Origin of the sequence: Nostoc sp. (genome assembly GCF_036917655.1) — a bacterium.
GTDB lineage: Bacteria > Cyanobacteriota > Cyanobacteriia > Cyanobacteriales > Nostocaceae > Nostoc.
On the sequence record NZ_JBALCY010000045.1, the window covers coordinates 1 to 49,723 of the forward strand.

A 49,723-nucleotide genomic window follows, 5' to 3' on the forward strand; every position below is an offset into this window, starting at 1 on the left:
TGGTGCCAGGGCAATTCAGGATGAGAATTATCGTGCCAATGCCTTGAGTGCCTTAGCTGACAAACTGCCAGAAGTTTTGCCAGAAGCCCTTGCTGGTGCCAGGGCAATTCAGGATAAGTATTATCGTACCAATGCCTTGAGTGCCTTAGCTGAGAAACTGCCACCAGAGTTATTGCCAGAAGCCCTTGCTGGTGCCAGGGCAATTCAGGATGAGAATTATCGTGCCAATGCCTTGAGTGCCTTAGCTGACAAACTGCCAGAAGTTTTGCCAGAAGCCCTTGCTGCTGCCAGGGCAATTCAGGATGAGTATTCTCGTGCCAATGCCTTGAGTGCCTTAGCTGAGAAACTGCCACCAGAGTTATTGCCAGAAGCCCTTGCTGCTGCCAGGGCAATTCAGAATCAGTATTATCGTGCCGATGCCTTAAGTGCCTTAGCTGACAGTTTGTCACAAATGCCAATTGTGAAACTTTTTCCCCTTTGGCAAGATACACTTCATGAACTATCTCTTCGCACTCGCCCTAATTTGCTGCGAGATATCGAAGCATTGTTTCCAGTTATTTTTGCATTAGGTGGTGAAGCAGCAATGGTAGAACTTGCCCGTGCAATTGTAGATGTGGCGCGATGGTGGCGGTGATTTAACAGTTATCAGTTCGTTAGACATTGCTTATTTACAGCTACTCAACCCAGTTCTCTAATAACAGCGTAGGAATGCGAGAGAATTCTCGGATATTATTGGTGACGAGGGTAACTCCTAAACTTAGAGCATGAGCGGCGATGAGCATATCCATTGCACCAATGATGAATCTTCTATTTTCGCGATCGCTTCTAATCCTGCCGTAATACCGTTTCACTTTAAATAATCATACAAATACGTTGGTAAGGGCACAGAAAAAGCTCATGCGTGTCAACTTAACGTGAAACCCTTGTCAAGACGTGATATTCAGTTCTCTAACTTCCCATCACGATCCGCGTTACCCCACCCTAACCCTCCCCTTAGAAAGGGGAGGGAACTAAATTTCCTGTTTCCCCCCTTTCTAAGGGGGGATTAAGGGGGGTAAAACGCCTGTGCATCATGCATTGAAATTAAGTTGACACTAATGAGCATTACTGTGCCCCTACGAGAAATTTATATATATCAGAATGGCACTAAGTTAAGATATAACCCTTGCCCTGACTGGTTCCCAGCCTTCAGGCTAGGAACCCATCCTGGGAGGGCTGCCGCCTCCTCTTTCTTGACGAGAGGCAGAGCCTCTTGGAATACATTCCCAGCCTGGAGGCTGGGAACGAGGCAACACAAGGCTTTGGGCTGATCTTAGTGCCATTCATATATATCACAATACAATTCAGTTAAGCCTAAAACTCAACTTGTGCATAGCTTTGGTTAAGTCTGTGTAGCCGCGATTTCTAATCGCCAGGGCTTTTGCTAGATGTGAGTAAATGCAGATATTGGTATCAAGCTGGTATTGCATTTACAAACTCTCTCTAGTGTCTATGAGTGGCGATCGCAATTAGTCATAAAATCATCAGAGAAATTGTCTAGACTGTCGATGAGCGATCGCCTATATTGGTCTTTCCTACAGAATACTAGGCGATCGCCCTTCTATAAACTGCGATCGCCTGTTGTTGCTCTGCCTACGCACTCCCCAACAAACGGGAGCGGTCTGACTCGTGCCGGGAGCAGTCTACCTCGTGCCGGGAGCAGTCTACCTCGTGCCGGGAGCAGTCTGCCTCGTGCCGGGAGCGGTCTGACTCGTGCCGGGAGCAGTCTGCCTCGTGCCGGGAGTAGTCTACCTCGTGCCGGGAGCAGTCTACCTCGTGCCGGGAGCAGTCTACCTCGTGCCGGGAGCAGTCTACCTCGTGTTTTCTTGCATTAACATAAACCTCTCCCTGCCTTAAACTAAAATTCAAGTCTGTCTCTCTCCGACTCGGAGAGGGACAGGTTTTGCGTAGTCAAACCAGGGAGGGTTTTTTGATTCGACTAACTAGGCGAACATGATATAAGCCGTTGAACTCATGTTGCATTACTGATTAGATACCGAAAAATTACCGATATGACCTGAAAATTTTATGAGCAACAATTGCTAATTCTGCTGAACCGGAATGCAGTTTAATTGAGGCAAGCTAGCTCTAGCAGCATTTTAAAGGAGTAATTTTATGTCTCGTCAAAAGCGTGCATCCCGCGTTTTAGAAAAAGCTCAGTTAAGATCCGCTGGACTGAAATCGATTGTTCCAAACATCAAATATGATGAAGATTATAGTCTGGAAAAACTGATTGAGTCAATTGAGCAGTTACGTAACAAAATTGATGTTTATAATACCGCTCTGTCTGTGATCGACTCTTCTATAACTGAAATTGAAGAGATGGAAAAAAATTTGAGTCAGCTTTGTGAGAAAATGCTGATGGTGGTTGCTATCAAGTATGGCAAAGACAGCCGTGAATATGAGATGGCAGGTGGTGTTCGCAATAGCGATCGCGCCCGCAAAATCAGGTCAAGTCGCTTGAAAAATGTTGCAGAACAAGCCGTAGATGATAATGTTAAAACTGCATAGTAGAGTGTGTTATGCCAAAGGCTAACGCACCGTTTTTATGATCTATTGCGGTGCGTTTTAAAATCTCGTTTCCAGTCTCTGGCTGGAAATGCTAATTATTGCGGCTCTGCCGCGAGTAAGGGAGGCGGAGCCTCAACGATGGGCATTCCCAGTCAGAGACTGGGAACGAGGGAAGACTGGGAACGAGGGAACGAGACAATCCAAAATGGTCTAAGCTAATTAGGAAAAGCAAATTGGGGGTTAGCACGCTAGCAAAATCAGCAGATAATACAATAGCTAGCGTCTCCCAAAAGTCACCTATGCCGCAAAATAACCAAACCGCCGTCGAATTCCGCGATGTCACCTTTAGCCGTAACCATCGCCCATTGGTGTCAAATCTCAATTTCACCATCCGCCAAGGAGAAGCGCTGGTATTACTTGGGCGCAGTGGAAGCGGCAAAACCACAACAATGAAGTTAATTAATCGCCTATTTACACCTACACAAGGCGAAGTTTTATTTGATGGCATTCCCACAACTCAATGGGACGAAATTAAACTGCGGCGAAAAATTGGTTACGTAATTCAAGAAATTGGTTTATTTCCCCATTTTACTGTGGAACGCAATGTGGGTTTAGTCCCAACTTTGGAAGGTTGGCAACCAAAACAAATTAAAACGCGGGTTTATGAGTTGTTGCAATTAGTAGGCTTAGAACCGGCACAATTTGCTGGACGTTACCCGCACGAACTTTCGGGAGGACAAAGGCAAAGAGTCGGTGTAGCCAGGGCTTTAGCAGCAGATCCGCCAGTGTTGTTGATGGATGAACCCTTTGGCGCACTCGATCCGATTACGCGCCTAGAACTTCAACAAGAGTTTCGGCATTTGCAGCAAGAATTAGGCAAAACAGTTGTTTTTGTTACCCACGATATTCAAGAAGCCTTTATTTTGGCATCGAGAATTGGTTTAATGTCTGGCGGAGAATTGGTAGTATTGGGGACAACAGATGAATTTATGCGATCGCAACACCCAGAAAGCCTAGCCTTTCTCCAATGTCTGCGTTCCTTCCAAGACACTTTATGAAAAATTTCTTCCTCGTTAAGTATGCCCCAGAAATTCTTCAGCATACTCTAGAACACCTATTTTTGGTAGGCATTGCAATTGGAATTGCCATACTTATAGGCATTCCATTAGGTATTTTGATTACACGCAAAACCTATCTCCGCCAACCAATTCTCGGCATAGCGAATATTCTGCAAACTATTCCTAGTTTGGCACTGTTTGGCTTACTAATTCCGGTTCCCATAATTGGCGGAATTGGCGCAGTACCAGCAATTGTTGCCCTGATTGTATATTCTCTGCTGCCGATAATTCGTAACACTTACACAGGAATTACTGGCGTCGATCCAGCGATTCGGGAAGCTGGGAGAGGAATGGGGATGACAGATAGACAATTGTTGTTGCAAGTTGAGATTCCCTTAGCAATGGGAGTGATTTTAGCAGGAGTGCGTGTAGCAACGGTAATTGCCATTGGCATTGCAACTATTGCAGCAGCAATTGGTGCTGGTGGTTTAGGAGTGTTTATTTTTCGCGGCATATCAGTTGTGAATGATCAGTTGATTTTAGCTGGTGCAGTTCCGGCGGCGGTAATTGCATTACTGGCTGACTTTGCAATTGGCTGGTTGGAGAATAAATTAAAAATTAAAAATTAATGAGAAAATCTTTAGCACTTTGCTTTTTAACTTTTGCTTTGTTACTGTTAATCACTAGCTGCACGCCGAATTTAAATAGTAGCAGCAATGGCAATATTATCGTTGCTTCCAAAGATTTTACCGAACAAGATATTTTGGGTGAACTGTTAGCACAGCAAATCGAGGCAACAACTAATTTAAAAGTGGATCGTCGCCCTCGTTTGGGTGGTTCTTTTGTTTGTCACAGTGCGATTACTTCTGGTAAAATTGATGCTTATATTGAGTATACAGGTACAGCTTTTACTGGAATTCTCAAGCAAAAAGCAGTTAATGACCCTAAAGAAGTTTATAAAAGATTAAAACAAGCTTATGCCCAAAAATTCAATCTGGAAGTGATGCCAAGCCTGGGTTTTGAAAACACTTTTGCGATGATTGTCCGGGGTGATGATGCTAGACGCTACAATATTCAAACTCTCTCTGAAGCTACTCAATATACACCGCAGTGGCGCGGCGGTTTTGGCTACGAGTTTTTAGAACGGGAAGATGGTTTTCCCGGATTAGCAAAAACTTACGATTTACGTTTTGCCAAACCACCCCAAATTATGGACTTGGGTTTGATATATCGGGCTTTGATTCAAAAACAAGTAGATATGGTAGCGGGAAATTCCACTGATGGGCAGATTTTTCGCTTGGGTTTAGTTGTCTTAAAAGATGATAAACATTATTTTCCACCTTACGAAGCTACACCAATTGTTCGACAAGAAATATTAAAAAAATATCCCGAATTAAGAAAAGCGATCGCTCAACTTGCCGGAAAGATTTCGGCAGATGAAATGCGGCGACTAAACTATTTAGTTGAGGGTGAATTAGGTGATATTAAAGATGTTGTCCGAGAGTTTCGCAAATCGAAAGGATTAGATTCATCTCCGAAAAACAATGTAGAGACGTAGCACTGCTACGTCTCTACAAGAGTTCTGGATAACGCATATTTAATTTCACCAGATGTCTACAAGTCGAAAAAAGCTCAATTTTCCATTATTCTCTCGTTTATCTCGTTCCCATGCAAAGCTAGGAATGCCTGATTAGGGGCTGCTGCCTCCAGTCAGATATTGAGTCAGAGACTCAATGAATGCATTCCCAGTCTCCGACTGGGAACGAGGGAAACGAGGGAAACCATTACTGTACCTGCATTTGAGCCAAAAAAAATCTGGCGATCGCTGCCACGCTTTGATATTAAAATCTAAAATCTAGGCATAGCATAGGTTTTCGGCTGTGTTCTTGCTACAAATATCATAAGGGGAGCGGTAGAACCGAAAATAATAGATCCCAAAGACGCGATAAATCGCCGTCAGGACGAAGGACTGATTATTGTAAAGACGGCGATTTATCGCGTCTCTTGCCTTAACCGAACAGTATTGAGATAAGATTGTCTACTGTTGTTGATGCAAAAAGTTTTTTAACCACCTAATGACTTCACTTGTTGTTTGCTCGTTTGCCATTTGAAGACATTGCTGCACAATTTCTCTGACATTAGGAAAGTAGCTGCTTTCTGTAAGCACATAACTTTCTGCCTGCAATCGATAAATTAATAACCGATTATTCTTTAATATCCAAACCTCTGGCACTCGATAAGGCAAGAAATCATTAATGTCGGTGTAGCTTGTCACATCTATTTCAATTGCTAAATCTGGTGGTGGATCTGACTCCCAATCAATTCTTTTTTTGCCTACTACTGCTCTACAATTTTCAATGTAAAAGCAAAAGTCTGGTTCAATACCACTAATTTCTGCCAAGCTCATAGTGATGGGCGTAAATGATTCATAGCTTTGCTCTAAATGATCTAGCAAAACCTTAGCAACATCTGCCAGCAAACTCGCATCCCTTCCATGTTCTGGTAACGGTGCCATTAGCAAAATCTCCCCTCTTCGATATTTAATGCGAGGCGAGGAGCGATCGCCTAGTTGCTGACTCAATACTTGATAGTCTTGCCAGTCTCCCAACAGTTTCAACACCGCGCCAGGTGGTAACTCTATTCTTTGTGGTGTAATTACGGTATCCATATTAGCTCACATTTTAGATATTGCCGGCATTGTTTAGATCAAGGATGGGCGATTACAGGATTTATGAATTCAATGAACCGCAAAGGATGTCAAAGCTGCGAGTAAGAAGATAATTATAAATTATTTAAAATTGCTTATAGCGCTTCTCGTTTGGATGCAATACACTTTGACCTCTCTCCTAAAAGAAGAGAGGCTTTGAGGCTTACTCCCCTTCCCTTGCAGGGAAGGGGCTGTTCTTGTTAGGTCTGTATTCTATGCAATTGAAAACCGTTATATGTGTATCAAATGCACACCTTAACGGTAGGCTAATAAATATCAAACAAAATGGCATAAAAATGCTTACTGTTGCTAAATCAAAACGGATTGCGATGCCTGCGGTGGGCGTAGCGATCGCAATCTTTTCTTTCAGCGTCTTATTTTACAGCCAAGTTGCATCAGCCGCTTTAACTTTACCCCTACGCAGCAAAAAGGGAATGGTGGTTTCAGCCCATCCCCTAGCAAGTGAGGCGGGAATTTCGATGTTACGCAAAGGTGGTAATGCAGTGGATGCAGCCGTAGCCACAACTTTTGCAATCTCTGTACTTGAGCCTTTTTCGGCGGGAATCGGTGGCGGCGGATTTTTGCTGATGCACTCTGAGAAAACTGGCGAGATGAAAGCGCTAGATTTCCGGGAACGCGCACCCCTGAAAGCTACAAGAAATATGTATCTTGACGCTCAAGGAAAGGTGCGTCCAAATGCAAGTATTAATGGTTATTTGGCAGTAGGGACACCAGGAACGGTGGCGGGACTATATGAAGTGCATCGTCGCTATGGTAAGCTTTCTTGGCAAGAGGTGATCAAACCTGCGATCGCACTCGCTGCATCTGGCTTTGTTATTGGCGATGTAGCAACTTGGCGTTCTCTGCAAACGAACCAATCCCGCAAGCAAGCAATTCTCAACAATCCAGCCGGGCGGGAAATTTTCACTCACAACGGCGAATTTTATAAACCAGGTGACAAGCTAGTGCAGAGTGATTTGGCACGCACTTTAACAGCAATTGCCGAAAATCCCCAAAGTTTTTACACCGGAAGTATTGCTCAGGCGATCGCTTCTGATATGGTAAAAAATGGTGGTTTAATTACTCTAGAAGACCTGAAAGCCTACAAACCAATCTGGCGTACTCCCGTTTGTGGCAACTTTCGCAAAGCTAAAATTTGCTCAATGCCACCACCATCATCGGGAGGCGTTCACCTATTGCAGATTTTAAATATTATCGGTGACACTGATTTGAAATCTTTAGGATGGCATCATCCCGACGCTATACATTTAATGGTAGAAGCAATGAAGATTGCTTACGCCGATCGCTCAGAATATTTAGGCGATCCTGATTTTGTCAAAGTTCCTGTACAAGAACTGCTCAGTCCAGCTTACGCCAAAAAACGCCGTCAAGAAATTAATATGCAAGTGGCTAGACCCTCGACCGAGGTCAAGCCAGTAGATAGAAAGATACTACAACGTTTTAGTCAAGCTAATAATCAGAGTTTAGGAGAAAATATCATCTCGTCATCCCATCAGTCTCTTAAACTGCACGCGACTCAGTATGAATCTCCTGAAACCACTCATCTTACTGTTGTGGATGAAGAACGCAACGCCGTGAGTCTGACTTTCACGATTAACCTGATTTTTGGTGCTGGTGTGGTGACACCGGGAACTGGAATTGTCCTCAACAATGAGATGGATGATTTTGCTGCTGCGCCAGGAGTACCGAATGCTTTTGGTTTGGTTGGTAATGATGCCAATAGCATTGCACCCCGGAAAACTCCTCTATCCAGTATGACTCCCACAATTGTTACAGAAAATGGTCATTTCCGCATGGCAGCAGGTGCGCCTGGTGGTAGCACCATCATCACCCAGGTTTTGCAAGTGATCCTGAATGTGCTGGAATATAACATGGATGTTGGCGCAGCTGTTTCTGTTCCACGCATACATCATCAATGGCTTCCCGATGAGTTGCGCGTTGAATCCTGGGGCTTGGATGCTCTGACTATGCAAGACTTACGCCGTCGGGGGCATAAAATTAAGGAAACTGCTCCTTGGGGTAATGGTAATGCGATCGCTGTTACACCAGATGGAACTCTAGAAGGGGCGGCTGATCCTCGCGGTGAAGGTTCCCCCAGAGGGTGGTAAGGGAGACAAGGGAGACAAGTAAGGAAAATAATAACTCCAAACTCCTGTACAGACGCGATTAATCGCGTCTCTACTCCAAACTCCTGTACAGACGCGATTAATCGCGTCTCTACTCCAAACTATTGATTTTGGATTGTTGACTCTGCGTAGCTGCTGCCGCCAAACTCGTTTGCCCGTGCGCTAGGTACTAGTGTCCAACCTGCTTTGAGAAGTTTTTGATAAGTTGCCCAACCTTTAGAACCACCTGGTATTTGATAATCTGGGACTGCAAAATGTCCAAAAGCTGTGTAGGGACGCCAAGGCTGATTGGGTTCTGTCTGCAAGTACAAAATTTTCTCTCCATCGCCACCAGACTTAGGTAACCAGCACATTTGTCGATGCATTGCAAACTCCTTTGCTTTTAGCTAAAAACTAACGCATAATGGCAGGCTTTTGTCAAGCCACATCTTACCTTTGTGGGGTACTTTTTTGCCTAATACTTTAGACAAAGTGTAATTAAGTTCTATCCACTACAGGATAATTACTTAACAAGTCATACCCTGAGAAAGCTGCTAGTAGGACATAAAGATCAACAGCTTTCTCTCACCTTCCTTCTAGGGGAGATTTTTCTAATGTTATCCGCGCTTTTTATGATTGTGTGTAACAATAACTACCATTCTGGCTGAGTTTCGTAATCAAACTATTTGTTTTCTGCTTACATATATAAGCGCAGACTTTGAAAATTACTTATGAAATTCGCTAAAATTTGACATCTGGCATTAATCTCAATCACAAAGATGCAGGGACGGGGAAATTTTCATTCTCCCCGTCCCTGCATCTCCCCTTTATCGCGTTACTCCTTATGGATGATTGGTTGATTGACCGAGTATTAGAAAGATGGAGCATACAACTTATCGCCGACAATCCTGCGAATTGTCTCTACTTGTTGGGTGTATGCAAAGTCAGATAAAACTGGTTTTGCTGCTTGCAACTGAATTGCTTGATCTAAATCAATCCATGACTTACAGCCAGCATATTTGGCGTAATAGGGAATTTCTTGTTGGGGTAGTTCATATGTCCGCAGGAGGAGAATATAAAGCGGCTGGCGTGGTTTCCATTTGAGGCGATCGCTAATAAAATCCTCGTTCCAAATATGAAAAGGAAGCAAGGCGTTGACAATAAATTCGTCGCTAACTGGCAAAATATCCGTAATCTCAGCCCAACTGCCGATGCGAACTGTCTCTGGATGCCAACCTGATGTTACTGGATAAACACGATTGGCATACTCAGCTTTCAGCATGAAAGCTTGTTGATGTTCATAAGTAGGGTAAAGCAAAATTTGCTTGTGAGCAACTTGAAAATGTCCATGTCGTTCATGGATACCGCCTTTGCGGAGCAACATAATTGTTTTGCCACTTTCTAAGGCATTTACGGCGACTGCCCATTCTTTGAGAGCATGAAAAGTTGTAGTCAATTCCATCAGCATCTACATGTAACTCTGATTTAATTTCAAGCTAAAACCGATAAAGTGTGAAACTATCCAGGGAAATGAATTAGGAAACAGTTAGTTATGGAAAAGAGATGTCTACGACGGGCTATTCGGCGTCGCTAGGTACTTCTGATGTCCAAATCACTACTTATCCTGATGGGAACTTGGCAAGCCGGCAAAAGAATGTGGGTGGGAGTTGAGGATGCTGACTTGATTAAAACGATCTAGAGCGCGTTATCCCGAACAAACACTATATAATACATTAGCCGCCCAAATTCAGCTTTCTGCCGCTCAATTGGCAGAAATTGACGCCATTGGACGTAGTGTCACCGACGATCTTGATAACAGTCAAATTATGTGGAATTGGTGACAATGTAGTTTAGTTAGCCATGCTGATCTGTCAAAGATCCCTTCAACTCTTTTAAAAAAAGGGTTGGGGAGCAAATTTCTGGTTCTAGATTGCAAAATCTCACAAAACGTCAATTTTAGTAAACTAAGAGTTGCAACTCACAAACTAAGTGATAACTTAAGTAGCAGGACACCAAACTAAAATAAAACCAAACTAAAAGGGTAAATGACTTAGTGTCCCCTGTCATCAACCCAAGCAAATTTCAGCATATCAAGTATATAAGTGGTAAAAAGCCTAATGTAGAAGGCAAAGCCAAATCCCAAAGCGGAAAAACGCAAGGATGCTGAGTTTGTTAGTTGTTTAGTCCACCTTAGTTATTAACTTTCAATTACTTAATTAGTTTAACAATTTGAAACCTGTGAACTCGATAAAACCTGGTCAACCTTGACCAGGTTTTTGGTATTTTATTGTGATCCAATTTTCCCAGTCCGGCAGGGAGTGCTGGAATTCAGGCTTGAGGAGCTAGTTGCGAGACTAAGATAAGGGACTTCCAAATTAAAAAAATATCCCACGCTTTAGGGGCTGAGGGCAGGGAGCAGGGGGAGGGAAAGTCGTAGTGAAGTCCAGAAATTGGATAATTTATTTTTTGGAGTTCCCTAACATTAACAAAAGACAGTTAATGTGCCCAATAAACCTAAAACCTTTTGCTTATAAAAACAAGCCCACTAATGTGAGCTTGTTTTGTACAATATAAAAGGTTTTCAACGCAGCAATTAATTTATCGCGTTTGGCTTTCATGGTGAAAGCGAACTTCGGGATAACTGCTCCCATGCTCTCTATAAAGTAAGAAATAAATGTCTAGACAAGTCTTGGATTTATATAGCAGATTTAGCCAATAAAACCTCATCCAAGCCACGATAAATAAGATTGTGGAAGCTTAGGTATAAGTAATAGATGCAAATGGTAACATTACCCTGGTAGCCCAAACACCTACAGTTAATCCTGTGCGTTCCTGGTTATCACTTACCTCTTGTCATGCTTATGGCTAAAACAACTAGGATTTTTGGCGCGAATTCTATAAAAGTTAAAAGGCAAAAGCAGCCAGAGCGTTGGGAGAAAACCACGCTGGCTCACTTTTTACGTTTGCCTTTGTACTTCTTGATAACTTTGCTATGCATCCTTGGTTCACCCGTGCTGGCAAAAGTTCCTGGCTCAATTAATTCCTCATCTCAACTACCAATTAACAGTCTGACGTCGCTGGCTGTGGCCGCTGACCCCGCCTCACTACTACAACAAGGCAAAGTTTTATACAATACGGGAAACTTTGCCAAGGCGGTAGAAGTGTTACAACAAGCTGTCCAAGAATATAAGCAGCAAGGAAAGAGCCTCAGACTGGCAGCGACACTGAGTAATCTTTCCCTAGCTTACCAGCAACTTGGTGCATGGAGTCAGGCACAGCAGGCAATTACAGAGAGCTTAAATTTGCTCAACGGACAGGATGAAAACCAAAATCTGCAAATATTTGCCCAATCACTGGATATTCAAGGTCGTCTTCAACTAACAAGGGGACAGGCCGAGGCGGCTTTAGCAACTTGGCAGCACACAGAAGAAATTTACAGGCAAGCAGATAATAAAAGCGGCGTGGTGCGATCGCTAATCAATCAAGCACAGGCGTGGCGAAGCCAAGGATTTTACCCTCGCGCTGTCAAAAAACTCGAAGAGGTTAGTCAGACGTTAAAATCTCAACCAGACTCTATAGAAAAGACAGTGAGTTTGCGATCGCTCGGTGATGCCCTTTTGGTATTGGGCGATTTTGAAAAGTCACGCCAGGTACTAGAAGAAAGTCTGGTGATTGCTCGACATCTACAATCAAGCGCTGATATTGGGGCTAGTCTGTTCAGTCTGGGGAATAATGCCTGTAAACAACAGGACAAACTAAAGGCGATCGCCTATTATCAGCAAACAGTTGCAGCATCTCCTTCACCCCTCATAAAAGTCCAAGCGCAACTGAATCACCTGGGCCTACTCATTGAAGATCAACAATGGGCAAAGGTTCAAGCTTTCTTACCGTTAATTGAGTCCCAACTCAAGCAGCTCCCCCTCAGCCGTGCTAGTATTTACGCTCAGGTTAACCTTTCACAAAGTTTGACAAAAGTCAAGAGCGGTGTTTTGCAAGCATCCAGTCAGAATTATTATTCAGGATTCAGTACAAAAGACTCAGCAGTATTACTCGCAAGGGCCATCCAGCAATCCCGCAGTTTAGGGGACAAGCGGGCAGAAGCGTATGCTCTGAAGAGTTTAGGCGGCTTGTACGAAGAAACCGGACAGTGGTCAGAAGCGCAAGACTTGACCCGGCAAGGATTAGCTTTGGCACAGAGCAGCAATGCCCCAGAAATTACTTATACCTTGGAGTGGCAGTTAGGTAGATTGCTCCGGGCACAAAAAGATATTAATGGTGCGATCGCGGCATATGATGCTGCTGTGGACACTCTCCAGTCTCTCCGCAAAGATTTAGTAGTCAATAAAGATGTAGTCAACCAGGATGTACAATTCAACTTCCGGGACAGCGTAGAACCCGTCTACCGACAGTCAGTAGAGTTACTGCTAAAATCCCAACAAGGAAAACCAAATGAAAAAATATTGGAGAAAGTCCGCCAGCGGATTGAAGCACTCCAACTAGCAGAATTGGACGACTTCTTCCGGGAAGCTTGCCTGCAAGGTCAGAGAGTAGCCCTCGATCAAGTGGTAGACCAAGATAATCCCACGGCTGCCATCCTCTATCCCATTATTCTTGAAAAAGAACTCCAGGTAATTGTCAAAATTCCCAAACAACCTCTGCAAAGCTACACAACTCAGATTTCTTCCACAGAAGTAGAGAAACTCTTAGTAAAACTGCGAAAAAATCTTGTCAATCCCACCGCTACCAAGACCGTCCAAAGTCAATCACAGCAAGTTTATAACTGGCTGCTCAAACCGATTGAGTCACAATTGCAAAAAAGTGGGGTAGATACCCTAGTGTTCGTCTTGGATGGCCCGTTACGCAATTTACCAATGGCAGCTCTCTATGATGGTAAGCAATACTTGGTACAGAGATATGCGATCGCTCTGAGCGTGGGTCTACAACTCCTCGACCCTAAACCACTAGTAAAACAGCAGCTAAGAGCGCTAACCGCAGGACTAACTCAGCCGCCACCAGGTTTTTCCAACTTTGCACCGTTGCTTGCGATCAAATCTGAATTCGATGGCATTAGCAAAGCAGGAGTCTCGACAACTAGCCTAATAGATGGAGATTTTAAGAAAAAGAATTTAGAGAGTGAAATTGGTGCTGCTTCATTCAACATAGTGCATTTAGCAACCCACGGTCAGTTTAGTTCCCGCCTTGAAGACACTTTTATTTTGGATTTCGATGGTCAGATCAATGTTAAAGATTTTGATACTCTCTTCCGCAGTCAGGGTAAAACCATAGTAGAATTACTAGTTTTGAGTGCTTGCCAGACAGCAACAGGAGACAGCCGTGCAGCACTCGGTCTAGCAGGAGCAGCTGTCCGAGCTGGGGCACGCAGTACCATAGCCTCTCTGTGGCAGATTGATGATGAATCGACGGCAATGTTTGTTAGTGCCTTCTATCGAGAACTCAAGAGTGGCAAAATCACTAAAGCCGAAGCTGTCCACCGGGGCCAGCTACAACTGCTGAAACATCCTAATTACAACGCACCAAGTTTTTGGTCTGCCTATGTGTTGATTGGCAATTGGTTGTGACATCTCCCGCCACTAACATCGGAGTACCGATAATGGTGTGAGTACTATCAAGTTACATTGGCTGATGAGGATTTGGGTACGTGGTCAGAGTTGGGAGGATTGGGGACTAACACCCCTAATCCCCAATTTTCTCATAATCATTCTCTGTTTTGTGGCATAAATTTAGTGAATGCGGGTGATATGTACATAGCAGCATTGATCACTAGGGATTGACTTATGAGTAACTCCACCTATCAGCTAGACAATTTCGCTTTAACATTGCCGATTTGCCAATTAGCTCGCATAACTGCCCAGCAATTTGCTAACCAGCAGCCAAATCCTGAAAAAGCAGAACAAGTCCGACTGAATACACTGGCTGTGTGGGTGGTGAATGACTACTTGCAGATGATGGATATTCCTACTGACCTTCAAGCTAGTGACAGTTGGAACCCCATCATGCGTCTCTGTGAAAATATAGCTGACTTAGAGGTGCCCTCAGTTGGTCGTCTGGAGTGTCGCCCGGTGCGGGAACACCAGCAAATATGTTCCATTCCTCCAGAAACTTGGGAAGAACGGGTGGGTTATTTAGTAGTTCAATTTGACGAATCGCTCCAAGAAGCGAGGCTGCTTGGTTTTATTCCTAGTGTCGCAACTGAAATACTGCCTTTAGAACAACTGCAACCATTGGAAGCGTTTATCGACCACCTGAGTCAACTGCGCCAATCCCCTGTTAGTTCACTGGTGAATTTAAATCAGTGGTTTACTGGTATATTTGAGACAGGTTGGCAGACTATTGAATCTCTGTGGAACGTGCCAGAACTCAGACCAGCTTACGCCTTTCGCAGTAGTGAAACTTTGGAACTAAATACCCATAACCGACCAGAATCAATTACTAAACGTGCAAAACTGATTGATTTGGGTATCCAAATTCTCAACCAGCCTGTGATGTTGATTGTGGAAATCAGCCCCGAAAAGGATCGACAAACCAGTATTCATCTCCAATTGCACGCCACTGGGAATCAAATCTACTTGCCGCCAGGAGTTCATCTCACCGTTCTAGATAGTTCGGGAGCAGTATTTCTAAACGCTCAATCTAGAAAATCAGACAACTACATTCAGTTGCAGTTTCGCGGTGAACCTACAGAGCAATTTAGCGTTAGAGTAGCCTTGAATAATACCAGCATTACCGAACATTTTAGGATTTGAAACATGTAGCTATCTTCCCTGTTTGTTGGTAATTTATTAAGTGGTAATTGGTTAATTAAAAATTAAAAGTTAAAAATTCAAGCCAGCTTTTAGAGATTTTCAAAGAAGTCTGTAGACGCTTGTGGAGCTTGTGATCAGACATTAGAACAGGGCGTGATTTTGCACAGGGAGATAGTGACGATCATGGGTAAGTTAGTGGTTCTGAAATTCGGAGAGGGTAGTTTTGAGCAGGGGTTTGCTGTTACTCTCCAAATTGGTGAAGAACACGAACGGGCTGCAACAGAAATCACGGGGAGGCTACCTTCATTCCCCGAAATGCCACTCTATTATAGTCATTGGCAGTCTAGTTATCGGCAGATAGGCAATCGTTATCGCCTCCATGCTGACCAAATGCAGGTGACGAATGTATCGATGATTCAAGACTGCGAAAACACTTCTCATATTTTGCGGGCACGCTTTAATACCTGGCTGCGAGCAGAAGAGTTTCGCCCTTTGAGGGAAAAATGGTTAGAAAAATTGTCGTCCACGGAAGAAGTGCGGGTGATTCTGCAAACAGAAAATAGCCAATTGCAGCTATTACCTTGGCATCTGTGGGATTTGTTAGAACGCTACCCCAAGGCTGAAATCGCCCTTTCTTCACCATCGTACGATCGCATTTACAAGCCACGCACAAAAAATCCATTAGTCAACATTTTAGCAATTGTGGGCAATAGTCAGGGGATTGACACCCAGGCTGATCAAGCTTTACTGCAACAGTGTAGTAACGCAGAGGTCAGCTTTCTGGTAGAACCACAACGTCAGGAATTGACTGACCATCTTTGGGGAAAAAACTGGGATATTCTCTTCTTTGCTGGCCACAGTTCCAGTAACAGAAATGGAGAAAGCGGACGAATTTACCTGAATAAAACTGATAGCCTCACCATTGGCGAGTTAAAGTACGCTCTGCGGAAAGCCATTGAAAACGGCTTGCAACTAGCTATATTCAACTCCTGTGATGGATTGGGATTGGCGCGAGAATTGGCTGATTTGCAAATCCCTCAGATGATTGTTATGCGCGAACCCGTCCCAGACCAGGTTGCCAAGGAGTTTTTAAAGTATTTTCTCCAAAGTTTTGCCGGTGGCGAGTCTTTATATCAAGCGGTACGCCAAGCGCGGGAACGGTTGCAAGGACTTGAGGACCGATTTCCTTGTGCAACTTGGCTACCAATGATTTGCCAAAATCCAGCGCAGATACCACCCACTTGGGATGAATTAAGATTTACAAAAACTGAAGATATACCGAATTTAGCTTTGTCTACCAGACGCAGATTTCAGACAACTTTGTTATCCAGTTTGGCGATTACAGTTTTGGTTTGTGGGGTGAGATGGCTGGGATTGCTAGAAAATCCAGAAATTCAAGCCTTTGACCAGATGATGCGATCGCGCCCTGCGGAAGGAGTTGATCCCCGACTGCTGGTAATCACAATTGACGATGAGGATTTGACAACTCAAAGACAAAATGGCGAGTCTTTGATTGGAGCTTCCATTTCCGAAAAATCTCTCAATAAACTCCTGGCAAAACTGAATCAATACCAACCCAGAGCGATCGGCTTGGATATCTACCGTGATTTTAAAGCCACACTACCAGATTTAATTACTCGTTTGCAAAAAACTCAAAACTTGATTGGCGTATGTAAGGGAAGCGATGGCACAGTAAATATCCCAGGCAATGGGCCGCCACCAGAAATCCCCAAAACAAATCTGGGATTCAGTGACTTTATTCATGATCGTGATGGAGTTATCCGTCGGCATCTCCTATTTATGAACCAAGAGGCGACATCGTTGTGTCCTGCTCGCTATGCCTTCAGTTTACAACTAGCCTCCCTTTATCTGCGACCTTTAGGAATTCAAACAAAGTTCACCCCTGAAGGGAATTTGCAGCTGGGTAAAACTATTTTTCCAAATCTGAAATCTCGGACTGGCGGCTATCAAAATATTGATGCTAATGGTGGTCAAATCTTGCTCAACTACCGTTCCTCAAAGGAGATAGCCGAACAGGTGAAGCTAACCCAATTTTTATCTAGTCCGATTGACTCCAGTGCGATCAAAGACAGGATTATTTTGATTGGTGTGGTGGCAAAGGGGGATTCTCCAGACACCTGGCCTACACCCTATGGCGTTCCTTTAGATGAGCAAATGCCAGGAGTGTTAGTACAAGCGCATATGATCAGCCAGATTCTCAGTGCTGTCCAGAATGGGCGGCCGTTGCTGCGAGTTTGGTCGCTGTGGGTTGAAGTGGTCTGGATTTGGGGCTGGTCTTTGGTAGGGGGAGTTCTGGCTTGGCGAAAGCTTTCGTTCCCTTGGTTGGCATTGGCAGTCAGTATTACCTCTAGCGTTCTGTATATAGCTTGCTTTGCTCTGTTAATTTCGGGTGCTTGGGTGCCGTTTGTCCCGTCAGCTTTATCGTTGGTAGCCACGGTTGGCTTGATGTCAATTTATAATTCAAAAACAAAAGTTCGCGTGGCGAGTGGAGAATAGGGAATAGGAAAAGATTTTTTTGATTAAATTTTTGGATAACCAGCAGATAAATCTACAAGGCTTACATAGTTAAGCAAGGGTTTTTATGAAGTCAAATTCACAACCGATAAAACTGTTTGTAGTAGTAGCTTTTAGCTGCACCAGTTTACTAGTTAGCCTGACTCCAGTACTGGCAAAACCAACTCTTGGTTCTTTACTTAGCGATGCCTACGGCGGGCTACGCCTACGCTCTGATCCTAAAACGACCCTTGCTCAAGCCACAACCTTTAGTCAACCTCCACTTCCACCTGGCCCCCCTCCTGGAGGTCGCGTTCGTGGTGGAGCAAAGCGCGGGACTACATGTAAACTTACTAAACTTGACTTGACTGCTTTAATGCCCTTTACTGAGGAAACTAACTCTGTTACCAATGTCTGGGGACAAACAACGGTAGAACGGCCAAGTTGGTTTTTCTATGTGCCATATACCAAAGATTTGCCCTATGAAGTTGAATTTGTGCTGCAAGATCACGACTCTAACGAGATTTACCAAAAAGCGATCGCTCTACCAGATAAACCAGGAGTCATCCGCGTTTCTCTGCCTACCACTGCTCCTGCTTTGGCACTAAACAAACAATATCACTGGTTTTTCACCATTAACTGTGACCAGCAAAAGAATTCTCCCCCGACTTTCGTCCAAGGGGTAATACAAAGAGTCGAACTCAATCCCGCCGTAGTCAAAGAGCTACAAACAACAGAACCTCTAAAGCGCTATGCTATCTATGCCCAAAACGGGATATGGTACGAGGCACTGACAATACTGGCTCAACTGCGTCAGAAAAATCCTAAAGATGCAGCACTGCAAGCAGAGTGGCGGAATTTGTTAAGCAGCATCCGCTTAAATGATATTGCAGCAGAACCGATTCTCTCAGACCAACCTTAGAGGATGTTTGAAAAGTATTTGGCTGTGATTTTAGGCACTTATTGATCTCCCCTAACCCACGCCAGTCGCTTCACTTGGGGAGACCCCAGACGCTCTCTACGAGACGCTGCGCGAACGCGGACTCGCTAACGCTGCGCTATGCGCGGCATCGTCTCCCTTTGGGAGAAGACCGCGCTAGCTCCCCTTATTTAAGGGGGGAACCGGAATCAAAGTCCCCCAATTTATCGGGGGATTTAGGAGGATATAGAACGTTTTGATACCTACAATATAACTTTTCAAACAACCTCTTATATCATGTCCGCTTGATTGCTTATTAAACCCGAAGAACCCCACCCCTTAATCCCCTCCCCGCTCTTCGGGAGGGGAGACAAAGCATAGCTTTGGCGGGGTGGGGTGCAATGACTGTGGGAATCGTAACTAATTATGCGGACATGATATTATATCATGTCCGCATAATTACCCATAATAAAAGAACCCCTCCCCGCTCTTCGGGAGGGGAGACGAAGCGTAGCTTTGGCGGGGTGGGGTTCTTTGGGTTTAATCAGTAATCAAACGGACATGATATTAGCCTAAGAAAAACTAATCTTCTTTTTGCAAGATATCATCATCAATTGGTCGCTCCCGATTAATATCGGGACTTTCTGCTGTCCAATTTTCATCTACTCCAGGAGATTTAGAAACAATCACAAACTCAGTCTCTTGTGTATGATCATTTCCCCATTTATCCAAAACATCTTTAATCAGCACTTCTTGCAACCAAATCTTAGCAACAACAGTCAAAGGTAGTGCCAGAAATAATCCTAAAAAGCCAAAGAAAGTAACGAAAAATAGTTGGGCAATTAAGGTTATGGCTGGCAGCAATGAGACTTGATGCGCCATCACAACCGGCGTGATAAAATTACTCTCGACCTGCTGAATGATAAAGTAGAGAATCAAGACAGCGACGGCTTTCCAAGGTTCATCCAAGAAGGCGATCGCCATTGCTGGTATTACACTCATCGTTGGCCCCAGATTGGGAATCAAGTTAAAAAATCCCGCTAAAACCGCTAAAGCTAGTGCTGCCTTGACATGCAAAATTAATAAGCCAATGAAACTCATCAGCCCTACTACACAGATGGCAATGAAAGCGCCTGTAATCCATCCCTCTAAGGAGACTTCACATTTATCTAAAATCCCATCTACCCGTCGCCGATAAAATGAGGGGAAAAGCCGCACAAATACTTTGCGATAAGCTAGGGGGTCGGCTAATAGCATTCCTGTTAAAACCAACACTAGCAAAATCTTGAGAACGACTTCCAAAGAGCCAGATACAAAGGCGAAGGAATTTCCTAGTAGCCGATTGACGAAGGGCTGTACTTGTTGAATGAGGCTATTGATATCTGGAATGTAAGTAACTAACTGGTCAGGAATACGAGTTCTCAGAGCATCAAGCCAACTATTAAAGCGTCCAAACCCTTTAGGAACTTGATAAGTTAGTTCTTGAAACTGCTGGGCAAATGGCGGCACAATTAGCCAGAAAAAACCCACGACACCTGCAAAAAAGATAGCTACTGCTAGGAGGACGGCGAATCCACGCCTCATGCCAAAGCGTTGGAAGCGTTTCGCTAGCCGATTTAAGGTGGTGGCTAAGACAACTGCGGCAAACATGAGCAAAAGCACTTCCCGAATTTGCCACAGGATGTATAAAGAAAGAAGTATGGCGATTAAGCCGATCCATTGACCGAGGTTCACAGGCTGACTCCCAACGGTTGGCGAGATGCAATTTTTTGGTAATTCAGCTAGGTTAACTGATTTTAGGAACTTGTGCGTAGATGGTTTGAGTTAATTTTGTTTTTGTGTTTGGAATCGCCACAATAGCGCGATCGCTATAATCACAATCGGCAAAAATATTATAATCAGCGCGTTGGTTGCTGTCGCCGGAATTGATAGATTTGGCGCTGCATACTTAATTAATAGCGATAACAAAGCCGAGAGTAAAAGCAGTTTCAGAACAAATCCTAGTTGAATTTCCATAAAAGTACGGCATACAAATTTTTGTGGTACACACGAGTTTGGGCTGTACCGTCCAGTTTCTACAATAAACCTACAGATACAATCCTTTCCAACTTTCTCTAGGAAATGCGATGCCGAGTACGGCAACCTTGCGGAACGCTTTTTTACGTCAAACTCAACCAGCCAAAAACTTGTTCTACAGTCAATTCCAATTCAATACCCTCCAGGATGGGTAATTTATCAGCACCTTCGGATAATTCCAATCGCACTCCAGGAAAAATCCCCAGCACACTTTCATCTTCAGGGTTGATCAACCAGCCTAGTTCAGTACCATTGCGTGAACAATGCAATAACTTACTCAACACTTTTTTTAACCTTTGGTCTGGGGAAAGAATCTCAATTGCCCAGTCGGGATGAATTTCAAAGCGGTTAGCAATTCTGCCAGATGAAGTTTTAAGAATTCTGTCCCAGCGATACACCGCGACATCAGGGACAATAGAAGCACCGCCAAAGGTACAACGCAGTTCTGAGAAAGCATAAGCAATTTTTTGGCTTTCAGTTACGTTATTAATGACATTACAAAATTTAGTCTGTAGTCGGCTATGTTCACCTTGGGGCATTGGTTTTTGAATAATTTTCCCATTGATAAAATCTGATGCTGGCTCAGTTTCTGGCAGTTTCAGGAACTCTTCTAAAGTTAATTGGGGTTGAGTTGCGATCGCCATAAGTAAATAGTATAGAGGGGATGATTTAATTATGTGCGTTAGCCAAGCTCACCGCAGGCATCGCCAAGTGACAGACATTATGAAGTGCGTTGGCGCAGCCCGCCTTCTCTACGAGACGCTCCGCGAACGGCATCGCTATCTTATCTTTGCGTCTTTGCCGTGAGACTACGCCCGAATTACAAACTAGCTTAATCCTCAACTAACCACAACTCCGCTAATTCTTCTGGTGTGAGGGGATTATTTCCTGACTTAAGTGCTTCTATCCAGCGTAGCCGTCGCTGCTTCACTTTTTTTGAGTAATCAAGTGCGCCACTGTCTACAGCAGCCTGAAAATCTTCTAATGCCCCAACCAAATTGCCTGTCAATACTCTAGCCAGGCCTCGACCATCTTGATAGATTTTATTGTCAGGGTCTAAGGTAACAGCTTTTTCACCAAAGCGGAGAACAGCTTTAGCATAACCGTGTAAACAGCCAACCCAGCAAATGCTATTCCAAAATTCAGCAGAGTTTCTCAAACTAGGATCAAATATTTGGGCTTGCTTGAAAGCTTCCTGTGCTTCTTTAATTTTGCCTTCTCTCACCCAACTGATGCCCTGACTCAAGGAAACCGCAGCCGCAAAAGCTGGGTTTTGCTTTAACTCTGGAGATACATTTACTGCTTCATGTAGCCCTCTAGCATTGAGCCACTTTATCCTACTATCCCATACAACTTTTCCAAGGTTGGCACCCCTGAGGTCGGCATCCCTGAGGTCAGCACCCCTGAGGTCAGCATCCCTGAGGTCGGCACCTATGAGGTCGGCACCTATGAGGTCAGCACCCCTGAGGTCAGCACCTCTGAAGTCGACATCGCTGAGGTTGGCACAGCTAAGGTTGGCATCGCTGAGGTCAGCACCTATGAGGTTGACACCGATGAGGTTGGCACAGCTAAGGTTGGCATCGCTGAGGTTGGCACAGCTAAGGTTGGCATCCCTGATCTCAGCATAGCTGAGGTCGGCACGGCTAAGGTTAGCACGACTAAGGTCAACATGGCTGAGGTAGCTACAGCTAAGGTTGGCACCGCTAAAAAATAATCTTAAGTTGCTGTTAAAGGCAAAGACACCCAAGCAGTAACCATAACCAATAATACGGAGTAAGCGTTCTGAGTCAAATTGATCAGTATTAGGTTTACCGCAGGGGTGAAAGCTGATTTTATCTTTGAGGTCGTCTCTTGTTTGGGCATAGCGATGCAACTCTAAAAGCACAATCATCACATTCAGCCCTGTATACACATCCACTTGACGCAATCCCAAGTGATTTTCTCGCTCTGGTAATTGCTCCCTCAATTGTTTTTTCTTTATCTGAGGATGGTTTCGATCTTCTGCATCAATAAATTCCCCATCGCACCAACGGAAATAGAAATCCTCCAATCTTTGGAACAGTTGACACAAGCGTTCCACGTTTTTAAATTCTGAACTCTCAGCCAACAACCCCATCAAATATTCGACAATCTCAGGCGTTAAATTGCCATAACCCAATAAATCGTAAATCTGCCAATCCATTTCAGATGTGCTAACGAAGTCTTCTTGGCGCTGACGGTTGCTTCTTACGTTTGTTGTTGTCCAATCCACAAAGCTTTCTAGTAACCGTTCCGCGAATAAAAACTCGCCAAAACTCTTGTGGACAAACTCGGCAGAGCCGCCTTTCTCACCGGAGGCTGGTTTAATATAAAATGCCGTCAACAGGTTATTCAGTAGCTTATCTTGTTGATTTTTTTCCGAGGCATTTTCCTGTCTAGCTTGCTGAATTAACTTTGCAGCTGGGTTGTTGCTGTCTTTAAGCCGTGCTTCTAACATCGTCACTCTCGCAGATTCATTCCCAGACTGCACCACACACAAAGCGGCTTCCGTGAGAAATTGCCGCAAATCTCCACCCTTAAATCCAGTCAAGCGGGTGTTGTCATTCTGATTTTCACTGTGACGCTGTTTTTCTAGTACCCAATTTACCGCTTCATCATAGATGCGGATTTTTGCCTTAATAGCGTCTGCACCTGCAAACATTTGGATGTTGAGACGGTTATCTCGGTGCATCTGCGCCAGTAAATAGAGTAGTAAGGGTTCTCGCGCCAGGTTATTTTTGACTTCACCAGGGCAAGCCTGCAAAAATTCTTCCAACTCACTCTTGTTAACTTGAGCCGCAACTGCCCATTTTTCCAGCCATGTTTGCCGAAGCGAGTCATTCATTGGCTGAAGTTCAACGTGCTTCAAGCTTTTGGTTTGTGAAAGGAAGCGCTCAATTCCTTGCAGCGCTAAAGGACGACCGGTAATTAAAAACTGATGACGGCAAGAGGGGTCTTTTTGATACTGCTCCACCTGTCCTAAAAACTCCTTCAAGCCGCCACTGGCTCGTCCTTCGAGCAACAGCTCGTCAAACCCATCCAGTAAAAACAAAAAGCGAGTATTTTTATCGGTCAGCCAGCCTGAATCACTGGTGACAAAATCATGGTGTTGTAAATAGTTCTGTAGAGTATCAGTTAAGTTATTTTCTAGTACCCGCAAATCCCGCAACCGAATCAGAATTGGGGTAAAACTCGGATGTAATTCGCGCCGCACCCAATCGGCAAACATCCGACAAAAGACACTCTTCCCGCGTCCAGCTTCGCCCTGAATAAACAAAACTTTTTTGTCTTTCGCCTCTGCATCATTCAGTATTGCCTTAACCCATGCTTCTAGGTCAAGATTTGCATCGTCTTTAACATCCAGTTCTTTGACTTGCAACGGTACATATAAATCCCGAAAGGTAATGTTAGATTCATCAAAAATCTTTTCTTCTGGCTTGGGTTTAATTACCTGTTCCAAATAATCTTCAATATCCAGATTTTTCTCTAGCTTTTCTTTTCCTCCGGCGCTATACCATTTCCAAAGTTTGTCCGCTTTCTCTCCGACTTCTACCAATGTGTCTTGCATCTTGTCATCGGTGTGACGCGCTACTAGTTCAGTTAAGATTTCTGCTTCTTTCTCGGTTAATCCGGCTTCTTGTAAGCGTTGCTGCAAAATCTGATTAAATGATTTTGCTAGTTGAGATTCGTGAAAATAGAGAATAGCTTTTTTCACTTCCCGCTCATCAAAGTCTTGCTCACCCAATTTCTGAATCTGCAAAGCTAAAGCACGAGAAGCTGGAAGGTCTGGATTAATTTTGTTGAGTAATTCGGAGTTTTCTTTGAGAATATCCTGAAAACTATCTATGTAGGCAGCTTGACTAACTAGTACCACACAGTTTTCTAAACTTGGCTCTTTGTGGGTTGCATCAATAATGAACTTGAGGATGTTAATGGCGACGGGTGCGAAGGGAATTACTTCCTTGGTAATTTGACCGAGAGGAGAATTAAATACATCTAATAGCGACGAAATCTGTTCTACATAGGGTTTGAAGTTTTGAACATTGGGTTTTTGCTCCTTAATTGCTTTTGCCAAATCAAGCACGGCTTTAGCACCTTCGGCTCCAGTCTTTGTTACCTCTACGCCTTGTGTCCAGTTCAAATCCCGAATGTTTCGCAAAAACTTCCAGAGCTTCGTCATTGCCATAGACTATTCTCCAACATCATTAATTTGGTAAAAAGGTAGTTGTATAACGCTTTTCGTTTGTATGCAATAGACTTTGACCTCTCTCCTAAAAGGAGCTACGGTGTACACACAAGTCGAAAAAAGCTCAATTTCCCATTATTCTCTCGTTTATCTCGTTCCCATGCTCTGCATGGGAATGCCTGATTAGGGGCTGCTGCCTCCAGTCAGATATTGAGTCAGAGACTCAATGAATGCATTCCCAGTCTTCGACTGGGAACGAGGAAACGAAAAAAGTTTTATCAAGCTAGGTTTTTAGGACTTGTGTGTACACCGTAGCCTAAAAGGAGAGAGGCTTTGAATCTTACTCCCCTTCCCCTGTAGGGAAGGGGCTGGGGGTTAGGTCTATATTGGACTCAACTGAGAACCGCTATATTACTTAACTCATAGTCCTATAGCTAAAAACTTGTTTAACTGTCAGTTTTAACTCGACATCATTGAGTATAGGCAACTGATAAGCTATTGTATATAATTTCACTCCCTACTTGGAAACGCTGTTAGTAGGGTGTTAAGTTTCACGCAAAGGCACAGAGGCGCAGAGAGTAGTATCAAAGACTCATTAATGAGTATAAAAGGTGGATGAACGAGTATCAAAGACTCATTAATGAGTATAAAAGGTGGATGAATCCAGTTCAAAGACTCGTTAACGAGTATCAAAGGTGGATGAACGGAGTTTTTTAACTCCTAACTCCTAACTCCTAACTCCTAACTTCAACTCCGTTGCCAAATTTTAATCGTCTTATCCAAACTCCCGCTAACTAACATCTCACCGGAAGTTGTGAAGGCTAATGCTGTGACTATATTCCCATGACCTGTAAAAGTACCCAGCAATTCGCCGGTTTGGAGATGCCATAATTTGATAGTTTTATCAGCACTACCGCTAGCGATAATTTGTCCATCGGGACTTAAAGCGATCGCATATACTCTATCTCTATGTCCTTTAAGAGTATGAAGTAATTCCCCAGTCTCCAAATGCCAAATTTTAATCGTTTGATCCCAGCTACCACTCACCAGCAGTTTACCATCTGCACTGATTGCTAAGGAACCAACGATGTGAGAATGACCCATGAGGGTATGCTGTGGTTGTATGTCCTTTAAACTTTTGACTCCCATCAAAAGTGAGGTGCGCCAGACTTTAATTTTGCGGTAGCTACCTGTCACCAGAGTTTCGCCATCTCGACTCAAAACTAGAGAATGAGCTGCTGTATCATCTAAAGAGAGGGCGATCGCAACCTGACGTTGCATCAAATCCCAAAACAGAATTTTTCTGTCATCTCCGCCTGTAGCCAACATTCTGCCGTCTGGAGTAAAGGCAGCACACCGCACTACCCCATTATGTTTGTGCAAAATATCTATCAAGTCTAGTGCGCCTACGTGCCAAAGCTTGATGGTGGAATCTGCACCGCAACTCACTAAAGTCTGCCCATCTGAACTAAAAGCTAGGGAATTCACTTCATCCACTAGCCCAGATATCACCCAAGGATACTCTGACAATGTATCTATTAATTCACCCTTGCTTAAATCCCACAGCTTCGTTTCTCCTCGACTACCACTTGCCAATATGGGTAAGGCTTTGCCATTCTTACACCCGGAACTGAAAGCTAGGCAATTAATACCTCTGTTGTGCCCTTGCAAAGTTTGCCAGCATTCCCAGTCACCGACTATACCCTTGAGGCAATGCTCTGATGGTAGAGTTTGTATTGTCTCTGCGATCGCTATCTCATTAATTAATGGCGACGTGTCTTTTTTACCAACAAGTGATTCTAAATACCAACTTAACCCCCCCGCATACAACAATTTACTTGGAGTAATGTAGAGTTTTGGTTCAGCAAATTCAAGTTGATTCGTAGGTAAAAAGCCTGTAATTATACTCTGTCTTTCGTCTCCTAATTTACCTGTAGATGGATAAAACAAACACAGAAAAATTAATACTTGGTGATTTTTTAAATCTTCTTGAGTAACCGACCACCTAATTTTGTCTTTCTTAATACCATTAAAACTTTCTCCATCAGCAACATAAACTTGAACACTTAGCTGAGGATTATCTTTTAGTAGATAAGAAAATTTGCTTTCGCCACACAAATTTCCCTCATCATCTAAAATCATGTTTTGTAAGGTATCTTGTGACACCTTTTTTACCAACTTCCCCAAGCGTTCAGTTATCACCCGGTCAACGATTTGCTCCCGCAAAAAATAATCTTCCGCCTGTTGCTGGAAGTATTTGGGAAAAGGTATCGTCCAGTCGGGAGGGTCAGGATATTCAAGCGGCGTAGGCGGCGGATTTTTGGCGAGAACTTCTGCTTGTTGGCGAGAAAGCTCTTGGAGTTTTGCCAAAGGCTCGCCCCAAAATCCCATAATTTCAGTGTGACAACCTTTGACTTGACTTTCCAGCAAAGATAAGTCATAAGTTTTAGGTTTTTTCACACGTTGAAGGAAGTCAGTTTGTTGAGCTTTGAGTAAGCTAATCCAATCCATCTGCATTCCTGCGGCAAACTATTGCATACCTACGGTAAGCTATACCAACGCAATTACTCAAGTTTATAACCTTAGTTAATTAAAAATTCAGTAATATTAGCAGTCTAATAAAACACAGCCATTGGCAGATGTTTCCGGGAAAGAGATAGATGGATAGCACTTAGACATTTGATTAACTGATGCAAGTGAGGTATATAGAATTAGTTGATGTCAGTTAATTCTAACGGACATGGAGAACGGATACTGTTTCCCTAGAAACAGTTATAGCTGCAAAGGAAAGTTTAATCTGAGACGGATTTCAAAGGTTGCGGTAACGTTAAGTCAACAAATACCTACACAAAAATAACCTAGTAGCGCTGATTCTAGGGGAGATCATCTGAAATTGGCATAAATGGTGAAGATTGGCTAATTTTAACCTTTGCGTTTTGGTTGTCTGGGTGTAGTACTTACATCAGAGGAGTCGCCAAAAGTATCCCTTGCTTCGATCTGTTTAATTTTCATTTGCAAGTTCAAGTCATCGCTGCTAACAATTGTTTCTAAATTTGCTAATCTTTGCTCTAACAGTTCTATTTGCTGTTGTTGCAAATAGTTAGTTTTTGATTTTTGCTCATCAGAACGCCAAACAGCAACTGTACCAACAGCTGCGCCACCAATAGCAACTAAAGGAAGAATAGCGCCGCTTCTAGTAACGGCTGACAGTGGGACGCAAACTCCGAGAATGGCGACTGTAATTAGCCAAATTCTTGTGGTGGCAGATAATCTGACATCTTGGTATTGTTCTAAATTAGGTTGAGATTTTTTAGCCATAAGTAAATCCAAAGAAAAGTCATTTGCTAGATTGACACAATTGCTTACTCAAATACTTCCTACAATTGGGTTAAATATAATTACTTACTGATATTTTCGTAATTATAGTTACCCCGTTATTTAAGAGCACTAGATTTTGTTTGTGCTTATTGAAACTTATGTTCACCGCCAAACATCAGCTTCTCAGGGGGTTGAGCAATTATTAAATATTGGCAATCCTCTGATAAAATCCTTTGAGCGTAAATAGTTAACTTTATTATGACAAGTGCATCTTATATTTTTCTGGCTGGGGCAAGTCGCGGTGTTGGTCGAGAAATTGCCAAATACCTAACAGCGCAACAGCTAAAGGTCAAAGCACTCTTGAGAACAGCAGCAACTGCTACTGAACTAGAAAGAATCGGTATTGAGGTAGTTTTGGGAGATGCCTTGAATATTGGCGATGTAGAACGCGCAATCCTGACAGATGAACCTATTCACACCGTTATCAGTACAATTGGCGGTTTACCAACAGATGTAGAAAGGCCGGATTACCCTGGTAATAAAAATCTGATCGATGCAGCAGTTAAAGCTGGGGTGCAAAAGTTTATTCTTGTATCTTCCATAGGTGCTGGCAATAGTGTTGTTGCTGCCTCACCCCAAGTTTTACAGGTATTGGGAAAAGTTTTAGCTGAGAAAGACAAAGCTGAACAACACTTAATTGCCAGTGGACTCACCTATACAATCATCCGTCCAGGTGGACTCAAGTCAGAACCAGCAACGGATAATGGCGTTTTAACCGAAGATCCGCAGATTATTGGTAGCATCAATCGTGCAGATGTCGCGCAGTTAGTTGGTCGCTGTTTAAATAGCGACCGCGCCAATAATAAAATTTTGTCAGCGGTAGACCGAAATATGCTGTTTGGGCAAAGAGAATTTGCAGAATTTACTTTCGAGTAATTTAAGCACGCCAGCGGAGTATCTGACCCTTAACAGGGTTCACAAATTCTCGTCCTTCAGCGACAGACCGAGCATACTCCCGCTTTAACTGGTAGTACCACTGCGCCTGCATATCTGAGTCCTTAATCAGTCGCAGCACGGGATTATATTGCAAACCAATCTGCTGCTTTTCCACAACCGTTCGGTCTTGGCCAATAAAAGTCCGCGCCAGCACATGCAGCAGTGGCTTGAAAAATCCTACCCAAGGGAGTGTCCAGTAAAGAGCAAAAGTTACCTCAGTTTCTGTGTCTGAAATGGGTGTAACTGCGGTTAAATTAACGACTCGATGGTTGCCAATGGTGGTTTCTTCTATTCTGACTCCAGGTAAACGAAAAGAAATCTCCGTTTCCGGCACACCACCGCCAATCAACCAGTATAATCGACCCCCATTCGGTGGTAATCGGTGTCGTCGCATCGTGAAGCCGTAGGGCGAAGCATCGAATTGCTTCACTTCTTCATGCAGTTGCTCATTTCGCCACCACCAAGCACGATGAACATAGGGTGAATGGGCAGGGTCCATCAGACCTACCACTGCATGATCTATAAAACAGGGGAATCTCATCACCTCTACGAACTGGGGCGAACGCTGATCAAATCCTGGAATTACCGGAATCTCCATATCAGAAGCAGGTTGAGGGTTATCAACATCAACCATATATATCCAGATATTCCCTTGGGCTTCCCGAATTGTGTATGATTGGACATCGAAGCGACTCAAATCTATCTGCTGTTCTTCCACAAGAGACGGGATCGCAGTACAGCGCCCAGCCGAATTAAAGCGCCAACCGTGGTAACAGCATTCCACTTCCTGCCCATCGAATCTACCACAACTCAAGGGAACACCACGATGAGGACAAATGTCTGTCATCGCAGACACTTTGCCATCCTGGTCACGAATTAATAGCACCGGTTCTCCCAAGAAAATGCGGCTGATCATCATACCTGGCTTGATCTGATTACTAGGCAGAGCATAGTACCAAGTATTACGTAATACAAAGTTATCGTTATTTTTCATCACTAATAGCGTCTGCCTTTGACACAATGAAAGTCCTGGTTTGTGAAAAGGAAGGTTATTCTTGAAAACATTCTTTCAGATTTTTAATTGCTGTAAGTAAATTCAACTGATATCATGTCCGCTTGATTACTTATTAAACCCGAAGAACCCCACCCCGCCGGCAGGGAGGGGATTAAGGGGAGCCAGTGCGGTCTTCTCCCTACAGCCCTTCTCCTAAAGGAGACGCTCTTGCGAACGGGCATCCTACGGCGGGCGCTAGCCTCTCCCAATGTGAGAAGGGGAGACGCTAAAAGCGATAGCGCAGCGTTAGCGAGTCCGCGTTCGCGCAGCGTCTCGTAGAGAGCGTCTGGGGTCTCCCCAAGTGGAGCATCTGGCGTGTGGGGTGCAATAACTATGGGAATCACAACGAATTATCCGGACATGATATGATACACTTGTTCGTCGTGTTCGTAATTATCTCAGATTTAGGTTGTTCTGGAAATATTGCCGGTTTGAGATTACATTATTCGCCAGAAATTTGGATAAATACCGTTCTTTTGCGCGGCCCATCCAACTCAAAAAACAACACAGATTGCCAGGTTCCCAAAGCTAATTTACCATCCACAACAGGAATTATCTCACTAGTGGTCAGCATCATTGCCATTAAGTGAGAGTGAGCATTAATCGGTTCATTTTCTGGGACATCTCTTAAATGTAAGTCATTATGCAAATAACAGCCTGATTCCGGTGCTAATTTTTGCAAGAATACTTTTATATCTTCTAACAATCTGACTTCATTTTCGTTAATAGCTAACGCTGTTGTGGTGTGTCGAGAAAATACTAAAACCTGTCCATTTTTAATTGATGTTGAAGCCAACAAATCTTGGATTTGTGGCGTGATATGATGAATATTAATTTTTGGCTCAGTTTCAATTTCAATTAGCTTATTAATAATTGGCATCTGTTCAATTTTATATTTGGAGTTGCGGAGGAGGTACGCCAATATAGCCTAACGCCCTGATAAATTTAAGGAAAAATGTAAAATCTAAAATTGAATGACTCTTAACTCCTAACTATAGTTTCCAAACCTTGCACTAATCTTTCAATACCTTCTTTTGCCGTCTCTTTTTGCAGCGCACCATAGGCAACGCGTAGGTAGCATCCGTCATCCATGCCAAAAGTTGTACCTGGAATGACGGCTACTTTATGTTCCTGGATTAGTCTTTTAACTAACTCAAAAGCATCCATCTGGGTATTAACTTTGAGGAAAAAATAGAAGGCACCATTGGCAGGTGTAATGCTACATAAACCTTGTAGACGGTTAAGGGAATCGAGTACTACTTGCCGCACTTGGGTTAACGCACCTATATTACTCTTCAAATACTCCTCTTTTGCTTGCAATGCCCCTAAAGCTGCATATTGAGAAATGACTGGCGGACAAATCAAAATTGTATCCTGGACTTTTTTGACGGCGACAAATAAGTGTTTGGGAATCACCATGTAGCCAATGCGCCAACTGGCAAAACCGTAGGCTTTGGAAAGGCTAAAGAGAGAAATGGTGTACTCGCTACTACTGCCAAAGGCACCAGGGGAAACGTGTTTTACTCCGTTATAGGTAAAGTATTCATAGGCTTCATCGCTAATGTGGTAAATACCGCGATCGCTACAAATTTGATTTACGTGGCGCAATGCCGCTTCTGAATAGACAACTCCAGTCGGATTATTTGGTGAAATCGTCACCACAGCCCGTGTTTTCGGAGTAATTGCTTGAGCGATCGCTTCTGGGTGCAGTTGGTAATTTTCATCCGTCCCCACTAACACCGGACGACAACCAGCCATTGCGATCGCCATTTCGTGGTTGAAATAGTAGGGCGTATTCAGAATAATTTCATCGCCTGTGTTAGTAATAGCAAGAATGGCATTCATAAATCCCATATTGCTCCCCGCTGTCACGACAATGCAGTTTTCCCCATTGATTTCAATACCGTTGAAGGCTGGCAATTTTCCTGCAAGTGCTGTCAGCAACGGGGGAATTCCTTCAACTGATTTGTATAAATTATTAGTGGGTTCTGCGAAGAATTTGGGTAAAAATTCTCTGACTTCCGGTGGTGGGTTGTAATAAACAACACCCTGTCCTAGAGAGATTGTTCCAGGAGAGTTTTTAATCAGTTCCCCAACCACAGGAATAATTGGCGACTGTACCGCCTGCATACGAGAGGTTAGGGATTCCATATTTCCTTGCCTATGTACTTACCTAGCTTCAGTATCTCTTAATATGGAAGACATGGAAAGTTCCTCTGTGACAGACTCTTACATTGTCAATACGGTTCGGTTAACATGTTTGTCTCTCGGAGATCCCCCCAACCCCCCTTAAAAAGGGGGGCTTTTTCTGATCTTTACCCCCTTTTTAAGGGAGTCGCCGCAGGCGGGGGGATCTTAACCGAACCGCATCAATGTGGGAGTCTCTCACCAAAATGATTAACCGAATTTGCGATTACTCAAAAATTTAGTCAATCGAAATTTGTTGAGGGCCAGTGGCTTTGCCATTATGTGCGTCTCTTGTGGTGCTGGTGTAACTATTGGAGCGGATCTGTTGATCCAGCCAGCCTTTAACAGGATCGTCTGCAAGATTGAGCCGAAGCACACCAGAGAATAACCCACCCACAAATGAGACTGGATGTTGGATAAATTCTCTGAATATAGGTGACAATTCATCAATGAACATAAAGAGACTCCTGGCGGTGCCGTAAAAAATTATTACTTCTTAATTGATCGTAACCTGTTGAGCAATATATGGTTGGTGGTAACAAAAAGTACAAATTTTGTCTGCCATGAACTGAGAGTAAAGATGAAATAAATAGCCTTGGCGAATAGAATTCGCGGCTACACAAACAAAGTCCGCCTCCGCGGACTAAGGTCAAATCAAGCTCGTTGAATTGGAAGTGCTGCTTGAAAAAATTCTAGAGCTTGCTCAAACTTGCCTAAGACATTGTAAGCAAACCCAATGCCATTTAGTGTTGTTGCCTCACCAGAAAAGTCACCTAACAATCGCCGCATCCTCAAAATTTGGTGTTGTAGCAACAGTGCCCGTTTCGGTTCTCCTAAGCGGGTATAAATTAGGGCTACATTATCTAAATACAGCATTTCATTAATTTGATCCAAAGTAAATTTGCAATACCCTGCAAAGCCAATGTGTCGCCTGACAAAGCCAATGTGTCGCCTGACAATACCAATGCGTCGCCTGACAAAGCCAATACGTCGCTTGACAATACCAATACGTCGCTTGACAATACCAATACGTCGCCTGACAAAGCCAATGTGTCGGCTTACAGTACTTTAGTTATCTAAGTCTTGAGAAGTATAGGGTCTTAGTAGTCTTGCGGTTTCTATCTCAGGCATGGTATCAGAGTAGGAAGACAAACGCTACTTTAAATAAGCGTATTTTTTTGTAAACATTAATATAATGCTCTTACTATGAGCATCTACCAATCTCTCAAAAAATCTTTTACGCAACATCGCCAAAGTGAAAATGACTGGCGGTTATTTTTGCGTTTAGTGCCTTATGCCCGTCGTAGCGGACGACTGTTGGCGCTGTCGATGTGCCTACTCGTACCGATCGCGCTAGCGAATGCCGTACAACCACTGTTGATTGGCCAAGCTATCTCCCTAATTCGGAATGAACCAAGCACTTACGAATTTCTCAGGAATCGCCCCTTGTTGCAAGGGCTAAATATCCTGGAGGGATTATTGGTGATTGCGATCGCGATCGGATTGATTTTGACAGGTTTCCAAGGTTATATAGTCCAAAAGCTAGGGCAACAAATCACCGCAGCAATTCGCCAAGACTTATTCCAGCATGTGACATCTTTAGCAGTACGCTTTTTTGACCGCACGCCCGTAGGTAAATTAATCACCAGAATCACCAGCGATGTGGAAGTGTTAGGCGATGTCTTTTCTACTGGGGCAATTGGCATTGTGTCCAATTTGTTTTCCATGCTGGTGATTTTGGGTTTAATGTTTTCCATCCAATGGCAACTCACTTGCTTGCTGCTGTTGATGTTGTTACCAATTACCTGGTTAATTGTTTACATTCAGCAACAGTACCGCAAAGCCAATTACAAAGGACGGGAAGAACTTTCTATCCTGAACTCACAGCTACAAGAAAATGTGCTTGGCATTAACATCGTGCAGTTGTTCCGCAGGGAAAAATTTAATGCCGAATTGTTTCGCGCCACGAACAGCCGCTACACTCAGCAAATGGATCAAACTATCTTTTATGATTCATTTATTTCAGCAACCTTGGAATGGATTGGTCTGATTGCGATCGGAGCTGTTTTGTTGGTAGGTAGTTGGTTACTGTTTAAAAAAAGCTTGACTTTTGGAACTTTATCTGCATTTGTATTGTATGCCCAACAATTGTTTGACCCTTTAAGGGATTTTGCGGAAAAATTTACGGTAATTCAAGCTGGTTTCACTGCGATTGAACGCGTAGGCGATATATTAGATGAACCGATAGAAATCCGCGATCGCGCCAATGTGCGCTTCTCAATATTTGATGCTAAATTCGGCTACATAGACGAGATAGTTGCAAATCTAGAATCCCCAGACATCACTTCCCCGCCTGAACTGGGAGAGATTCGTTTTGATCACGTCTGGTTTGCTTACAAAAACGATGATTACGTAATTAAAGACTTAGATTTCACCATTCATCCTGGTGAAAAAGTGGCATTAGTCGGCCCCACAGGTGCGGGTAAAACATCGATCATCCGTCTTTTGTGCCGCCTCTACGAACCCACCCAAGGACGCATTTTGATAGATGGCGTCGATATTCGAGAAGTACCACAGGCAGAACTGCGGCGTTACATGGCAGTAATTTTACAAGAAGGCTTTTTGTTTGCTGGCGATGTTAAAAGCAACATTTCTTTAGGAGATGGCTATACCATTGAACAGATTCAACAAGCAGCAGAGCAAACCAATATTGCCCAGTTTATAGAAGAACTACCCCAAGGGTATGATACTCAACTTCGAGAACGGGGTACAAATATTTCTAGTGGTCAAAAGCAACTTTTAGCCTTTGCGCGGGCTGCCATTCGCAATCCCCAAATTTTGCTACTAGATGAAGCTACCGCTAGTTTGGATGTTGGGACAGAAGCTTTAGTTCAAGAGGCATTAAACCAGCTTTTGCTCAGACGTACTGCGATTATTATCGCTCACCGCCTGTCTACGATTCGCAATGTAGACCGGATTTTTGTTCTCAAGCGTGGCGAACTAATCGAACAAGGAAGTCATGAACAACTGCTGCAACAAGGAGGGCTTTATGCCACTTTGCATAACTTGCAGATGTTGGGAACTTAGGATATTTTCAGAATAATCCCAAGTGGAAAATAGCGATCGCTATCTCTGTGACGACATTTACAGCAACAAGTGAAAGAGTGTTAATAATTCAAAATTCACCCATTGAAGAGAGTTACATAAGGGGATTTATAGACCATTTATAAAGTAAATCAGAAGTTAGGGTGTGTTACGGCTTTAGCCTAACGCACCATGTTATAAGCGGTGCGTTAGGCGCGAGTGTTATTTTCAACAAAAAACCCTACTGTTGATTAACAGTAGGGCAAGTTTGTTAATTGTGTCGTTTTCTCAAGCCTGCTAATTAAGTAAACATTTCAATTTAAAAAACTGCTAGATATTACATCCAATTAATAATTACGAGATAGACCATCTAATCTATCCCTTATATTTCTAAGCGACCACCTTATGTTTACTTTTTTAAGTATAGACCTCTTGCAAAAGTCCCTAACACCCCACCCCCAACCCCTCCCCGCTCTTCGGGAGGGGAGCGTTTGCGTTAGCAAATGCGGGGTGGGGTTCTTAATTTTTGATTTATGCAAGAGGTCTTATATATATAGCTACAAAATAAAAGTGCAGCATTCCAGATTATGCCCCCAAAATATTAAAAGTAACTTGAGGTCAGACATTGCCTTGCTATTGTCCTCAATCTGGAAATACCTAGTACAGCAGGCGCGTAAATCCAGCTAATATCTCAATTAACCAGACTTGGGGCAAGAGCAACTTGTTAAAGGTAGGCAAACTTCTGCCACAGTGAACTAGATACCCATTTGACCTACCACTTTTGGCGCATCAACCCGCAGACTCATCTGCTCACAACGCACAGTTAACCAAGGCTGACCTAAACCTATTCCAGAAAAAGGACTTTCGGCGGGGATTTCTAATTTAGAACCAATCAAACCCAACACAGACTCAAATTCAGCAGGGAATATCAGCAAATCAGCACCCTTTGCGCTGAAACTAGAGGCACTTAATCGCTGTCTCCATGCCAAGCTTTGTTGATTATACTTAAGACTACACAACTTCCGGTTTCCTTGATGCACAGTGACATACTTTCCTTGTTTCCAGGTAAACTCAGCTAGTTCCTTTGGTAGTCCCCAAATTTCTCGACCGCCAGCCACCGAATCAGCATTATCTACATAAATGTGAGAAATCCAAGCACCGATTTTCCTTTGGTAATTAACCAAAGCGGAGGCAACAATTAACTCACTGTACTCCAGTACCGAGCCTGACCCGTAATTAGATAAATACACGCTACCGAGGGTTTTACCAGGCCATACGGAAATAATTTCTAACTCTGAGGGAATCAAAGAGCGTACTTGGTCAATATTCACCAAATGCAAAGTTTGGATAGCGTAGCCTTGAAGTGTCCAAGGTGTTTGAGGATATGGCATAAGGGAGTTAAGAGTTAATCGTGAGGAGTTAGGAATAAAGTTAAGAATTAAGATCAAGAATTAACAATATTATTTCTACTCTAACCCCAAACTCCAAACTCCTAACTCCAAACTCCTAACTCCAAACTCCAAACTCCTAACTCCTAACTCCTAACTCCAAACTCCAAACTCCTAACTCCTAACTCCAAACTCCTAACTCCTAACTCCTAAAAAAATCCCCACCCAAGCAAATGCCTGAGTGGGTAATATGAGGTGGGACAAGATAATCTTCCCAAAAGAAGTAAGGGAATTATTTGCTCTCTGTAAAGTCAGCGTCAATCACATCGTCGCCGCTAGCAGAGCTAGATGTCGAACCACCATCTTGAGGTTCAGTATCTGGTGCAGCACCGCCACCAGCTTGTTGATAGATGTTGCTACCAACAGCGAATAGCGCTTGTTGCAATTCTGGGGTGAGCTTCTTGATTTGCTCATCGTCTTCTTTAGCAACTGCTTCCCGCAGTTCTTTCACCAAACCTTCAACTTTGGTCTTGTCAGCAGCGGGAACTTTATCGCCCAATTCTTGTAGCTGCTTCTCAGCTTGGTATGCTAAAGAGTCTGCTTGGTTCTTGCGTTCAATCTTCTCACGCCGTTCTTTGTCAGATGAAGCGTTTTGTTCAGCTTCTCTCACCATCCGGTCAACGTCATTTTTATCCAGGGTGGAAGCGCCAGTTATGCTGATGGACTGTTCTTTACCAGTGCCTTTATCCTTAGCGGTGACGTTAAGGATACCGTTGGCATCAATATCGAACACCACTTCAATTTGAGGAACGCCGCGTGGTGCAGGAGGAATACCATCCAGGCGGAAGGTTCCCAAGCTCTTGTTATCGTTAGAGAATTCGCGTTCACCTTGGAGGACGTGAATTTCTACGTTGGTTTGTCCATCCACAGCAGTGGAGAAGACTTCGGATTTTTTGGTGGGAATTGTCGTGTTGCGGGGGATAATTTTGGTCATCACGCCGCCCAATGTTTCAACACCCAAAGATAGCGGTGTCACGTCTAACAGCAAGATGCCAGTTACATCACCAGCCAGTACCCCAGCTTGGATGGCTGCACCAACTGCTACGACTTCATCAGGGTTGACGCTTTGGTTGGGGTCTTTACCCAATACCTGCTTCACAATCTGGTGGACTGCGGGAATGCGGGTAGAACCACCAACTAACACCACTTCATCAATATCGCCTTTGTTTAACTTGGCATCCCGGAGGGCGTTTTCCACAGGGATACGGCAACGGTCGATTAAGTCAGAGCAAAGTTCTTCAAACTGAGCGCGAGTCAGCGTTGTATCCAGGTGCTTGGGCCCATCCTGGGTAGCAGTGATAAATGGTAGGTTGATTTCTGCTTGAGTGACGCTAGAAAGCTCAATTTTGGCTTTTTCTGCGGCTTCCGTCAGACGTTGTAAGGCTTGTTTGTCTTTCCGCAGGTCAATACCTTCGGCTTTCTTGAACTTCTCAGCTAAGAAGTCAACTATTTTTTTATCGAAGTCGTCACCACCGAGGTGGGTATCACCAGATGTAGCTAGTACTTCAAAAACTCCATCTCCTACTTCCAGCACGGATACGTCGAAGGTACCACCACCAAGGTCAAAGACGAGAATGGTTTCGTTACTCTTCTTGTCAAACCCGTATGCCAGAGAAGCAGCGGTAGGCTCGTTGATAATCCGTAGAACTTCAATACCTGCAATTTTTCCAGCGTCTTTTGTCGCTTGCCGCTGGGAGTCGTTGAAGTATGCCGGAACGGTGATTACAGCTTGGGTTACGGTTTCGCCCAGATATTTGCTAGCGTCTTCAACTAGTTTGCGAAGAACTTTTGCAGAAATCTCTTCAGGAGCAAATGGTTTACCAACAATTGGACAATCTAGTTTGACATTGCCGTTGCTGCTGAGGACTTTGTAAGAAACTTCCGTAGCTTCGTTACTCACTTCGTCGTAGCGGCGTCCGATAAAGCGTTTGACTGAGTAAAACGTATTTTCGGGGTTCATCACCGCTTGGCGTTTGGCGATTTGACCAACCAAGTTGTCGCCATTTTTCGCAAATGCGACTACTGATGGCGTTGTCCGAAAACCTTCAGCATTAGCAATTACTGTGGGTTTACCACCTTCCATCACTGCCACGCAGGAGTTCGTTGTTCCTAAGTCAATTCCAACTACTTTTGCCATTTTAGGTGCTGGCTCCGTATAACTACAAATGAATGAATGAGAATATAAAGCACTAAATTTTGAACCAACAGGGTCAAGAAATCAGCCAGTTCAGCATGAATACCTTTGGTTTGGCTTTCCTGGGGTTAAAACTCCAGACTATGCTGATATATATACTGAAGCTTAGTGGTAGCCAGTCCATGAAGGGTGGTTTCCCGAACCTTGCTTGGGACGGTTAAACTAACTAAATACTTTTTTTAGTTGGTTCATGAATTAATTTGCCTTCACTTTGTCTAATGTATGAGAATTAATACTTTCAGTAATTAGGGTGAACCGTAACGTCAGAGTGGTGTTTGCCGTCTTAAGGGGTAATAAACTACAGAAACACTGAGGATAGAACAAAATTAAAAGGCGCGTAGGCGTAGCTCGCCGCAGGCATCGCTTCTGTAATTCCGTATAATACACGGGAACCTTCTATAAGATCCGCGATCGCCTTTGGGGTGCTGAAAGCGATCGCACTAACGACCTCCATGAAAAATCTCACTCTATTATCTGCTATAGCCCTCGCCACCATATCTGGATTAGTTTTCGGGACAATGGAAGCCGCCTCTGCTTTAAGTTGGAACTGGAATTATTCTGGTACTGGCATAGCGGCGAACGGTACTTTCAGGACTAATGACACCCCTAACGATTTAGGTTTTTACCTGATTTCTGGAATTACTGGTACACGAAATGGTGAAACAATTACTGGTCTGCAAGCCGCCGGAACTGCAATACCAGGAAACGAACCTTTTGATGTTGATAATTTAATTAGTCTTAATACTCAGCAGTTAACAGGTGACGGTTTTGGGTATTCCACTTTTGGAGGAAACTATTCTAGTCCATTTTTCGCTAGTTTTTTGCCAACACCAGGTTATTTAGAGGTTTTTTCTGCGCCGCCAATCATACCAGGTTTTGAAAATTTGGGATTGGAAGATACTGAGTTACCCATTAGTTTTTCTGCAACCATAATTACCGTCCCTGAACCCACTTCTATCCTTAGCTTACTCGTCCTCGGCACTGTCGGCGCACCTTTAGTACTCAAACGTCACAAACTATCCAAATTCACTCAGAAGAAGCCCGAAAAAGTTTCCTAAAACCATCAATAAAAACTCACAATTACTCCTTCATTCACCGAATTTTAGATTTTGGATTTTGGATTGAAGATTCAAAATTTAAACAGGTCTGTTCGCGCACCGTCTTGTAAGAGTTGCCCCCGAATTTAAACGCGAGAATAATTCTATTATCTAAAATCTAAAATTACTTGACTTGTCCCTGACTTGATTGCTTTTTTCAATCTAAAATCTAAAATCAAAAATTGATTCACTCTCTTGAAGGGGTTAATTGTTGTCAGCTAATCCGGGTCTTCACTGCAATCATTTTTTTCAGAAGGAAGATGAGGTACGTACTCTTTGATAAAAATTGCGATGTCTTTATACGCTCTTTGAGACACACAGATTAGAGTAATATAGCAACGGTGGTATCATTGCATCAAAATGATACCGTAATTTTGTCTAGATATAGAATTATATCGCCCTGCCAACGGTAGATTATTTCTAAAAGGAGTTTGCTGCAATGTCCACAACACCAACGACTCGATTAATTTTGGAGACTTTACTCCCCCATCTCAAAGTAGCAGCAGCCTATGCCCATTTTCTTCAACCAAAAATTGCTGCACTTCCCGCCAAAGAACAAGGAAAAAACTTTTTTGCTGCCGCACTTACTGATGCAGATGTGGCTATTCAAAATCTGGTGGAAGTGGTATTACTGGGTACTTTCCCAGAGATTCGCTTTTATGGTGAAGAATATGAAAGTTCTAATAACACTAAGTATTTTCGTGCTACCGAACTCGGTTCCGAAGGTGATTATTTAGTCACACTCGACCCAATCGATGGCACGAAGTTTTACATGGATGGACATTCTAATTACCAAATTATTCTCAGTATTCTAAATTCGGATAACTTTGAGGCAGTACTCGCCATTTCCCCTGCCCAAAACATTTATTTTTACGCTTTTCGAGGCGAAGGTGCTTTTAAAGGGACGCTGGAGATGAACTTAGAAGCCTGTGCCCCATTACACATAACATCCGCCAAACCTTCTATTTTGTTGGGATGGGGAATGAATTCTATCGCACATTTACTAAAAGATCGATATAAAGTAATCGATATAGCGACTGATTACTCTAGTGATATTCAAATTCCCAATCTCAATGGTATTCTCACTGGCGACTTGAGTGGAGCAGTGATCAAATCGGGCAAATTTATTGATAGTGCTGCACTCGCTTTTATTGCAAAAGAGGCTGGCTGGATTGTAACTACTCTGGATGGTTCGACTTTACCGCTACTGCATACTTGTAAAAACTATAGCCTGCCTGGATTGATCGTAGCTGCCTCAAAATCTGTTCATCAACACCTGCTGTCAGCGATGCAAAGCGTAGCTGTTTGAGGTAAAAGCGACTGGATACCGTCTTCCACGACTCATATTCTTTTGACAAAATGAAAATCTGTATTGTTGGCGCGGGTGCAATTGGTGGATATTTAGGGGCAAAACTGGCATTGGCAGGTGAAGCAGTGACGCTGATTGCGCGTGGTTCTCATTTGGAGGCAATTCAAAAAAATGGGCTGAAGTTGCTCATGGCAGACGGTTCCAGCCAAATTGCTACTCCATCTCTGGCAACTAGCGATATTCAGTCAGCGGGACCACAGGATGTAGTAATTTTAACTGTTAAGGCTCACAGTGTACCTGCGATCGCACCCTCTCTTCCTACACTCTACGATTCTCACACAATGGTGGTGACAGCCCAAAATGGCGTTCCTTGGTGGTACTTTCGTCAGCATGGAGGTGAGTATGAAGGTACGCGGATTCAATCTGTTGACCCGGATGGGATTATTGAAGCTCATATCGGTGCTAACCGCGCCATCGGTTGTGTTGTTTACCCGGCAACTGAGATAATTGAACCAGGTGTAATTAAACATATTGAAGGCGATCGCTTTACTCTCGGTGAAATCGATGGTGCTAAAACAGAACGCATCCAATTATTGGCACAGACTTTTAAACAGGCAGGATTCAAAGCACCAATTCGCAATCAAATTCGCACGGAAATTTGGATCAAGTTGTGGGGTAATGTAGCATTTAATCCCATCAGTGCCCTGACTGGTGCTACTCTAGAGGATATTTGCCGCTATCCCCTCACCCGTGAACTAGCGCGGCAAATGATGACTGAAACCCAAGCGATCGCTGAAAACTTGGGTATAAAATTTGGCATTACTTTGGAACAGCGAATTAATGGGGCAGAAAATGTTGGTGCCCATAAAACCTCTATGCTACAAGATATTGAAGCCGTACGCCCCACGGAAATAGACGCTATTGTTGGCGCGGTGGCAGAATTGGGAAAACTAACTCAAATTCCCACACCTTATATTGATGCTATTTATGCCAGCGTTAAGCTGCTGGAAGCGACCAAACAAAGAAGTCTATTTGATGAAAGGTAAAAGGTCAAACTCTTGACGAATTTCTAACAGTGAACGGTCTAACATTGGTTCAAAGTTAAGAAACGGGAGGAAAATTTTATGGTTGCGAGTTTTTAGCCACATTGAAATCAATTCTGGCACTAATCGCAGTAATTCAACCAACATGGAACTATATAATCCAATCACACCATGACGTTTGATCAGGTCTTCATACATCACACTTACAGATGGATTCTGCCGCTCACGCAACCAATCTCTAAATTTGAAGTCACTCGTCCAAAAGGCTAAAAACTAAAACTGGCGTAGGTTGGGGAGCCAGTGCGTTGCGGGGGTTCCAAGAGTTGTAGCAACTGGCGTTTGAGGAACGAAACCCAACATTATCAAGGCTTTGTTGGGTAACGCTTACGCTCAACCCAACAAAGCTATTCTTCTTAACCCAAGCGTATTGATCAGTAACGAAGATATAGAAACCCGTGCAGGAGCTACGAACAAAAATATCCCCGACTTCTTGAAGAAGTCGGGATCTAAGCCTCTCGCTTTTTCCAAATCAAATAGGATTCCCAAGGCTATTTGAACCGTACATAAATAAATACAGCAGATTTCAGTTTGTGAGGTACAAAAATACCCCACCGCGCTGTCGCGCACCCTCCCCTTGTCAAGGGGAGGGTTGGGGAGAGAGGTATACTTCATTTACTTGCAAAGTGCTGTAATATCACTCAAATTGCACAAGCGATCGCCCCGATACAACAATGAAACCCACAGAATCCAGTCTAATCTGGGGCTGGCGAATTCCCTCTAAAATGGCTGCATTTAAAGCAGTTTCTATCTTCAACTCTTCAGCTAATGCATTATCCCAACTTTGCTGGTTCAGACGCAGGCGTAATTGTTCGACTCGATTGGCTAATTTCTTTTCGGCGACCTTAGCACAACTTTGGCATAAGTCAATAAAATCGGGACGATTGGAGAGTAATTCTGAAGAAGTGTTACGCACTTGATAGCAGAAATTTTGCCATTTACTAGGATCAACAAAATCGTCAATAATTCCTAAGCGCTCTTTTGCCAGATTGTAATCTCGTCCTTGATTATTGTTTTTATCTTTATATGGACGTTGTAGGATACTTAAAATTGCTCTATCTTCAACAACACGTATTGGCTCCTTGCGACCATCAACATAGATAGTTTCTATAATTGGCGGAAATAGAGCATCGACACGTCGCTGCAAGTTTTTGAATTGAGAATTATCTAGTTTGTTATCTAGTAAAACTTGTTTGGCAATTCTTAAATTTGCCTCGACTACATAATTGCATTGGAAACCAAACCACTCCTTCCCTTCTTTAGCATCCCAAGATGCATCAGTGCGCCACATCGCAAAGGCTTCACCTCGGTCATCCCAGTTTATATAGCTCAAGAGTGCTTCGACAAATCCTTCCCCAACTCGAAAGAGTTTAATACCAGCATTCTGGTTTGCCACTCTGCGATTATAAGTACCAAATTGGTCTAGATAACTATCAGCAAAACGGTTTTTTAACTCATTTATGGGAACCAATGTCCGCGTTGACGGTTGATAACGTCGCATCTCTGATGAGTCGGGGTTATTGAGTCCTCTGAATCCCAGCGCGTCACAAATCCAGCCTTCAATTGCTCGTTTCATTTCTAGATGACAAGCATCGTAATTATCTAGCTCTTGAAAATATTCGGTGGCAATTTCATCGTTAGCGTCAATTTCATCTAGAGCATTTTGTTCGCTAATTTTTGCTATTTCCGCTTCAATTTGCTCTTGAATTGGCGAAATCATCTCTAACAATCCAGCAGCACTTGATTGAAACAAAGCTGTTTCTAATTCTACAAGTTTATCATCCACATAAAACTGTAGACTGGCAATTGATTGCTGGAAAATACCAAAGCCATCTTTCAAGACTTGATACCAAGCATTGTGAGGGCTATCTGACAAATAGGGGCCAATCAAGACACAAGATTGGACTCCAATTTTGCTGCCAATGCGGTCAAGTCTGCCAATTCTTTGCTCTAATTGATTAGGCGACCAAGGAAGGTCAAAATGAATTAACCAATCGGCAAACTGGAGGTTAAGTCCTTCTTCTCCAGAGCGATCGCATACTAGAATAAAGCAGTTTGGGTTATTTCTGAACTTGCTTAAGCCTTCCTCAACTTTGTCTGGTGATTCTCCAAATTGATGTTTGGCTACTGTCTCTACACCAAAGGTATTAGACAAATACCGGACAATTTCGCCACAAGTTTGCACAAAACTGCTAAATACAATAAATTTGGGCAGAATATCGCCAGTAATTGGTCTCTTGATTCTCTGCTGTATCCTCGTGATGAATTCGTTTTGATTCTTGCGAACGTTTGCAGGAATTTTGAAGTACGTACCTAGCTGATTCAGCAGCACTGTTTTCAAATTTTCCGTCCGTTCTCCGTCCTCTTGAGGTTGACGAATAATTTTTAGGAAAGATTGCAGAATCTCTTCTTCCCCTAAGAATTTGGGGGTTGTAGTTAAGATGCGAATATCATCTTCTTTAAACTCCTGGATGAGTTTAGCATGAGGTTTACCAGTTAATCGAGCGGTAATTACCTGCTCTAAAATGCCTAACCAAGTACCTGAAGCTAGAAATAACAGCAGAAAAATTCGCTGATATTGCTTTTCACCAGGAGCAACACTACGCCATTGATTGAGCAGTTCGTGGATATCAGGCGATCGCTCGTCTAAATCATACTCTTCTTTCGGCGTAAAATTGCGGTCAAATATCACATCTTCCACCGCAGCGCGACGGTTGCGAAGCATTCGGCGGTGTAGTCGATAGATATCGCTGACGTGAGTGCGAATCGCTTGGACTATTTGATCTTGCTCGGTAGAATTTGCTTGTAAACAATTTTCTAAATCATCCGCCAGCTTCAGTAAATACTCATCCTCAGCCAACAGGTTTCGTAGTTGCTGCAAGTTGCTTTTGAGGACAACAGGTTCCGCACCTTCTTTGAAAGAAAGCAGAAGTCTACCAATTTCCTGACGGCTTTCAACTTTGGCGCGAAAACCTGCTAAATCACCAAGCTTATAGGTTGTTGGGTCGAGCAAGTGCAACATGGCCAGAAAATCTTGCTCATGATTGAGAACAGGAGTGGCAGATAATAAAAGTAAGCGATCGCTTTTATGAGCAAGTTCTTTGCAAGTCTGAAAACGCTGGCGCACTGCCGCATCCTTAGAGGTTGCCATTGCTGCAATATGATGGGCTTCATCTAAAATTAAGCAGCCTATCTTCGCTTTCAGATTGATTTTATGGATATCTTCAACCGCCAGCACCGCTACCCGTTTGGGAAAATGGGAGATGTAAAACTTGTTTTCTAACTCCAGCCGCCATTGTTTGAGCAAATATTGCGGAACTATGACCACCGCACCTTTTTTCGGCTCATCAAGGAGGAATTGACGCAGAATCGCACCCGCTTCGATGGTTTTTCCTAGTCCCACCTCGTCTGCTAGCAAGTAGCGTTGAATTGGGTCTTCCAGTACCCGCCTGACGACTTCAACTTGGTGAGGATAAAGATTAATATTTGCCGAAATCAGTCCCGTCATCCCGCGACTGACAGCGCGTTGCTTAATCAAGGATTTGACGAAAGCTAATCTTTTGTCGTGGAAGTAGGGCGTTTCGTGACCCTTCATCGCTAAAGTTTCGATGGGATCTGTGTTTGGTAGATTACAACGAACGTAAATGTCTTCTTCAGTAGCGATCGCAGTTTTCTTATCTGGTAAATCAATTTGATACATTTCTGTATCTTCATCCCAGATAAAAACTCTGCCAACTATCCATTTATCCTGAGTTTGGGACTTAATATAGCATCGAGCCTGGGGTTCAAGCCTGACTTCAGAGAGCGAATTTAAAGGTAAAGTTTTTTGGAGACGTTGCCCTATTGAGCAGAAATACTCAACATTTGCATTGGTATCAGATATTTCCGTAACTTTTCCTATACCCAAATAGTTATTCTGGGACTGTACTAATAAACCGAGCTTAATCATAGATCCAGTCCCCTGAACACACTAAAAGAACCTTCCAGACTAGTTTATTCACCTATATCTGGCAGTTTTGTCGATCAACATTATAGATAATAAACTGGTATTACAGTTTTTGCCATTGCGATGTCTACGAGGGGCTATGACGCTCTCTACGAGACGCTGCGCGTCGCAGGGGTACGAATACTCGCTCTAAGCGTTCGCGTCGCTCCACCACAGCCAATTAGTAAAATCGGCCCAAACGTTGATTTTTGTTGTCATCTACTAAAAGTTTACCTAAGCAACTCACGGCTTCTAGTCGTGGCTTTGTCTCCTTCTCGTTCCCAGTCTCTGACTGGGAACGAGGTTGTAAAGTTTTGCGTAAAAGCGTAGCGTTTTTAATGCAGGCGAACGCATTGCCATTGTAAGGGGACTCATTGGCATTGTCAGAGGACGCATTGACATTGTAAAGGGACGCATTGGTATTATCAGAAGACGCATTGGCATTGTAAAGCGACGCATTGGCGTTGTAAGGCAACGCATTGGCATTGCATTGCAGGGGATTGCCAAATTTAATTCGCTACGAATTAATGAAATACTGTATTTAGGTGATTATGTGGCGCAACAGATTTACGTTTTGCCTTGATAACGCCACGATACAATTAAGGTGATGTAGTTTTATTTCCTATGAAGAAAATCAGAGATAACACAATTAAGTTAAATCAATTTTTAAAATTGATGGGTATAGTACCAACTGGAGGACAAGCCAAGCTGATGATTCAAGGTGGCGATGTCCAAGTCAACGGTATGCTGGAAACCCGACGAGGGCGGCGACTAGTACCAGGTGATAAAGTGACAATAGAAGGACAGACTTTAGAGGTGAATTTGAACAACAATGAAGACCAAGACGTAGTAATAGATATTCCCGAACAAACCGAGTAAAAGATTTTTATCCCAAATTTAAAAGTTCCTCTTTTGTCTTGTGAGTAATGCTGCAAATTTCCAACAAAGTTATTATCCCACAGAGTGAGATTGAAATTAGTGCGATTCGTTCGCAAGGAGCAGGAGGTCAAAATGTGAATAAGGTTTCCACTGCGATTCACTTGCGCTTCGATATTCTCGCTTCATCATTACCAGATTATTATAAACAACAGCTTTTAAAGCTGAACGATCGACGCATCACCCAAGAAGGAGTTGTCGTCATCAAAGCGCAGGAACACCGAAGCCAAGAGAACAATCGGGAGTCAGCGTTAAGACGACTTCAAGAACTCATTCAAAGCGCAGTTGTAGTGACGATAAAGCGCAAACCCACCAAACCGACTCGCAGCTCTCAAAGAAAGCGCCTTGACTACAAAAGTAAGCACGGACAGGTTAAGGCTAACAGAGGGCAGGTGACAGATAGTTGATTTAGAAATTAAACTATGGCACTCAATTTGGTTGCAAAATCTTACCAGAGAACTAAAACTAATTCCTTCTCTGGACTGTGGTCAAGTTCATGACTTAGTTGGTTAGCTTGAGAATAGCAACTATTAAAGGTGAAAAAGATGAATAAGACATTACTAACGATTTTGATGCTTGCGCTCTTACTCTTATTCATCATCTCTCCGTTTGCTGCCCTTACTAGTTTAATGCTGGTAGTTTTAGTTTCGGCGTTTTTATCTTTACTAGCAAACTTGTTTCAAGCAATAATTGGTGGTGACACCAATCCAAAAGGGTCTTAAAAATTCAAAATTTAATTTTGAATTAATTGTTAACTCTTAGGCGGTGCGTTAGGCTTAACGTCATAACGCACCCTACTACAATCGACGAACTTTGAGCTTAAAAATCAATTTTCATCTTGAAAGAGATGCCACCAACTCGGTTGATTGTTTCGCTACCGGGAACAACTTCAAAGCCCAATTGTTTATATAAACTCAAGGCTGGATTTGTCGCTCTGATGCTAAGGGATACTGATGGGTAAGATGTTTTGGTTGCTCCTAACAAATGTGTGAGTAACTGTGTTCCTATGCCCTTATTTCTATGTTGGGGAAGAATTGCTATTGCTAGTTCAGGAGTGCGATCATCAACATAGCCATATCCTTTATTTTCACCTGTCAATAGACGCAGCCATGCCGCTCCTACTGGCTGATTACTACTTTCCAGAATAGCGACGAAGCCGCTATCATCTTTACGTCCCCAATTTTTCACATATTTTGCCAAATCAGGATTATTCATTGCATCCTGCACTGTCAAATTACCTTCTTCTACCTATATGGGCTGCTTCGTAAAGCATTTGCCAAAGAAAAGGCTCATCTTCCTGTGTGAGTGGACGAATAAAATAATCCATACTCATGCACCAAAGTCCGCTTTTGTCAAATTTAGGGTAATTTACTCAGTGGTGTCGCTAAACCGTCAATGCTGACGATATTTTTCTGCTGTTGATATTCTCGAATTCCCTCTTCGCCTTTTTTACTAGCCCAGTTTACTAGAGTCTGGCGCTGACCTCGATATTCATAGAGTGGCACGCCAAAACCACAGGAAGTCTGTACTTGTTCAATGTCAGCGACGATAATTTGACGAGTTCCAGGTATCGGCAAAAACAGAGAATACAGGGAATTCCAGTCTGGAGAACTCGGTAAAATCGTGTTTCCTTGACCGTAAAGACGCAGGATACATGCGGGTTCTTCAAAGGCACAAAACATGAAGGTTATCCGCCCATTTTCTTGCAAATGGGCTGATGTTTCGTTAGCGCTGCCTGTGAGGTCTAAGTAACCAACTCGGTTGGGAGAAAGGATGCGAAAGCATTCTAAACCTTTAGGAGACAGGTTAATATGACCCGTAGGACTCAAGGGTGCAGAGCCAACAAAGAAAAGGTGTTGGGCAGTAATAAAGTCTTGCAGTTCCTCAGTGATACTGTCAAAAAATTTAGACATAGACTGTCTGATTTACATTTGCAAATTTCCTATCTTCTCAGCCTATGTCTTAGCTAAATATCTAGCAAGGTCTAATTGCCAATGTCTAAGGGAGTGGGGAGTGGGGAGTGGGGAGTGGGGAGTGGGGAGTGGGGAGTGGGGAGTGGGGAGTGGGGAGTGGGGAGTGGGGAGTGGGGAGTGGGGA

The 49,723-nt window shown here is 43.3% G+C and carries 43 protein-coding genes and 2 pseudogenes; 23 read left to right on the top strand and 22 right to left on the bottom strand.

The features are described from left to right. Positions 1-634: pseudogene (locus V7K30_RS16360) on the top strand (hypothetical protein); the annotation flags it as partial. Positions 635-674: 40 nt separating this feature from the next. On the opposite strand, the gene V7K30_RS16365 reads toward V7K30_RS16360, so the two are convergent. Further along, positions 675-851, bottom strand: coding sequence for a PIN domain-containing protein (locus tag V7K30_RS16365; protein WP_335000923.1), 177 nt, complete (start codon positions 849-851; stop codon positions 675-677). A gap of 612 nt (positions 852-1,463) precedes the next feature. On the opposite strand from V7K30_RS16365, the gene V7K30_RS16370 reads away from it, so the two are divergent. The 6 genes from V7K30_RS16370 (at position 1,464) to V7K30_RS16395 (ending at position 5,467) form a co-directional block, all read left to right on the top strand. Beyond that, complete coding sequence (locus tag V7K30_RS16370) at positions 1,464-1,874, top strand: hypothetical protein (RefSeq protein WP_335000925.1); 411 nt, start codon at positions 1,464-1,466, stop codon at positions 1,872-1,874. Between the two features lie 280 nt (positions 1,875-2,154). Then, a complete protein-coding gene (locus V7K30_RS16375) occupies positions 2,155-2,550 on the top strand; it encodes a hypothetical protein (RefSeq protein WP_335000927.1) in 396 nt (131 codons plus the stop codon). A 299-nt stretch (positions 2,551-2,849) separates the two neighbouring features. After that, positions 2,850-3,608, top strand: a complete 759-nt coding sequence (locus V7K30_RS16380) for an ATP-binding cassette domain-containing protein (protein ID WP_335001005.1) — start codon at positions 2,850-2,852, stop codon at positions 3,606-3,608. Then, positions 3,605-4,237 carry an ABC transporter permease gene (locus V7K30_RS16385; RefSeq protein ID WP_335000929.1) on the top strand — a complete coding sequence of 211 codons (633 nt, stop codon included), beginning with the start codon at positions 3,605-3,607 and terminating at the stop codon, positions 4,235-4,237. Before V7K30_RS16380 ends, V7K30_RS16385 begins: the two co-directional genes overlap by 4 nt. Beyond that, positions 4,237-5,166 (top strand): glycine betaine ABC transporter substrate-binding protein, encoded by a 930-nt coding sequence (locus V7K30_RS16390; RefSeq protein ID WP_335000931.1) that lies wholly within the window; start codon positions 4,237-4,239, stop codon positions 5,164-5,166. Before V7K30_RS16385 ends, V7K30_RS16390 begins: the two co-directional genes overlap by 1 nt. 175 nt (positions 5,167-5,341) lie before the next feature. Beyond that, positions 5,342-5,467, top strand: a complete 126-nt coding sequence (locus V7K30_RS16395; protein ID WP_335000933.1) for a hypothetical protein — start codon at positions 5,342-5,344, stop codon at positions 5,465-5,467. A gap of 179 nt (positions 5,468-5,646) precedes the next feature. Here the strand turns inward: V7K30_RS16395 and V7K30_RS16400 are convergent, their stop codons facing one another. Beyond that, positions 5,647-6,276, bottom strand: a complete 630-nt coding sequence (locus V7K30_RS16400; protein WP_335000935.1) for a Uma2 family endonuclease — start codon at positions 6,274-6,276, stop codon at positions 5,647-5,649. A gap of 335 nt (positions 6,277-6,611) precedes the next feature. Between V7K30_RS16400 and ggt the strand changes: the two genes are divergently transcribed. Then, the gene (gene ggt, locus V7K30_RS16405; protein ID WP_442941070.1) at positions 6,612-8,444 is read left to right on the top strand and encodes a gamma-glutamyltransferase; all 1,833 of its coding nucleotides are present in this window, start codon (positions 6,612-6,614) and stop codon (positions 8,442-8,444) included. 119 nt (positions 8,445-8,563) lie between these two features. On the opposite strand, the gene V7K30_RS16410 is transcribed toward ggt, so the two are convergent. Both V7K30_RS16410 and V7K30_RS16415 read right to left on the bottom strand, forming a co-directional pair. Then, positions 8,564-8,827 carry a hypothetical protein gene (locus V7K30_RS16410; protein ID WP_335000937.1) on the bottom strand — a complete coding sequence of 88 codons (264 nt, stop codon included), beginning with the start codon at positions 8,825-8,827 and terminating at the stop codon, positions 8,564-8,566. Positions 8,828-9,312: 485 nt separating this feature from the next. After that, a complete protein-coding gene (locus V7K30_RS16415) occupies positions 9,313-9,909 on the bottom strand; it encodes a DUF1802 family protein (protein WP_335000939.1) in 597 nt (198 codons plus the stop codon). Between the two features lie 1,387 nt (positions 9,910-11,296). Here V7K30_RS16415 and V7K30_RS16420 point away from each other — a divergent pair. The 4 genes from V7K30_RS16420 (at position 11,297) to V7K30_RS16435 (ending at position 18,641) form a co-directional block, all read left to right on the top strand. Continuing rightward, positions 11,297-14,020, top strand: coding sequence for a CHAT domain-containing protein (locus V7K30_RS16420; RefSeq protein ID WP_335000941.1), 2,724 nt, complete (start codon positions 11,297-11,299; stop codon positions 14,018-14,020). A gap of 216 nt (positions 14,021-14,236) precedes the next feature. Beyond that, positions 14,237-15,205 (top strand): DUF1822 family protein, encoded by a 969-nt coding sequence (locus V7K30_RS16425; protein WP_335000943.1) that lies wholly within the window; start codon positions 14,237-14,239, stop codon positions 15,203-15,205. Between the two features lie 183 nt (positions 15,206-15,388). After that, positions 15,389-17,722 carry a CHASE2 domain-containing protein gene (locus V7K30_RS16430; RefSeq protein WP_335000945.1) on the top strand — a complete coding sequence of 778 codons (2,334 nt, stop codon included), beginning with the start codon at positions 15,389-15,391 and terminating at the stop codon, positions 17,720-17,722. A gap of 85 nt (positions 17,723-17,807) precedes the next feature. Beyond that, positions 17,808-18,641 (top strand): DUF928 domain-containing protein, encoded by an 834-nt coding sequence (locus V7K30_RS16435; RefSeq protein WP_335000947.1) that lies wholly within the window; start codon positions 17,808-17,810, stop codon positions 18,639-18,641. 579 nt (positions 18,642-19,220) lie between these two features. On the opposite strand, the gene V7K30_RS16440 is transcribed toward V7K30_RS16435, so the two are convergent. The 6 genes from V7K30_RS16440 to V7K30_RS16465 all read right to left on the bottom strand — a co-directional run bounded on the left by V7K30_RS16440 (position 19,221) and on the right by V7K30_RS16465 (position 28,236). Then, the gene (locus tag V7K30_RS16440; RefSeq protein WP_335000949.1) at positions 19,221-20,372 is read right to left on the bottom strand and encodes an AI-2E family transporter; all 1,152 of its coding nucleotides are present in this window, start codon (positions 20,370-20,372) and stop codon (positions 19,221-19,223) included. Positions 20,373-20,462: 90 nt separating this feature from the next. Beyond that, positions 20,463-20,654 (bottom strand): hypothetical protein, encoded by a 192-nt coding sequence (locus V7K30_RS16445; RefSeq protein ID WP_335000951.1) that lies wholly within the window; start codon positions 20,652-20,654, stop codon positions 20,463-20,465. Between the two features lie 143 nt (positions 20,655-20,797). After that, complete coding sequence (locus V7K30_RS16450; protein ID WP_335000953.1) at positions 20,798-21,358, bottom strand: Uma2 family endonuclease; 561 nt, start codon at positions 21,356-21,358, stop codon at positions 20,798-20,800. A 188-nt stretch (positions 21,359-21,546) separates the two neighbouring features. Continuing rightward, positions 21,547-24,918: a pentapeptide repeat-containing protein gene (locus V7K30_RS16455; protein WP_335000955.1), complete on the bottom strand. Its 3,372-nt coding sequence runs from the start codon at positions 24,916-24,918 to the stop codon at positions 21,547-21,549. A gap of 747 nt (positions 24,919-25,665) precedes the next feature. After that, on the bottom strand, positions 25,666-27,435 hold the full coding sequence (locus V7K30_RS16460) for a WD40 repeat domain-containing protein (RefSeq protein WP_335000957.1): 1,770 nt from the start codon (positions 27,433-27,435) through the stop codon (positions 25,666-25,668). Between the two features lie 405 nt (positions 27,436-27,840). Further along, on the bottom strand, positions 27,841-28,236 hold the full coding sequence (locus V7K30_RS16465) for a hypothetical protein (protein WP_335000959.1): 396 nt from the start codon (positions 28,234-28,236) through the stop codon (positions 27,841-27,843). A 258-nt stretch (positions 28,237-28,494) separates the two neighbouring features. On the opposite strand from V7K30_RS16465, the gene V7K30_RS16470 reads away from it, so the two are divergent. Next, on the top strand, positions 28,495-29,172 hold the full coding sequence (locus tag V7K30_RS16470) for an SDR family oxidoreductase (protein ID WP_335000961.1): 678 nt from the start codon (positions 28,495-28,497) through the stop codon (positions 29,170-29,172). Position 29,173: 1 nt separating this feature from the next. On the opposite strand, the gene V7K30_RS16475 is transcribed toward V7K30_RS16470, so the two are convergent. From V7K30_RS16475 to V7K30_RS16495, 5 genes and pseudogenes are all read right to left on the bottom strand, one after another. Further along, a complete protein-coding gene (locus V7K30_RS16475) occupies positions 29,174-30,226 on the bottom strand; it encodes an aromatic ring-hydroxylating dioxygenase subunit alpha (protein WP_335000963.1) in 1,053 nt (350 codons plus the stop codon). 502 nt (positions 30,227-30,728) lie between these two features. Continuing rightward, positions 30,729-31,166, bottom strand: coding sequence for a secondary thiamine-phosphate synthase enzyme YjbQ (locus V7K30_RS16480; RefSeq protein WP_335000965.1), 438 nt, complete (start codon positions 31,164-31,166; stop codon positions 30,729-30,731). A 101-nt stretch (positions 31,167-31,267) separates the two neighbouring features. Then, positions 31,268-32,437: a pyridoxal phosphate-dependent aminotransferase gene (locus V7K30_RS16485; protein WP_335000967.1), complete on the bottom strand. Its 1,170-nt coding sequence runs from the start codon at positions 32,435-32,437 to the stop codon at positions 31,268-31,270. Between the two features lie 274 nt (positions 32,438-32,711). Then, positions 32,712-32,930, bottom strand: a complete 219-nt coding sequence (locus V7K30_RS16490) for a hypothetical protein (RefSeq protein WP_335000969.1) — start codon at positions 32,928-32,930, stop codon at positions 32,712-32,714. A gap of 200 nt (positions 32,931-33,130) precedes the next feature. Continuing rightward, positions 33,131-33,340 (bottom strand): annotated as a pseudogene (locus tag V7K30_RS16495) (tetratricopeptide repeat protein); the annotation flags it as partial. Positions 33,341-33,374: 34 nt separating this feature from the next. Here V7K30_RS16495 and V7K30_RS16500 point away from each other — a divergent pair. Continuing rightward, positions 33,375-33,545, top strand: coding sequence for a hypothetical protein (locus V7K30_RS16500; protein ID WP_335000971.1), 171 nt, complete (start codon positions 33,375-33,377; stop codon positions 33,543-33,545). Between the two features lie 134 nt (positions 33,546-33,679). Continuing rightward, positions 33,680-35,560, top strand: a complete 1,881-nt coding sequence (locus V7K30_RS16505; protein ID WP_335000973.1) for an ABC transporter ATP-binding protein — start codon at positions 33,680-33,682, stop codon at positions 35,558-35,560. A 752-nt stretch (positions 35,561-36,312) separates the two neighbouring features. On the opposite strand, the gene V7K30_RS16510 is transcribed toward V7K30_RS16505, so the two are convergent. Both V7K30_RS16510 and dnaK read right to left on the bottom strand, forming a co-directional pair. After that, positions 36,313-36,948 (bottom strand): acetoacetate decarboxylase family protein, encoded by a 636-nt coding sequence (locus V7K30_RS16510; RefSeq protein ID WP_335000975.1) that lies wholly within the window; start codon positions 36,946-36,948, stop codon positions 36,313-36,315. A 289-nt stretch (positions 36,949-37,237) separates the two neighbouring features. Continuing rightward, a complete protein-coding gene (dnaK, locus tag V7K30_RS16515; protein WP_335000977.1) occupies positions 37,238-39,142 on the bottom strand; it encodes a molecular chaperone DnaK in 1,905 nt (634 codons plus the stop codon). A 59-nt stretch (positions 39,143-39,201) separates the two neighbouring features. On the opposite strand from dnaK, the gene V7K30_RS16520 reads away from it, so the two are divergent. Beyond that, entirely contained in the window at positions 39,202-39,360 is a 159-nt protein-coding gene (locus tag V7K30_RS16520; RefSeq protein ID WP_335000979.1) for a hypothetical protein, read from the top strand. Positions 39,361-39,497: 137 nt separating this feature from the next. Here the strand turns inward: V7K30_RS16520 and V7K30_RS16525 are convergent, their stop codons facing one another. Continuing rightward, positions 39,498-39,653: a hypothetical protein gene (locus tag V7K30_RS16525; RefSeq protein WP_335000981.1), complete on the bottom strand. Its 156-nt coding sequence runs from the start codon at positions 39,651-39,653 to the stop codon at positions 39,498-39,500. Between V7K30_RS16525 and V7K30_RS16530 the strand changes: the two genes are divergently transcribed. From V7K30_RS16530 to V7K30_RS16540, 3 genes are all read left to right on the top strand, one after another. Further along, positions 39,652-40,257, top strand: a complete 606-nt coding sequence (locus tag V7K30_RS16530) for a PEP-CTERM sorting domain-containing protein (RefSeq protein WP_335000983.1) — start codon at positions 39,652-39,654, stop codon at positions 40,255-40,257. The genes V7K30_RS16525 and V7K30_RS16530 overlap by 2 nt on opposite strands. A 478-nt stretch (positions 40,258-40,735) precedes the next feature. After that, complete coding sequence (locus tag V7K30_RS16535) at positions 40,736-41,605, top strand: inositol monophosphatase family protein (protein ID WP_335000985.1); 870 nt, start codon at positions 40,736-40,738, stop codon at positions 41,603-41,605. A gap of 50 nt (positions 41,606-41,655) precedes the next feature. Further along, complete coding sequence (locus V7K30_RS16540) at positions 41,656-42,651, top strand: 2-dehydropantoate 2-reductase (RefSeq protein WP_335000987.1); 996 nt, start codon at positions 41,656-41,658, stop codon at positions 42,649-42,651. Here V7K30_RS16540 and V7K30_RS16545 read toward each other — a convergent pair. Both V7K30_RS16545 and dpdE read right to left on the bottom strand, forming a co-directional pair. Next, on the bottom strand, positions 42,634-42,879 hold the full coding sequence (locus V7K30_RS16545; protein WP_335000989.1) for a hypothetical protein: 246 nt from the start codon (positions 42,877-42,879) through the stop codon (positions 42,634-42,636). The genes V7K30_RS16540 and V7K30_RS16545 overlap by 18 nt on opposite strands. A gap of 463 nt (positions 42,880-43,342) precedes the next feature. After that, on the bottom strand, positions 43,343-46,654 hold the full coding sequence (gene dpdE / locus V7K30_RS16550) for a protein DpdE (RefSeq protein ID WP_335000991.1): 3,312 nt from the start codon (positions 46,652-46,654) through the stop codon (positions 43,343-43,345). A gap of 120 nt (positions 46,655-46,774) precedes the next feature. Here dpdE and V7K30_RS16555 point away from each other — a divergent pair, with 120 nt between their 5' ends. The 4 genes from V7K30_RS16555 to V7K30_RS16570 all read left to right on the top strand — a co-directional run bounded on the left by V7K30_RS16555 (position 46,775) and on the right by V7K30_RS16570 (position 48,348). Then, positions 46,775-47,020 (top strand): hypothetical protein, encoded by a 246-nt coding sequence (locus V7K30_RS16555; protein WP_335000993.1) that lies wholly within the window; start codon positions 46,775-46,777, stop codon positions 47,018-47,020. A 294-nt stretch (positions 47,021-47,314) separates the two neighbouring features. After that, positions 47,315-47,569 carry an RNA-binding S4 domain-containing protein gene (locus V7K30_RS16560; protein WP_335000995.1) on the top strand — a complete coding sequence of 85 codons (255 nt, stop codon included), beginning with the start codon at positions 47,315-47,317 and terminating at the stop codon, positions 47,567-47,569. A 47-nt stretch (positions 47,570-47,616) separates the two neighbouring features. Next, entirely contained in the window at positions 47,617-48,033 is a 417-nt protein-coding gene (arfB, locus tag V7K30_RS16565) for an alternative ribosome rescue aminoacyl-tRNA hydrolase ArfB (protein ID WP_335000997.1), read from the top strand. Positions 48,034-48,171: 138 nt separating this feature from the next. Then, a complete protein-coding gene (locus tag V7K30_RS16570; RefSeq protein WP_335000999.1) occupies positions 48,172-48,348 on the top strand; it encodes a hypothetical protein in 177 nt (58 codons plus the stop codon). 97 nt (positions 48,349-48,445) lie between these two features. On the opposite strand, the gene V7K30_RS16575 is transcribed toward V7K30_RS16570, so the two are convergent. Beyond that, on the bottom strand, positions 48,446-48,841 hold the full coding sequence (locus tag V7K30_RS16575) for a GNAT family N-acetyltransferase (protein ID WP_335001001.1): 396 nt from the start codon (positions 48,839-48,841) through the stop codon (positions 48,446-48,448). Between the two features lie 143 nt (positions 48,842-48,984). After that, positions 48,985-49,539 carry a pyridoxamine 5'-phosphate oxidase family protein gene (locus V7K30_RS16580; RefSeq protein ID WP_335001003.1) on the bottom strand — a complete coding sequence of 185 codons (555 nt, stop codon included), beginning with the start codon at positions 49,537-49,539 and terminating at the stop codon, positions 48,985-48,987. Positions 49,540-49,723: the final 184 nt, after the last annotated feature.

What these genes read in the sequence shown, in the direction of transcription:
- V7K30_RS16375 (WP_335000927.1), top strand. Translation starts at nt 2,155, where the DNA reads ATGTCTCGTCAAAAGCGTGCATCCCGCGTTTTAGAAAAAGCTCAGTTA.
- V7K30_RS16380 (WP_335001005.1), top strand. Translation starts at nt 2,850, where the DNA reads ATGCCGCAAAATAACCAAACCGCCGTCGAATTCCGCGATGTCACCTTT.
- V7K30_RS16385 (WP_335000929.1), top strand. Translation starts at nt 3,605, where the DNA reads ATGAAAAATTTCTTCCTCGTTAAGTATGCCCCAGAAATTCTTCAGCAT.
- V7K30_RS16390 (WP_335000931.1), top strand. Translation starts at nt 4,237, where the DNA reads ATGAGAAAATCTTTAGCACTTTGCTTTTTAACTTTTGCTTTGTTACTG.
- V7K30_RS16395 (WP_335000933.1), top strand. Translation starts at nt 5,342, where the DNA reads ATGAATGCATTCCCAGTCTCCGACTGGGAACGAGGGAAACGAGGGAAA.
- V7K30_RS16400 (WP_335000935.1), bottom strand. Translation starts at nt 6,276, where the DNA reads ATGGATACCGTAATTACACCACAAAGAATAGAGTTACCACCTGGCGCG.
- ggt (WP_442941070.1), top strand. Translation starts at nt 6,612, where the DNA reads ATGCTTACTGTTGCTAAATCAAAACGGATTGCGATGCCTGCGGTGGGC.
- V7K30_RS16410 (WP_335000937.1), bottom strand. Translation starts at nt 8,827, where the DNA reads ATGCATCGACAAATGTGCTGGTTACCTAAGTCTGGTGGCGATGGAGAG.
- V7K30_RS16415 (WP_335000939.1), bottom strand. Translation starts at nt 9,909, where the DNA reads ATGCTGATGGAATTGACTACAACTTTTCATGCTCTCAAAGAATGGGCA.
- V7K30_RS16420 (WP_335000941.1), top strand. Translation starts at nt 11,297, where the DNA reads ATGCTTATGGCTAAAACAACTAGGATTTTTGGCGCGAATTCTATAAAA.
- V7K30_RS16425 (WP_335000943.1), top strand. Translation starts at nt 14,237, where the DNA reads ATGAGTAACTCCACCTATCAGCTAGACAATTTCGCTTTAACATTGCCG.
- V7K30_RS16430 (WP_335000945.1), top strand. Translation starts at nt 15,389, where the DNA reads ATGGGTAAGTTAGTGGTTCTGAAATTCGGAGAGGGTAGTTTTGAGCAG.
- V7K30_RS16435 (WP_335000947.1), top strand. Translation starts at nt 17,808, where the DNA reads ATGAAGTCAAATTCACAACCGATAAAACTGTTTGTAGTAGTAGCTTTT.
- V7K30_RS16445 (WP_335000951.1), bottom strand. Translation starts at nt 20,654, where the DNA reads ATGGAAATTCAACTAGGATTTGTTCTGAAACTGCTTTTACTCTCGGCT.
- V7K30_RS16450 (WP_335000953.1), bottom strand. Translation starts at nt 21,358, where the DNA reads ATGGCGATCGCAACTCAACCCCAATTAACTTTAGAAGAGTTCCTGAAA.
- V7K30_RS16455 (WP_335000955.1), bottom strand. Translation starts at nt 24,918, where the DNA reads ATGGCAATGACGAAGCTCTGGAAGTTTTTGCGAAACATTCGGGATTTG.
- V7K30_RS16460 (WP_335000957.1), bottom strand. Translation starts at nt 27,435, where the DNA reads ATGCAGATGGATTGGATTAGCTTACTCAAAGCTCAACAAACTGACTTC.
- V7K30_RS16465 (WP_335000959.1), bottom strand. Translation starts at nt 28,236, where the DNA reads ATGGCTAAAAAATCTCAACCTAATTTAGAACAATACCAAGATGTCAGA.
- V7K30_RS16470 (WP_335000961.1), top strand. Translation starts at nt 28,495, where the DNA reads ATGACAAGTGCATCTTATATTTTTCTGGCTGGGGCAAGTCGCGGTGTT.
- V7K30_RS16475 (WP_335000963.1), bottom strand. Translation starts at nt 30,226, where the DNA reads ATGAAAAATAACGATAACTTTGTATTACGTAATACTTGGTACTATGCT.
- V7K30_RS16480 (WP_335000965.1), bottom strand. Translation starts at nt 31,166, where the DNA reads ATGCCAATTATTAATAAGCTAATTGAAATTGAAACTGAGCCAAAAATT.
- V7K30_RS16485 (WP_335000967.1), bottom strand. Translation starts at nt 32,437, where the DNA reads ATGGAATCCCTAACCTCTCGTATGCAGGCGGTACAGTCGCCAATTATT.
- V7K30_RS16490 (WP_335000969.1), bottom strand. Translation starts at nt 32,930, where the DNA reads ATGTTCATTGATGAATTGTCACCTATATTCAGAGAATTTATCCAACAT.
- V7K30_RS16505 (WP_335000973.1), top strand. Translation starts at nt 33,680, where the DNA reads ATGAGCATCTACCAATCTCTCAAAAAATCTTTTACGCAACATCGCCAA.
- V7K30_RS16510 (WP_335000975.1), bottom strand. Translation starts at nt 36,948, where the DNA reads ATGCCATATCCTCAAACACCTTGGACACTTCAAGGCTACGCTATCCAA.
- dnaK (WP_335000977.1), bottom strand. Translation starts at nt 39,142, where the DNA reads ATGGCAAAAGTAGTTGGAATTGACTTAGGAACAACGAACTCCTGCGTG.
- V7K30_RS16530 (WP_335000983.1), top strand. Translation starts at nt 39,652, where the DNA reads ATGAAAAATCTCACTCTATTATCTGCTATAGCCCTCGCCACCATATCT.
- V7K30_RS16525 (WP_335000981.1), bottom strand. Translation starts at nt 39,653, where the DNA reads ATGGAGGTCGTTAGTGCGATCGCTTTCAGCACCCCAAAGGCGATCGCG.
- V7K30_RS16535 (WP_335000985.1), top strand. Translation starts at nt 40,736, where the DNA reads ATGTCCACAACACCAACGACTCGATTAATTTTGGAGACTTTACTCCCC.
- V7K30_RS16540 (WP_335000987.1), top strand. Translation starts at nt 41,656, where the DNA reads ATGAAAATCTGTATTGTTGGCGCGGGTGCAATTGGTGGATATTTAGGG.
- dpdE (WP_335000991.1), bottom strand. Translation starts at nt 46,654, where the DNA reads ATGATTAAGCTCGGTTTATTAGTACAGTCCCAGAATAACTATTTGGGT.
- V7K30_RS16555 (WP_335000993.1), top strand. Translation starts at nt 46,775, where the DNA reads ATGTCTACGAGGGGCTATGACGCTCTCTACGAGACGCTGCGCGTCGCA.
- V7K30_RS16560 (WP_335000995.1), top strand. Translation starts at nt 47,315, where the DNA reads ATGAAGAAAATCAGAGATAACACAATTAAGTTAAATCAATTTTTAAAA.
- arfB (WP_335000997.1), top strand. Translation starts at nt 47,617, where the DNA reads ATGCTGCAAATTTCCAACAAAGTTATTATCCCACAGAGTGAGATTGAA.
- V7K30_RS16570 (WP_335000999.1), top strand. Translation starts at nt 48,172, where the DNA reads ATGAATAAGACATTACTAACGATTTTGATGCTTGCGCTCTTACTCTTA.
- V7K30_RS16575 (WP_335001001.1), bottom strand. Translation starts at nt 48,841, where the DNA reads ATGAATAATCCTGATTTGGCAAAATATGTGAAAAATTGGGGACGTAAA.
- V7K30_RS16580 (WP_335001003.1), bottom strand. Translation starts at nt 49,539, where the DNA reads ATGTCTAAATTTTTTGACAGTATCACTGAGGAACTGCAAGACTTTATT.